This window comes from Sphingomonas degradans (assembly GCF_053502645.1).
Genome location: NZ_CP177172.1, coordinates 4,293,837 through 4,351,507, shown reverse-complemented (window position 1 = coordinate 4,351,507; position 57,671 = coordinate 4,293,837). Strand labels below are relative to the sequence as shown.

Here is a 57,671-nt window from a genome sequence, read left to right as displayed (position 1 = left end):
ACCGTCCGCCCCGGCGCTGGCCGCGATCAGCGACAGCGGCAGTTCGGCGAGCGACGGCATCACCAACGCGACCAGCCTGCAGCTGGGCGGCACCGCAGAGGCAGGCACCAGCGTGCGCCTGTTCATCGACGGGGTCGACAGCGGCCAGACCGTGACCGCCGACGGCAATGGCGCCTACAGCTTCACGGTCGATGCCAGCGCGCTGACCGGCGCGCACAGCTTCACTGCCACTGCGACCGGCCCCACCGGCCGGACCAGCACGGCCAGCAGCGCCGCGAGCGTCAACCTCGACCGCACGGCACCCGGCATCGCCGGGGTCGCGCTGCAGGGCACCCCGGCCACCGACACGACCACGCTGAGCTGGACCGTGACCTTCTCCGAGGCCGTCGACGCGCTCGATGCGGGCAGCCTCTCGCTCGCTGCCACCGGCTCGGCCAGCGGCACGATCGCCACGATCACGCGCATCGACGACCGCAGCTTCACGGTCACCGCCACCGGCATCGCGGGCAACGGCACGCTGGCGCTCGGCGTCGGCGGCACGCTGGTGCGCGACCTGGCGGGCAATGCGCTGTCGGGCACGCTCGCCAGCGGCGGCGTGGCGGTCGCGCCGACCGCGATCGCACTGGCCAATGCCACCGCGACCCGCAGCTATCTGGAAGACAGCGGCGCGGTCGGCCTGGGCGCGCCCTCGATCGACGCTGCGCCTGCGGGCTCGACGATCACTGCCACGCTGGCGCTCGCCAGCCCGGCGCTGGGCGCGCTGACCACCAGCGGGGTTGCCACCTACGACGCCGCCACCGGCATATGGACGGCCACCGGCACCCAGGCACAGGTCAACGCCGCGCTCGCCGCGGTGTCGTTCACGCCGGTCGCCGATAACGAGACCGACACCAGCGTCACGATCACGGTCAGCTCCAGCGCCGTGGGCAGCACCCCCGCCACCGGCACCATCACGCTCGACGTGACCCCGGCGAACGACGCGCCGCGCTTCGGCACCACGCTCGCCGACCAGCAGATCGCCGAAGGCGGCACCCTGGCGTTCGCGGTCCCCGCCGGCGCGTTCACCGACATCGATGCCGGTGACAGCCTGACCTATGCCGCGACGCTGGCAGACGGCAGCGCGCTGCCGTCCTGGCTGACGTTCGATCCGGCAACCGGCGCGTTCACAGCCCAGCCCGGCTATGCCGATGCCGGCACCGTGTCCGTAAAGGTCATCGCCGCCGACCGCACCGGCGCCACCGCCAGCCAGACGTTCACCCTGGCAGTCCACGATACCCCGCCCAGCCTGACGATCGACGCCGATACCGCCGCCAACACCGTGCTCGAGGGCGCGGCGGGCGGTACGGCGGTCGGCATCACTGCGGCCGCGGCCGATCCGAACGGCCCGGCGGTCAGCTATGCGCTGGCGAGCGCGGATACCGATGTGTTCGCGATCGACGCGACCAGCGGGGTCGTGACCGTGAAGCAGGGCATTGCCTGGACGCCGTCGATGGCGGGCACCCGCACGATCACGGTCACTGCGAGCGACGGCTTTGGCGGATCGCGCCAGTCGAGCTTCGACGTGGTCATCACCCCGCTGGCCACCCCGGCGGCACCGTCCGCCCCGGCGCTGGCCGCGATCAGCGACAGCGGCAGTTCGGCGAGCGACGGCATCACCAACGCGACCAGCCTGCAGCTGGGCGGCACCGCAGAGGCAGGCACCAGCGTGCGCCTGTTCATCGACGGGGTCGACAGCGGCCAGACCGTGACCGCCGACGGCAATGGCGCCTACAGCTTCACGGTCGATGCCAGCGCGCTGACCGGCGCGCACAGCTTCACTGCCACCGCGACCGGCCCCACCGGCCGGACCAGCACGGCCAGCAGCGCCGCGAGCGTCAACCTCGACCGGACCGCACCCGGCATCGCCGGGATCGCGCTGCAGGGCACCCCGGCCACCGACACGACCACGCTGAGCTGGACCGTGACCTTCTCCGAGGCGGTCGACGCGCTCGATGCGGGCAGCCTCTCGCTCGCTGCCACCGGATCGGCCAGCGGCACGATCGCCACGATCACGCGCATCGACGACCGCAGCTTCACGGTCACTGCCACCGGCATCGCGGGCAACGGCACGCTGGCGCTCGGCGTCGGCGGCACGCTGGTGCGCGACCTGGCGGGCAATGCGCTGTCGGGCACGCTCGCCAGCGGTGGCGTGGCGGTCGCACCGACCGCGATCGCACTGGCCAACGCCACCGCGACCCGCAGCTATCTGGAAGACAGCGGCGCGGTCGGCCTGGGCGCGCCGTCGATCGACGCTGCGCCTGCGGGCTCGACGATCACTGCCACGCTGGCGCTCGCCAGCCCGACGCTGGGCGCGCTGACCACCAGCGGGGTTGCCACCTACGACGCCGCCACCGGCATATGGACGGCCACCGGCACCCAGGCACAGGTCAACGCCGCGCTCGCCGCGGTGTCGTTCACGCCGGTCGCCGATAACGAGACCGACACCAGCGTCACGATCACGGTCAGCTCCAGCGCCGTGGGCAGCACCCCCGCCACCGGCACCATCACGCTCGACGTGACCCCGGCGAACGACGCGCCGCGCATCGGCACCACGCTCGCCGACCAGCAGATCGCCGAAGGCGGCACCCTGGCGTTCGCGGTCCCCGCCGGCGCGTTCACCGACATCGATGCCGGCGACAGCCTGACCTATGCCGCGACGCTGGCAGACGGCAGCGCGCTGCCGTCCTGGCTGACGTTCGATCCGGCAACCGGCGCGTTCACGGCCCAGCCCGGCTATGCCGATGCCGGCACCGTGTCCGTAAAGGTGGTCGCCGCCGACCGCACCGGCGCCACCGCCAGCCAGACGTTCGCTTTCACCGTCACCAACGTCAATCGTGCCCCGATCGCGACGAACGACACGGCGCGCGTCGATGGCAGCGGCATGCTGTCCGTTGGTGCGGGTGGCCTGCTCATCAACGATCGTGATCCCGATGCGGGCGATACCGTTCGCGTCATCGGGGTAAACAACACGAACGTCATCGGCGCCTTCGTCACGCTTGCGTCCGGCGCCAGGGTGCAGGTGAATGCCGACGGCAGCTACATCTATGACGCGAACGGCGCATTCAGCGGCCTGCCGGGCGGCGCCCAGTCGCAGGACAGCTTCAGCTACACCATCGCCGACGGATCCGGTGCGACATCGACCGCGACCGTGACGCTGACAGTGGAGTCGCCCTCCCGTATCCTGCAACTGCCCGACGGCGGCAATGGCAGTGACGTGGCCGGCGGATACGACACGATCATCGGTGGCGCCGGTATCGATTCGATCCGCTTTACCGGTGCTGGCGGGACCACGATGGCCGTGCTGCAACTCGAGACGCTCGTCGGCAGCAGTGGCAACGATTTCGTCACGATCGGCGCGGGCGGTGCAGCGATGAACGTATCGCTGATCGAAAGCCTGGCGGGGGGCAGCGGTTACGACCAGATTCTTCTGGGCGGCGTGGGCAACACCATTGCCATCTCCGGCGTGGAACTCCTGGCCGGCAGCGGGACCAAGGATTGGGTGCAATTGGGCAACGGCGGGAATGCGATTACCGTCACTGCGCTCGAAACGCTGACCGGCGGCACCGGCCAAGACCATGTCGTGCTGGGCGGAGGCGGCGCTACAACCACGGTGTCGGGTATCGAGACACTGGTCGGCGGGTCTGGCACCGACTTCATCTTCCTCGGGGGCGGCGTCACGATGATGGCGCAGGGCATTGACGTCCTGATCGGTAGCAATGCCACCGACGCAGTCACGCTGGGCGATGGCGGCAACATACTGCTCGTCCGCGCCATCGAAACGCTGGCGGGCGGCGCCGGTACGGATATCGTGACGATCGGCAATACCGGCATCACCATGCTGGCAAGCGGCATTGAAACGCTTGCCGGCGGCACACTGGCGGATGTGGTCACCATCGTCGGCGACACGGGAGTCCGCTTCACGGGCGGCGGCGGTGCCGACCGGATCGCGCTGGGCGGCGGAGCCGATCAAATATTGTTCAACAAGCCGACCGAAGGCGCGGCAACCGGTGCGAACCAGGGCTATGACGAGATACTGAACTTCCAGTCCGGCGCCGACCAGATCGTGCTTGGCGGGCAGCTTCGCACCATGCTGGACCATAATGGCAACGGCGCGATCGACTGGGCCAGCCGTGGCACCGGCGCGATCAATATCCAGACCGACGAGGTGGTGCGTTTGACGACGCGCGTGACCAATCTGACCGATGCGAACCTTACCGAGGTTCGCGCCGCGATCGGATCAATCAACAATGCGCAAGCGGGCGGCAGCGTTATGGTAATGGTGTCGAACGGCACCGATACGGGCATGTATCTGGTCAGCAAGACCGACGCGAGTGCCCAGGTCGGAACCAGCGACATCCGGCTGCTGGGCGTGATACGCAACAGCGCCACTCCGCTTGACCATAATGTGATCTTCGGTACCTAACCCGGCATATCGTCGGCAGGTCGATCAACGTGCCCACAATGCCGGGGTGGTTCAGGTGACGCGTACGCTCGCATTAACGTGGCAACTGACCGAGATTCACGGTTGGGGGCTGGTAGGGGTGCATATTGCGCTACGCTGCGCCGAGCAGAACCTGCCGCTCCTGCTGCTGGAGGAGCCCAAGCTCTCCACGCTGCGACCGGAGAACCAGGCAAAGCTGGCACCATTGATGGATGGATACCGCCAGATCGCCGCGATTGCGGCCAAGCGGGAGCCGCAGCTTCTCCATCTGGGCGATTGCACCATTCTGCACGCGCTGGGCAGCCGGTTCGAAGTCGATGCCCCATCCCTGCGGTTTCGCGCCGATCGCAATATCGGCGTGATCGCGTTCGAAGATACCTTGTTTGACGCGCCGCTGATCGCGCGCGCGCAGCGGTATGAGCGTATCGTCGTGCATTCCTCCTACAATCGCGATCTCCTGATCGACGCGGGGTTCACCAACATTGATTGCGTCCTGCAGGGCGTCGATCCGGACGAACTGCCGATCCTGCCGGCGCGCGGAGCATTCGAAGATCGCTTCGTGATATTCTCCGGTGGCAAGCTGGAGTTCCGGAAAGGGCAGGACCTGGTTCTTGCCGCGTTCAGCATCTTCCACGCCCGCCACCCGGATTCCGTATTGGTCACCGCGTGGCACAATCCCTGGCCGCAATTGGCAGGCAGCATCGCCGAGTCCCGCCTGACGCCTGCCCCCGCCGAGATCGACCGCACCACCGGAAGGCTCAAGATCGTCGATTGGGCTATCGCGCACCGGGCGCCGGCGGACGCTTTCATCGATCTGGGCTTTCTTTCGCGCGACCAGATTGCGCCGGTGCTGGCGGAATGCCATGCCGCGATCTTTCCCAATCGCTGCGAGGGGGCCACCAATCTGGTTGCCATGGAGGCAATGGCGTGCGGCGTGCCGACGATCCTGTCCGACAATACCGGACACCGCGATCTGCTTGGATCGGGCGGGGCGCTGCCGATCACACGCCAGTATCCAGTCGATGATCCCCATGGGCGCAGGCGCGGTTGGGGCGAGTCTTCGGTCGAGGAAATAGTGGCGCACCTGGAGACGTTATACGCCGATCGGGAGAGCGCGCGCCTGCTGGGGCAGCGCGGGCAGGCCTTCATACGGGGCGAGCGGACCTGGCGTAGATTCGCAGAGCAATTCGTTGAAGCCGTCGGATCACCATGAACAGCTTCGCACTCGCGCGCAGCCACGCCCAGGCCGGCCGCTGGCAGGAAGCGGTGCAGGTTTGTCGGGCAGCGCTGGCGGATGCCCCGCGCGATCTCGATCTGCTGAATCTGCTTGGCGTTGCGCTGACCTCCTCTGGCAGCGCCGAGGATGGGGTGGCCGCGCTGAACGCGGCAGTCGAGATTGACCCGACGCATAGTGGCCTGCTGACGAATCTGGCCATCGCGCTGCAAATGATCGGCGACCTCGACGGCGCCATCCTCCGGCTGCGCCAGCTCTGCGTATTCGACCCCGCCGATGCGGTCGCGTGGAATCGCCTGGGCCTGATCTGTCGCGAACAGGGCGATCTGGATGCTGCGGCAATACTGATAAAGCGCGCGGCCCGTATTGCGGTGCGGGACATATCCTATTGGGTGGGTGCGGCCTCGGCCCTGTTCCATCTGGGCGATGCCGAAGACGCAGCGGCAACGGTGGGCAGCGCGCTCCGTCTTTTTCCTGACGATGGCTATGCGAACATGTTCGCTGCCACTTTTGCCCTGCGGCGTGGAGACTTGGACCGTGCCACCACGTTCATTGAAAAGACGCAAGGCGCCGCCCCCACCGATGAAGCAGCCGGCATAGCCAGCCGCATCCGCAGCTACCGCGCAGCGGCCAACGCCGTTCCGCCACCCGGCGAAGCGGCGCCTGGCCTGGTGCTGCGCGGCCCGTTCGACACGATCAGCGGCTATGCGCATATGGGTCGCCGCTATATCCAGACGCTGCGCGAGCAAGGCGTTCCGCTCACCGTGATCGGGCTGACGGGCAACGAACGCTGGGCCGACGAGCCGCTGCACGTCCCGGTTCCCGCTCGGGCGCTGGTCAACATCGCAATCCCGATCGCTGTGGAGAAGGTGCCGGGCCTGGCGACGGTGACCTATTCGATGTTCGAAGGGACCCGCATTCCGCTCCCGTGGGCACGGCTCAGCGAATCGAGCGATCTGGTTATCGTGCCGACCGAATCCTCGCGGCGCGCCTGGGCGGCGCAGGGTTTCGCCGAGGCGCGGCTTCGCGTGTGCCCATTGGGCGTGGATGCCGAGCAGATGGCACGCGACATAAGCCCGATGGTGCTGGCGTCGGACGGCGACCGCGCCGTCTCTTCGTTTCGCCATCGCTTTCTCAATGTCTCGGACCTGATTCCCCGCAAGAATCTGGCCGGCCTGTTTCGCGTCTGGCTGCGCGCGACACGGCGGACGGACGATGCCGTGCTCCTCTTGAAGACGGGTCGTGGGAAAGAGAAGGAAGGCCAGATCCTTCGCGACCTGCTGAAGACCAGTGAGGCAGTGGTAGGTCGACGCTTCGCCGATGCCGCGCGCATCCTGCTGATCGATCAGATGTTCAACGAACGGCAGATGGCGGGGCTTTATGCCGCCGCCACATATTATTGGAGCATGTCGCACGGCGAAGGCTGGGATTTGCCGATGTCAAAGGCCGGGGCGATGGGGCTTGGCCTGATCGCGCCGGCCCACAGCGCCTATCTGGATTATCTCAATCCATCGGTTGCACGCATGATCCCGGCGACCGTAGCGCCAGCGCGCCAGCCCTATGTCGATGCCCCTTATCCGCCCTTTTTCGGGCTGGACTGGTGGCAACCGGACGAGGATGCCGCGGTCGCCATCGTGGAGGCTATCGTCAGGGATCGTGACGTTGCGCTGCCGGATGCAAGCGGGCACTTGATGGCCAACTTCACCTGGGGCCAGGCCGCACGCAAGCTGCGTGACATCCTGTCAGCCGAGGGGATGCTGGGATGACCGCGCTGCTCGACGAGGCAATAGCCCATCATGGCGCCGGCAGACTCGACCAGGCCGAAGCCGGCTATCGCGCGCTGCTGAACAGCGATCCCCGCCATGCGTATGCCAGCAATAATCTGGCGGTGCTGCTGCGTGGGCAATCGCGTTTCGAAGAAGCCATCGACCTCTATCGCAATGCGATTGCCGCCTCGCCGGACGAAGCGGCATTCCGCAGCAATCTGGTCGGCGTTCTGAGCAGCCTGGGTCGCCACGCCGAAGCGTTGGCGAGCGCACGTGCCGCTGTCGCGCTCCGCCCCGACTATGCGGAGGGGTGGTTCAATCTTGGCATGACGGTCCAGGCGCTGGGAGATCGTGACGGGGCCAAGCTGGCCTATCGTCGCGCACTGCTTGCCGACCCGGCTTTGGGTGAAGCGTATAGCAACCTTGCGGACGTGCATCAGGCAAGCGGCGACTGGCATCTGGCCGAGCAGTGCTATCGCGCCGCTATCGCGGCAAAACCGGAACTGCCGCAGCCCTTTGCCAATCTGGGCGAATTGCTGAAATCCACCGGGCGCGTGATCGATGCGATCCGCCTGCTCCGCGAGGCCACCGACCGGCACCCTGCGGTTCCGTTGCTCCACTCGAATCTTCTGTTCGCGCTTCACTATACCCCGCTGGTGCCGCCAGAGGTCATCTGGCGCGCGCACCGGCGTTGGAATGCGCTTCACGCCCAACCGCTTCTGCCGGAACGGCCCCTGGAGATTGCGGACCCCGATCCCGCGCGTCGGTTGCGCATCGGCTATGTGTCACCCGATTTCTGTGCGCATCCCGTGTCTCGCTTCTTTGAGCCGCTCCTGTACGGACACGATTCGGCACAGGTTGAAATCTTCTGCTACGCGATCTCGTCGAGACAGGATGACGTGACAGCGCGTATCCGCACGCGCAGCGATCACTGGGCTTCGATCGACAGCCTGTCGGACGAAGCCGCCGCTGCCCATATCCTGCGGGATCGCATCGACATTCTGGTGGATCTGACCGGGCATACCGCGGGTTCCCGCCCCCTGCTGTTCGCACGCAGGCCGGCGCCCGTGCAGGTGACGTGGCTGGGCTATCCCGACACCACGGGAATGCTCGCGATCGACTATCGCTTCACCGACGCCATTGCCGATCCGCCCGGCCTCACCGAACATTGGCACAGCGAGGCACTGGTTCGCCTGCCGCACGGATTCCTTGCCTATCAACCGACGACGGAGATCCCCCCGGCAAGCGCGCCGCCATCCGTTGCCCGCGGCTTCATCACGTTCGGATCGTTTAACAACCTGGCAAAAGTGACCGCCGAGACCATCGCATTGTGGTGCGAGGTGCTAAGGCGTGTGCCGGATTCGCATATGCTGCTCAAGGGCGGGGCATTCGGCGATCCTGCCACATGCGCGCGCTTCCTCGATCGCTTTGCATCGGGGGGCATCGACCCTTCGCGGGTAGAACTGGATGCCGCGATCGTGCCGGTGGACGATCATTTCAGGGCCTATGGCCGCATGGATATCGCGTTGGATACCATGCCGTACAACGGCACGACGACCACCTGCGAGGCGCTGTGGATGGGCGTACCTGTCGTCGCCTTGCTTGGGGACCACCATGTCGCGCGCGTGTCTGCGAGCATTCTGACCCATTCAGGGCTGGAGGAACTGATTGCCGACACCGCCGAAGACTATGTCGAGCGCGCGGCGGCGCTGGCCGCGGATCCCGATCGCCTCGCCACCTATCGTCGCGATCTTCGCTTTTGCATGCGTGCGGCGCCCATCATGAACCATGCGCGCTTTGCGCGCGACGTCGAGGACGCTTATCGCGCCATGTGGCGCAAACGGGTCGCCATCGCCGCCTGAACGCGCGCCGTTTCCTCGCGGACCATCATCGCGGCGAGCGCGGGCAGGTCGACCGTCGGTGACCAACCCAACGTCTCGCGCGCATGACGGTTGTCGCCACAGAGCGCCGCGACATCGGCCGGACGAAAGAGCGCGGGATCGATCGTCACGCAGATGCTGCCGGTCGAAAGGTCGATCGCTCGCTCCTCCACGCCCTCGCCTTCCCAGCGGAGTGGAATGCCCAGCGCCCGCGCCGTCAGGTCCACAAAGTCACGCACGCTGTGCGTACGCCCGGTCGCAAGGATATAATCGTCCGGCGCCGCCGCCTGCATCATCAGGTACATGCCGCGCGCATAATCCCCGGCAAAACCCCAGTCGCGGCGCATGTCCAGCCGTCCAAGCGCCATCGCTTCACGCTCGCCTGCCTGCCAGCGGCACAAGCCCTGTACGATCTTCCGCGTCACAAACTCCGCGCCCCGCAAGGGGGATTCGTGATTGTAGAGAATGCCGTTCACGCAGAAGAGACCATAGGCGATGCGATACAGCATCGTCATCTGATGCGCCGCGACCTTGGCCACGGCATAGGGACTGCGCGGATGAAAGGGCGTGCGCTCGTCCTGCAATGCCTGCGGCGGCGCGCCGAACATCTCGGACGACGACGCGTGGTAGAAGCGTGTATGCCGACTGCAGGTCCGGATCGCCTCCAGCAAATGCGTGGTCGCGGTCGCATTGCTGGCGAACGTCTCGGCCGGCGCATCGAACGAGGCATGAACGGAACTGAGGGCGGCGAGATGGTAGATTTCGTCGGGTTCGACCAATCGCACCAGCCGCACCACGTCCGCCGGGTTCGCAAGGTCGACCGTCACATAGTGCAACCGGTCCGCGATCCCCAGCGCCTTCAATCGCCACGCGCCGTCCAGGCGGGTGCCAGAGGGGCGCAAGACGCCGGTTATGTGATAGCCCTGGTCCAGCAGCAAGGCCGCGAGGTAGGCGCCATCCTGGCTCGTTATGCCTGTGACAAGGGCGCGGCGGACCACTTCGCTTGAAGTCATATGGCGCTATAGCAAGGACTCTGGTCACGAGGAACCGTGCGCCACCGGTACCCACAGCAGATTGGGGATAGTTTGCGGGCATGACATCGACGGTACTGCCAGACGACCTTGCGGCGCTTTACACAGACGGGCTGCGGCATCATCAGCAGGGCGGGCTGGCGGAGGCAGAGGCCCGCTATCGCCGCGTGCTGACCGCGAACCCGCATCATTTCGACGCGATGCATATGATGGGCGTGATGGCGTTGCAGGTCGGCAAGATCGACACGGCTGTCCAGTTGCTGAGCGAAGCGGCGCGACTGATGCCCACCGATGCCGCAATAGCATCAAACCTCGCCAGCGCGCTGCGGCGCGCCGGTCGACTGGAGGATGCACTCGCTTCGGTGCGCCGCGCCGTGGAACGCGCGCCTGGTTTCGCCGACGCACGGCAGAATTTGGCGAACATCCTCGAAGGTCTGAACCGCCATGGTGAGGCCGCTGATGCAGTCGAGCAACTGATGGCGATCAGCGGCCCAAGTGTCGATCTCTACCTGCGGCTGGCTAGCCTGCGCATTGCCGGCAACCAGGCCGAAGAAGCGATCGACACTCTATACGATCTGCTCGGCATGGATCCCCTGTCCACAGCCGCGTACACCAACCTGGGCGTCGCCTTGCGTCGGCTCGATCGCGTGGACGACGCCGTGGCCGCCTATCGCACCGGCCTGGCGCTGGACCCGAACGATCCTGGATTGCTCAACAATTGCGGCATCGCTCTGGATCGGCCAGAGGAGGCCGTCGACTGCTTTCACCGCGCGCTTGTGTCGCAGCCCGACGCCGCCAATACATGGCTCAACCTCAGCCTCGCTGAAAATGAGCTGATGCATGTCGACCAGGCGATCCGGGCGGCCCGGCGAGCGGTCGCGGCCGACCCGGAGTTGCCGCCAGCGCATACCGCACTCTCGATGGCGCTGCTGATGCGCGGGGAGCTGATCGAAGGCTTCGCCGAGTATGAGTGGCGCTCGCGCCTGGCGGATTTTCCGTCCCCCAGGCGCCACTTTGCCGCGCCGGCATGGCAGGGCGAAAATCCGCGCGGACGCACGATCGTCTTGCATGACGAACAGGGCGTGGGCGACGCGATCCAGTTCGCTCGATACGCACCGCTGCTGAGCGCGATGGGCGCACGCGTATTTCTGGAATGCAACAGCCAGCTTGTTCGCCTGCTCGACGGGATGGCAGGCGTCGAGGGCGTGATTCCCCGCTTCGGCACGCTGCCGCCGCACGACTATCATGCGTCGCTGCTGAGCCTGCCGCATCTGCTGGGCACCACGCTGGGTACGATACCGGCGACCGCACCGTATCTGTCCGCCGAAGCCGACCTGACCGCGCATTGGGCAAGGCGCCTAAGCAATCATGATGGGTTGAAAGTCGGGCTGGTCTGGGCCGGCAATCCCGAATTCAAGGCCGATCGCCTTCGCTCGCCGGGGCTGGCGGCGTTCCGACCGCTCTTCGACGTTCCGGGCGTCACGCTGTTCGCCCTGCAAAAAGGTGCTGGTCGCAACGACCTGGAGGGGGCGGACTGGCTGCCACCGCACTTTGTCGACCTGAACGACCAGATCCGGGATTTCGCCGATACCGCCGCTGTCATGACGAATCTCGACCTGATCGTCACCTCCTGCACCGGCCCCGCCCATCTGGCCGGTGCGCTCGGGCGACCGACCTGGACGGTAATCCCCTTCGCCCCGGACTGGCGATGGATGGAACAGCGGGAGGACACGCCTTGGTATCCCACCATGCGGCTGTTCCGTCAGGATCGGCGGGGCGATTGGGCCGGGGTGATGCAGCGGCTGGCAGCGGCGCTCAGTCGACGCTCCATGGAATGAACGGCACGATGCGCTGCGTCGCCATGTCCGGTTGCACCATCATCCGGGCGCGCTGGTTGAGGCGCGCGGCAAGCTGGCTGAAGCCACTGGCGGCACTGACCCCCACGACATCCGCTTCGCTGAGCACATGGAAATCCTGCAGATAGTCCAGATCGGGCCAAGGAGGCGCGACATCGGCCAGCGTTACCGGCGCAAATTCGGCAAAGTCGCCGCGCACTGCTTCCAGATCGTCGCTCGCCAGATACAGGACCGGCCGCTCCAGCGTTGGCCACAGGTCGCGCAGCCACTCCACATAGCGATCCGTCCGCGTAACCGGATACCCATAGCGAATGAAATCACCGCGACGAATGTGCAGCGCCACAACCGTTCGACCACCGTCGCGCAGCGCCTTTACGGCTGGCTCGATCCTTGGCAGCCATTCCTTACGCGGCTTCAGCCAGTGCTGGACACGTTCTCGGAACCGCTCGGGATAGTCGAACAGGAACAGCGGCGAGAGAATATCGCGGTCGGCGCGCGGCGCACCTTTTCCGTCTACCAGGTCGTTCAGCGCGTGCCGCGCAAACAGCCAGGGCGGCAGCGCTCCGCTGGGCTTTGGATCGTTGACGTCGAAATAGAGGCCCCCGACCCAGTCCGGTGTTTCGAGGACCAGGCCGTAGTGCTCGGCATACAGCCGCAGCATCACATATTCGAGGACGTTGTGCGCGAACCGCCCCCGCGTGCCCAGCGTGGTCGACCCGATGCGCGGCAGGGCCGGATCGGGATTCGCACAGCGCTCCACCCGCTGCCCCTGCGCATCCAGCGTCGCACGCAGTGCGGCGAGCGACCGTGTCGTGAACAGCCAGCAATTGTCGCTCGGGATTCCGCTGAGACGCTGTGCCGCCGACGCATGTTCGCCGACGGCCAGATCAAGCGCCGCCAGGGCCGTGCGGCATTCGGCGGCATAGATCCGCCCGCCCAGCGGAGTCGTCGACAGGGTCGTGAACACGGTGCGCGCTTCTGCCAGCCGACCCTGGGCGACCATCGCCTCGTGCAGCAATTCGATGCAAAGGCTGACCTCCGTACCGGGCAGCGGCAGGGACCGCAGCAGCGCCGCCTCCGCCTCCGCGTGATGGCCCAGGTCCACCAACATCGCCGCGTGGCGGGTGCGCGCAATCGGCAGGCCCAGTTGCTCCGAACGCGCATAGGCTGTCAGCGCCGCCGCGCTGTTCCCGCTGGCGTAGAGCGCGTTGCCGAAATTATACCAGGCCTCCCGGCTGTCAGGCGCAATCGACAGCGCCGCCTGCAACGCGGCCACACCGGCCGCCTCTTCGCCCTTGCCAAGCAGGCTGTTACCCAGCGCCATATAAGCCCCCGGTCCCTCCATGCCTTTGGCGATGGCGAGGCGCTGGCTCAAAATCGCCTCGTCGACCCGCTCCATCTGACGAAGGACGATGCCCCGGTGGTAATGGGCTTCGCCATGACAGGGATCGAGGGCGATAGCGCGGTCGAGCAGTTCCAGCGCACGCGCATGGCCGGCGCTGCCCCCCTCCAGCGCGATGCCGCCAAGCACCTGCCACGCCAGCGCCAGCGCGGGATCGAAAGTCACCGCGACCCGCAAATGCGCTGCCGCCTTTTCATCCTCACCGCGCGTCTTCAAAAATGTCGCAAAATTCAATCGCGCATCGGACATTTCCGGGCGCAGCCGTAACGCCCGTTCGAACAGCGCCCGCGCTTCCGCATGCCGCCCCGCGCCCTTGTGCACCAGCGCCAGCAGATGCAGCGCGTCCGTCTGATCGGGATCCGCGTTCAGGATATGGCGACAGATCACCTCGGCCTCGCCGGGCCTGCCTCCGCGATATCGGGCAAGACCTTCGGCCAGCAGCGTGTCCACGGTCAGCATCGAAGCGGGCGCGGCGTCAGATATTGGCCTCGTCCGTCAAATCGATCGCGCTGTGCCGGAACGGAATCCAGTCCTTGTGATCGGCACGATACTGAAGGCCATAGGCGGAGCGCAGGAACACCCGTTCGAACTGCGGGCTTTCGCGCAGCGTGCGGTCAATATCTACCAGTGGCGAGGCCGAGAACACCCTTTCCCACATCTCGCCACGCGCCACGTCACGTCCTGCAGCCTTGACATAGTCGCGCGCCGCCTCGCTCAGGCCCCAGCATTCCTCGACCATATCATAATAGCCCATACGCGCTCCCCTCTCCGCTTGGTTTTGAGATCAGGCAGCAACGGGCGCTGGAAGCGCGCCGGTGGCAAGGGCCTTGGCCCGATCGATGTCCGTTTCGCTCATGCCGTCCGCCAACGCGATCAATATGGCATGCGCATCGTCGCGCTGTCCACCAACGTCGAGCGTTTCCAGGGTGTGGAACAGCCAGCCATAGGCCCGGATTCTCTCGGCGGGCGCGGCGCGGCCGTCGACCACCAGACGCGCAAATTCGATACAGGCGCCCACACTGCCCTGCTCGGCGGCGAGCGCGAAAAGGCGCGCCGCCTCTACATCGTCGCGACGCACACCATTTCCGGCAGCGTAGAGTGCGCCCAGATTGAACCGGGCCAGAACATTGCCCGTCTCGGCTGCGCGCTGGAACCACAAGGCCGCCTCCCCCGCGTCGCGCGCGGGGTTCGTCGAATCCAGATACAGCAGGCCGAGATTTACCTGCGCCGCATCGCTGCCGGCGGCAGCCGCCTTGCGATACCAAATGATCCCTTCCGCGATGTTGCGCGGGCAGCCAATGCCGTTGGCGTAGAGCAGCCCCAGGTTGAACTGCGCAGACACGTTGCCCCGCTCGGCCGCCTTAACGAAGCAGGTGATGGCAGCGGCATAGTCATGCTGCCCGGCCAGACCGTTGGCGTGGATCAGGCCGAGATTGAACTGCGCATTCACGTCGCCCGCGTCGGCGGCTCTGCGATACCAGCGGATCGCCTCGTGCATGTCGCGTTCGCAGCCATAGGCATTGGCGTGCATCAGGCCCATGTTGAACATGGCGACGACGTGCCCCTGTTCCGCTGCCTTGCGGAACCAGTCCAGCGCGGCGGGCAGATCTCGCTCGGCGGCTTGCCCACGGGCATGCAGTGCGCCCAGATTGAACTGGGCATCGACATTCCCCAGCGCCGCCGCGGCCTGATACCAGGTGAGCGCAGCGGCGAGATCCTGCACACCGTACGCAGCATCGGCATAGACACCGCCCAGCCGCAACTGCGCCGATACCACGTCGCGCGCAGCCGCCGCCTCGAGCAACGCCAGCCCCTTGGCGACGTCGCGCTCCAGGCCCATGCCATTGGGGTGCAGCAACATCAGGTTCGATTCGGCGACCTGGCCATGCGTCTGGGCAGCGATCCGCTGCCAGCGCATGAGGCTGCCGTCCGGGGGCGGCGCCGCGCTGCCCGTGATATAGGCCATGCCCAGCTCGCTCTGCGCCTCGCCATGCCCGTGATCGGCGGCACGCGTCAGCCAGAATACCGCGTCACCATGGTCCTGAACCAGCCCGATTCCGTGCAGGCAAAGAATGCCCATCCGATACTCTGCCTCGGCCACGCCCTGGACCGCCAAGGGTCGCAGGTGGCGAAGCGCGGTCGGCGCATTGCCGGCTTCCAGCGCGGCCAGCCCGCTTGCCAGATCGGGTGTCAGGAAAATCGGGGCGTTCGCCAATTGCGACGGCAGCAGCCGCTTCGCCAGACGCCGCGCCACGGGCGGGAGCTGGGTGCGCCGCAGCCGGCGCGCGATTCCCAGCGTCGGCAGGCCATGAGGGAAGGACAGGTTGATCACGGTTCCCGCATGCCTTCGCCGACGCTCCGCGTAATCGGGCGTGTGAGGTAGGAGAGCACGCTGCGCTTGCCGATCTTGATCTCGGCCGTCAGCGGCATTCCGGGTGTCATCCTGAATTGCGTCGGCACATTGCGCAGCGCACCCGCTCCCACCGCAATGCGCACCCGGTAGAAGCTGCCTTGCGGGGCATCCGGCGATCCGCGTTCGTTGGTAAAGGAATCGCCGCTGATCGTGGTGATCTTGCCCGTCAGCATGCCATGCTCCTGATAAGGATAGGCATCGAGCTTGATTTGCACGGTATCGCCCACCGCCACGCGGGACAACTGGCTGGCCTCGACGGCGGCCTCCACTTCCAGCTTGGCGTCGACGGGGACCAGCCGGAACAGCGGCTCCGCGCTGTTGATGACCGATCCGACAGAGCGCGGCGCCACTTCCAGGACCACCGCGTCCACCGGGGTGCGGAGTTGCACCATGTCCTTGATGCGCTGCGCCTTGGTCAACTGCTCTTGAAGACTGTCGCGCTCGTTGCGCTTCTCAACCATTTCCTGGACGATTTCGGTTTCCCATCCGCGGCTGAACACGTCGCGCTCGGCACGCAACGCGGCCAATCCATGCTGAGTGTCGATCCGCGAGTTTTCAGAGGCGACCAGGTTCGATTCGATGTTGATGCGAGCATCACGCGCGGCCAGCGCATTCAATTTGGTGCCATAGCCGCGGTCCACCAGCTTGTTGCGCATTTCTTCGACTTCGCGGGACAAGGCCAGCCGCGCGCGGAAATTGCTCGATTCCCGGCTACGGGCGGAGATTCCAGCCTGGGCTGCGCTCATGCGCTCCTGAAAACTGGCAATCTGCGCGGCGAACTTCGTGCGCCGCTCCAGCCAGATCGCGTGCTCAAGCTGCTGATAGGGCGTCGCGCCCTGCGCGGGGATCACATACGGACGCCCGGCCTGCTCGGCTTCCAGCCGCGCGATAGTGGCGTTCAGGCTGTCCACCTTCGTCTGGATCTGGCCGATATTGGCCAGCGCGAACGTGGGATCGAGATGCGCCAGCACGGTATTGGCCTTCACCACATCGCCGACCTTCACGTCGATGCTCTTGATCGTGGCGGATTCGAAAGGCTGCACCACGATGGTCGGAGCCGCAGTAACGATCTTGCCGCGCGCAGAGACGATCCGGTCCAGCGTAGCAAAGCCCGCCCACAACAGCCCCACGACCACCAGGGCGCCCATCGCCCAAAGCGTCATGCGCGCGACACGGGGTTCGGGTTCGGCATCTATGGCGGTGGCGGCGGGCTGAAACTGATTGATCGTCAGCGCCAGCTTGTTGTCTTGTCGAGAAATGGGAACAAGCTGGTTCATGCTGCGTCCCGACTATCCTCCAGCTCCGCGACGGGGCGGTTCTGCTGGTTCCACAGGTTGCGATAGATGGCGCACCGGCGCATCAATTCGGCGTGGGTGCCGATGTCGTCGACCCGTCCCTGATCCAGCACCATGATCTTGTCGGCCGATGCCAGCGACGACAGGCGGTGCGATACGATTACGAGCGTGCGGCCCTGCGCGATGTTCGCCAGATTGCACTGGATGATCGCCTCGCTCTCGGCGTCCAGCGCGCTCGTCGCCTCGTCCAGGATGAGCATCGGCGGATCGCGCAGCAACGCACGGGCGATGGCAAGCCGCTGGCGCTGGCCACCGGACAGGTTGGACGACCCTTCCTCCAGCCGGGTGCTGAGGCCGGCCGGGAGGCGTTCGACGAATTCGTCCGCGCCCGCCATACGCAACGCCCGGAGTACGTCGCTGGTGGTCGCGCTGGGGCGGCCGATCGCGATATTCTCGCGGATGGTGCCCGTGAACAGGAAGCTCTCCTGCAACACCACGCCCATCGATGAACGAAGGTGGTTCAGGTCCACTTCGCGCAGGTCGTGCCCGTCGATCTTGATCAGGCCTTCGTCGACGGTGTGCAGCCCCTGCAACAGGCGAGTCACCGTCGTCTTGCCCGACCCGCTCTTGCCGACGATGCCGAACACCGAGCCCGCCGGGATTTCGAAGCTCACGCCGTCCAGCGCGGGCATCGCCGCGCCATCGTAACTGAAACGCACTTTGTCGAACGTGATGGCGCCTTCCAGCGGGCTCTGCAGCCCCTGGCTGGACCTGCGGTTCTCGCTGGGATGATTCATGATCGTGCCGAGCATGGTCACCGACAGCGAGACCTCCTGCAGTTGCTGGAGAAGCTGGGAGATTTGCACCAGGGGATGAGTCACGCGCCCGCTCAGCATGTTGAAGGCGATCAGCCCGCCGACCATCATCTGACCATTCAGCACCAGATAGGCGCCGCCGCCGATCACTGCCATCTGCATCAGCTTTTCCAGCGGCGTGGTCAGCGCGTTGAGCAGGATAGCGAGCTTGGCGACGTCGAAGCGGGTGCGGATCGTACGATCGACGCGGGCATCCCATTCCTGTCGCTGGCGGGCGTCGAGCGCCAGCGACTTGACCGTGCGCATGCCCTGGACCGTTTCGACCAGAAACGATTGCTGGTCCGCCTCGACGGCGTATACCTCGGCCAGCCGCGAACGAATGATCGGGATCGTCAGCAGCGAGCAAACGCAGATCGCCGCCGTGAACCCCAGCACAACGCATGCCAGCAGGGGGCTGTAGAAGAACAGCAGCGGCACGAAAAACAGCAGCATCACCGCATCCAGCAGCGATGCAAAAAGCTGCCCCGTCAGGAAGCTGCGAATACGGTCGCTCTGCGCGACGTTCTTCAAAATCGTGCCGGACGCGTTGCGCTCGAAATACTCGATCGGCAGGGTGGTCAGCTTGCGAAAAATTCTGACGTTGACGTGAGAGTCGATCTTGCTCGTCGTAAACAGTGTTACGTATTGCCGGATATAGTTGAACACGGTGTCGAAAATCACGACGAACAACATGCCGACGGTCAACACCACCAGCGTATCGACGCTGCGATACAACAGCACGCGATCGATCACGAGCTGCGTGAACACCGGGAGCGCGAGCGCCATCACGCCCATCAGAAGCGACGCGATCGCGATATCGCGGAAGAGCCGTTTGTGGCGGCGGATTTCGGGGAAGAACCAGGAAAGGTTGAATGGCCGCTCCGGGTCCGACGCCTCGAAGCGGCGCTTCACGAAAATGACGGTGCCGTCCCACGCCTGTGTGAAGCGCGCTTCGTCGAGCACCAGCGCCTCGGCGCCCTCGGCCATCGGGTCCTGCAACGTCAGAAGCTGCGTACCGCCGCGCTCGGCCACGCCCGTCGCGACCATCATGTTGCCGTTGCGCAACCGCACCAGCAAGGGATAGGCTTCGCCCAGCCGGAACATGTCCGTCCAGTCAAGCGTACCGACCTTGGCGCGCAAGCCGATCGCCGCCGCGATCGTCGCGATCTGGGCGTTCGACACTTCAGCATTGCCGATCACATGGTCGTGGAGCAACTCCTCCAGCGACACATGCACACCGTTGAACCGCCCGACCGCGACCAGCGCCCGCAACCCGGTATGGGCGCAGGCGAGGTCCGGATCGATCGACCGCGGATCGTCGTTGCCGACCGGCGCGGGATAGCTCACCACGCGATCCGAAGCTGGCCAGTAATGGCGTGGCCGGTGCGGTTCTCAGCCAACTCGGCATCGTACGCCGCCACGAGCCGCAACTTGCTGGAAAGCTGAGCACCGAGACCTGCGCCCAACAACGCTGCATCCCGGCCGGGCGAACCAGCGCCGACCACAAAAGACTGGCCGGCGAGCGACTGGGTGAGTGCGTAACGCGGGTCCTTCAGCTCGTGGCGCCAGGTCGCATGCGCCTCTGGCTGGATCACGGTGCCGCCCGACGTGGCCAGATCGGCACGGAATCGCGCACCAATGCCTGCCGCCACGCGGTCATACCGCTTGTTGCGCGCCGTCAGCGCAAGGATGTCGGCGCCCTGTTCGACGAAATCATCGACCTTCACCGTATCGTAGCGGACAAAGCCGATCGGCTCGATCGAGACCTTACCCGCCTGGATGCGATAGCCGATGTCCAGCGCGGCACTGGTGGTGTTGCCGTCGACACCCGCAGTGGCATTGTGGGTCAGCGCGCCCGCGGTCGCCGTGCGTTTGCTGTCGAAATTGTTGAAGCTGACGCCGATCTGACCGTTCACCGACAGTGCATCCTTCTGGAAGCCCAGATAGGCACCGGCATAATAGCTCTTCAGATCCGCGCGCCCGCTGCCATCCGCACCGCGCACATTTCCGTCGCCAAAACCGCCCGCCACACCGCCGCGCAACCCGCTGGCCGAGCCATAATCGATGCCCACGACACCGCCTGCGATGCGGCTGCGAAAGCCCGGATTATTCCCGTCATCCTTCGTCCGCGCGGTGTTGCCGAAGGCCCGGCCCCAAACCTGCAGCCCGTCAGCGGCCTCAGCCAATTCGGTGCGGCGCGCGCTAATCTGATTGGTGAACGCCTGGCCCGCTTCGACCGCCGCCAGCGGAAGATTGGCGTTGTTCTGGCCCGCAAGGGAAGACAGCGCAGGCGCAATCGCGGTTGCGCCCAACGGCACGACGGCGTTCACCAGCGGTCGCGACGTCGTCGCACCGGCCACGATCAGCGCGTCAATCACACCGCCTGCCGCCGCTTCATTGGCGGTCAAGCCGGTATAGGTCGCATAGGATACCGGAGCGACGTACAAATCGACGCTGGTGGCTGCATAGAGCGGGACGATCCGCGTTCCCGTCGGCAGACCTGCCGTCGGCTGCACCACGGTCGCGAAGGTGCCGAACACGCCGCCCTGGGCCTGGATGATACCTTGCAGCCGCTGGCCAAGCGTCAGGTTATAGCTGTTGGTTCCGGGCGTCTCACCTGCGGCATAGGTAATGCCGCGCAGCACGGGGGTCAGCGTCGCGCCACTGGCGATGGTGTAGCTGTTGCCCGCGCCGGTCACGATCACGCGCGAATAATTTCCGGCGCCATTACCGGTGCCGGGGCCGTCGATTTCAATCACCAGGTTGCTGCCTGCGGCCTGCGACACCGGGGCGGAGAAATAGAGCGTGCCCGGCGAGTTGCCGGGGCGGAGCGCGCCGGAGATCACGGTCGGGCCAGAGATTGTACCGGTGCCGCGCAATACGCCGCTGTTGGCGACGACCACGGGCGCACTGACAGTGCCACCGACGGAAAGTTGGCCGTTCTGCACGATCACGGTACCACCGGCCACGCTGCCGTTGACCCGGGCGACACCGCCGCCATTGACGACAAGCGCGCCACCGGCATTGTTGACCACCGGGCCCGTGAACGTCGTGGTGCCGGTGCTGGCCACCACCAACGTACCATTGTTGGTAATGGTGCTGCCGACGGTACCACTGCCCGCGCCGGTGATGACGAACGGCGTGGCGGAGGCGGCCGTGTTCACGATCCCGCCGGTAATTGCAAAACCTTGTCCAGTGTTGTCGAGCGTTCCGCCGACATTCGTGACCTGTACCGTGAGGGCGAGGGGATTGGTCGCCGTGCCGAGCGCGGTAGGATCGGCCGGCCGCAGCGTGCCGCCGTCGAAGGTAACGGTACGGACGGCACCAAGATTCGTGCCCTGGCCCGCCTCGTCCTGGGTAGTGAAAAAGGGTCGGGTCGCATCGATCACCGCACCCAGACTAGCCGGCTCGTTGACTAGGCAGGTCGTGCAGCGAACGACCGACACCAAGTCAACATTCTGCGCGGCGCCCAGTGAATCGGCCACAAAGCGCAACGTCGTGTTGTTCCCGAAGGCCTGGGTGTTGAAGCGATACTCGGTCCAACCGATCAGACCGGCCTCGTCGCCCGAATATTCGAAAATCTTCACATCGCCGAAATAGGCTGAGAAACCTTGCCCGCCCTCGCTGCGATACTGGAAAGTCACATCGTAACGATCGCCCGTCGCGGTCGCCAAGTTCTGACTGAAGGGCGCTGCCGAGAACAGGAACTCGGCGCTCGAATTGGTGCCGCTCGCACCCGGTCCAACACGGACCGACGTGGGGTCAGTGCTTACCCATCCATCGAACACGACTTCGTCGCTGCCCGCGACCTGCTGATAGACCTCGAAATCACCGTTGCACACGATGTTGCCGCCGGGTTCGCCACACGCCGCCTTCGCTTCGCCCGACATCAACGTGATGGCAGACATGGCAGCGGACAGCAAAAGGCTCGCCCGGCCCGCGCTCTTACCGGAAAAAATGGCAGTCCTCAGACCCGTTTGACGTGAAAGATGCACAAGAACCCCCCTAATTGGCCTCCGACCGGACGCGCACCTCCGCATAGCCCATCACGACCCGACCATCCACCAGGACCGAGCGAGATTTTTGGATGAGATCAGCTACTACCGCCCAGCTTGGAGCCCGCCATCCGCATTTTTTCGCCATTGTCAAATATGCGTTGGCGGGTGACTGGCTTGCCTGCACAAGCTCGTTGTCCAGATAAGTGGATCGCCGTTGGCTGATCGCGCCGCTGCGACAAGGGACGGTCGAACCATGCTTGCCCGGCATCTGTAATATAAGACCGCCGAGCGTTGCAAAATCGGAGGCAACGCATCTAGGTCCCGTCGCCACAGGACGGCCGATCCACCCTCTAGGATCGTGCGCGTACAGCGGTTACAGCGCGGAATGACCGATCCCGCGCCTGATGTTCAGCCCAGCAGGGCCGAGATACTCGAATTTGCCCGGAACGCCCTCGATCAGGATCCGGGCAATGCGTATGCGTGGAGCTTGCTGGGGGTTTCGCTGCGCAGTGCCGGGCGCCTGCCGGACGCCATTGCCGCCCATTGGCGCGGACTGGAACTGGACCCGCACAACGGCAATATCTGGTCGAACCTCGGCAATGCCCTGATGGACGCCGGTCGCCTGGACGAGGCACTGGTCGCCCATGCGCAGGCGACGACGTTGGACCCTGGCACTGCGCTGCTTCGCTTCAACCGTCTTGTCGCGCAACGGCGCGCGGGCGATTTCCACGGCGCGCTCGAATCTTTGGACGTGATGGAGGGGCTCGATCCCGATAATATCGCCGTCGTCTGGGAGCGCGCGCTCGTCCGGCTTCAGCTGGGCGATTATGCGGCGGGATTCCAGGACTATGGCGCCCGCCGCCATCTATCGAGCTTCCGCATCAGTTCGCTTCCCGGAGAGGAATGGGATGGTCGGCCACTGAACGGTCGCCGCATCTTTCTGGCCACGGAACAAGGCTTTGGCGATGCGCTGCTGGTTGCTCGCTATGTCGCGCAGGTGAAGGCGTTGGGCGGCCACGTAATCTACCAGTATCACCCGGAACTGCGGCAGGTGCTCGACAGCCTGCCGGCGGACGAGTTTCATGTGCGCGGCGCTCCGTTCCCTGACTATGACGTATGGTTGTTCCAGATGGATCTGCCGGTCGTACTGGGCACGCGGATCGACAATGTGCCGCCGCCGGTTTCACTCCATGTGCCGGAGGCATCCCGTGCGAAGATGGCTGCATTGATCGGTGCCCGCCGCCCCGGCATCCTGCGTGTCGGGATCGTCTGGTCCGGCCGCGTGACATTTGGCGAGAACCACCTGCGCGCCACCAGCCTGGATGCGTTCATGCGACTGGCGGAAATACCCTCGGTGCGCCTTTACAGCCTCCAGAAGGATGGCCCTTCGGCCGAGCTGGACGATCCAGACACCCAGCGCCTCGTCACGCCGCTTGGCCCCCACCTCGACGATTTTGCCGACACCGCCGCCGCGATCGAGCTGCTCGATCTGGTGGTGATGACGGATAGTTCAGTGGCGCATCTCACCGCATCGCTGGGCAAGCCGGTCTGGAATCTCGTCCAGCACGTGCCGTACTGGATTTACGGCGACCGGAACGACACCACCCCCTGGTATCCGACAATGCGGCTGTTCCGTCAGGGCGCGGACCGCGATTGGAACAAGATATTCACGCGCGTCGCCGAAGCGCTTCACCGCGAAGCATGGCTGAATCAGGCGGCATTACCCATCATCCATTCGACATAGCGCGTCACCCCGTCCCGAACGTCGGTGAACTTGTGGGTGCAGCCCGCAGCCCTTAACGCGGAAATATCCGCCTGCGTGAAGCTCTGGTAGCGGCCGACCAGATGCTCGGGAAAATCGATAAACTCGATCGTCCCCTTGCCCGCCGCAGCGACTACGGCCTGCGCCACGTCCAGAAACGGTTTCGCCGTTCCCGTACCGCAATTGAAAATGCCCCGCGCGCCGGATTGCCATGCCCACAGATTGACCGCCGCAACGTCCGCAGCGCTGATGAAATCGCGCGATTGCTGACCCGGGCCACAGCCGTCGTGGGCACCGAACAACTGCGCCGGCCGGCCTCCCGCAACCTGATTGAACAAGTGAAAAGCCATAGACGCCATGCCGGCCTTATGGGCCTCATACGGTCCATAGACGTTGAAATAGCGCAGCCCCGTCACCGGCGCGCGATCGGGGCGGGCGTTCGATCGCACATAGTCGTCGAACAGCTTCTTGGAATACGCATAGACGTTCAGCGGCGCCTCGTTGGCGGGCACCTCGGCGAAGTTTCGGCTGTTGCCATATACCGCCGCCGACGACGCATAGATGAACGGAATTCCGTTATGCTGGGCAAAATCGAACAGCAGCTTCGACAGGCGATAATTCCGCTCCATCATCCGCCGGCCGTCCCACTCGGTCGTGGTCGAACAGGCGCCCTGATGGAAGATCGCGTCGACCTGCCCCAGCGACTCGCCGGCCTCTATTCGACGATAGAAACGATCCATGTCCTCATAGTCCGCGATGCGCGCACCGCTCAGATTGGCGAATTTGCGCCCATCGGTCAGGTCGTCCACGACCAGCAGGTCGTCGCGCCCAGCCGCATTGAGGGCCCGCAGCAGGTTGGCGCCGATCATGCCCGCCCCGCCCGTAACAACGATCATGCGCCATTCTCCCGCTTGCCGCCATTGCGCTTCCTGTACCCGCATCGGCTTGGCCACGCGAAGATCGCCGTTTATACAGAGGATGCGGTGACGAAAAGGTACACGCGTTGACGGAACAGCGGGACCGATCCGCCAGCGCCTTTTCCCAGGGGCTTGCCTATGGCAGCGCCGGTCAGCACGATCGGGCGCGGGACTGTTTCGAGGAAGCAGTCAGGCACAACGCAAATGATGCTGCGGCGCGTTTCAATCTCGCCTTAGCGCTCCGCAATTTAGGCCGGAAACCGGAAGCCGCCGAGACGCTCCGGACTATCCTAGACCATCTTCCCGATCAACCCGACGTCCTGTTTTGCCTCGCGGAGCTGCTGCGCGAAATGGCCTGTTATGCAGAGGCGCTCACGCATCTTTCCCGTCTGAAGAAAGTCGCACCGCGTCATGGCGGTCTCGACGAAGCGCTCGGCCTCGCTCTGTTGCGTACCGAGGCCCCGGAGCAGGCGGAGTCCCCGCTGCGACGCGCCATAGTACAGAATCCGGCTTGCGCACCCGTGCTCAACAACCTCGGCGCCGCCTTCATGGCCCAGCGACGCCCCGCTGACGCCGAGCGCCTCTATCGCCGCGCAGCGGTCATTGACGAAGCGACGCCAGCCTATCGAAAGAACCTGGGGGTCAGCCAATTGCTGCAAGGCAAGCTGGTCGCGGGGTTCCGAAATTATGAGGTGCGGCGCGAACAAAAGATCTGGGGCTGGAACCGGGATTTTTCAGGGAAGCCCGAATGGTGCGGCGACTCCATCGACGGCCGTACGATCCTGGTCTATTTCGAGCAGGGACTGGGCGACAGCGTCCAATTCGCCCGCTACTTCCCGGTTCTTAAGGCCATGGGCGCACAGACGATTTTCCTGTGCCAGCCGGAACTCGCGACACTGCTCGCCCGCGTGCCGGGCATCGACCGGCTGATCGCTGTCGGCGATCCACTGCCGGACTTTGATTGCCACACCTCGCTCATGAGCCTGCCCAACCGGCTGGGTACGACGGTCGCGACCATTCCCGGTGGCATACCGTATCTTTCCGCTGCCCCCGATCTTGCGCGATGGTGGGCCCGTCGCATGCCGGGTGAGGGCCTTCGCGTGGGCATCCATTGGCAAGCACGCGGGCCGGAGCGGTCCATCCCCACCGCAGCGCTGGCACCGCTGGCTGCGATCCCGGACGTCCGCCTGTACAGCCTCCAACCGGAAGCCGGCGCCGAACGCGCGCTGCTGGGCGAGATGGGCATAGTCGTGCGGGAAGAAATTGCACCGGAGCGCACCAGCTTTGAAGACACCGCGGGGATGCTCGCCAATCTCGATCTCGCCGTGTGCTGCGATTCATCCGTGGCGCATATTGCCGGTGCGATGGGTGTCCCCGTGTTGATGATCCTGCCTTGGCTGGGGGACTGGCGCTGGATGATGGATCGCGATGCAACGCCCTGGTATCCGCGCACGCGTTTGTTCCGCAGTCCATCCCGTGGTGACTGGGACGCGCCGATCCGCGCCGCTGCATCGGCGATCGCGGCTGCAGGACGCTGAGTCCTGTGGGCATTCGGACATTTACATCCGCCCGCTCGCACCGATAAGAGCTTGCCCCTCGAACGGGCGGCGATCGTCAAAGGGGTTGGCTAGGACATGATGGGAGGGGGTATCCCGATCACGCTTGTCGCAGGGGGGGCGGGCTTTCTGGGATCGCACTTATGCGAAGCCATCCTGAGCCAGGGCCGCGCCCTTGTGTGCCTCGACAATCTTCAGACGTCCAGCAAGGCGAATATCGCGCATCTGCTGCGGAATCCCAACTTCCGCTTCATCCATGCCGACGTCATTGATCCGCTACCCGACGAAGTGCTGTCACTGGGAAGCCAGGTGACACAGGTCTATAACCTGGCATGTGCAGCGTCTCCGCCGCAATATCTGGCCGATCCGGAGCATACGATGCTTACCAATGTGGTGGGCACCAACCATCTGTTGCGCTTCTCCGAACGCAACAACGCGCGTTTTGTGCTGGCTTCTACGAGCGAGATATATGGCGATCCCGACGTCCATCCCCAGCGAGAGGAGTATCGTGGCGCGGTGAACTGTACCGGCCCCCGCGCCTGTTATGACGAGGGCAAGCGCGCCGCGGAAGCGATGACCTTTGATTTTGGTCGGCTAGGCCGAGCAGACGTGCGGGTTGCACGCATATTCAACGCTTACGGCCCACAGATGCATCCCGCAGACGGGCGTGTGATCTCCAATTTCGTAACGCAGATCCTGCAACGACGTGACGTGACGATTTATGGGGATGGCACCCAAACCCGCAGCTTCTGTTATGTCTCCGACATCATCCGAGGGCTGGTTGCCCTTATGGATTCGGATGGTCTGCCGGTGGGACCCATCAACCTTGGAAATCCCTACGAATGTTCGATCAACGAGCTGCTCGACATGATCGTCGCTCTGTCCAGCCCACCCGCCCGAATCGTTTACCAGCCGCTTCCGATGGACGATCCACACCAGCGACGACCGGATATCACGCGCGCGCACCGGCTTATCGCCTGGTCCCCTACCGTTCCGCTTCGTCGCGGTTTGATCGAGACAATAGCGTGGTTCACGCAGCGCCTAGGGATCATGACCCATTGATGGGGGAGGAGTCGCCCACACTGCCGCACGATGCGTCGTGCGCTATCTCGGCTCCACATACTTCGAACGGGAAACTGGTGTGCCGCACCTGTCCCGGCATCTACAAGACCGGCAGCACGCCAGGAGCGCAATCCATATGACTACGGAAAAGGTCGCGTTAATAACTGGCGTTACCGGCCAAGACGGGGCCTATCTCTCAGAGCTTTTATTGAGCAAGGGGTATACCGTACACGGCATCAAGCGCCGATCGTCTTCGTTCAACACAGGACGAATTGAGCACCTCTACCAGGATCCGCACGAAGCGAATCCGCGCTTTATCTTGCACTATGGCGATTTGACGGATTCGACGGGTCTCATCCGGATCGTGCAGCAAGTGCAACCCGACGAGATATATAACCTCGCGGCGCAAAGCCATGTCCAAGTGAGTTTTGAAACGCCTGAATATACTGCTAATGTGGACGCAATCGGGACACTTAGGCTACTTGAGGCAATCCGCATCCTTGGCCTGGCAGGAAAGACACGGTTCTACCAGGCATCAACATCAGAACTTTACGGCTTGGTGCGAGAGAGCCCTCAGAGCGAGACAACGCCATTCTATCCGCGGAGCCCCTATGGGGTCGCCAAGCTTTACGCGTATTGGATCGTCGTAAACTATCGCGAAGCCTATGGTATTCATGCGTCCAACGGAATTTTGTTCAATCATGAGAGCCCGCTGCGCGGCGAAACCTTTGTAACACGTAAAATTACGCGCGCCGTGGCCGCCATCAAGCATAACTTGCAAGACAAGCTCTATCTCGGCAACCTCGACGCAGAGCGCGACTGGGGGCATGCACGCGAGTATGTACGCGGCATGTGGCTTATGCTTCAACAGGACGATCCGGACGATTATGTCCTGGCGACAGGCACTACGACAATCGTGCGGGATTTCGTAACCTGCGCTTTTGCGGAAGCCGGTATCGAGATCACGTGGTCGGGAACCGGCGTCGATGAGAAAGGGCGCTGTGCAGAGTCCGGCCGCGTGCTCGTGGAGATTGACGCCCGCTACTATCGCCCCACCGAAACGGACACGCTGATCGGCGACGCATCAAAGGCCAAGGCGAAACTTGGCTGGTCGCACGAGACCAGCTGGAAGGAACTGTGCGCAGAGATGGTACGGGAAGATTTGATCCGTGTGCCGCTGGAGCGGCAGCGCAATGACTAAGGATGCCTTTTCGCTTTCTGGTAAGCGTGTCTGGGTGGCTGGACATCGAGGCCTGGTGGGTTCCGCCATCGTCCGGCGGCTCGCGCGCGAGGATTGCGAAATCGTAACGGTCGATCGGACACGGTTGAACCTGCTCGATCAGCAGGCGACCTTCGATTGGATTGCGGCGCAAAAGCCAGACGCCATTTTCCTGGCAGCGGCCAAAACGGGCGGCATCCTTGCCAACGACAGCCTTCCCGCCGATTTCCTTTACCAGAACCTGACGATCCAGGCGAATATCATTGAAGGCGCGCTTCGCGCAGGGACCAGTAAGCTGCTCTCCCTGGGATCAAGCTGCATCTATCCCAAATTGGCCGAACAGCCGATCGTCGAAGAGGCGTTGCTGACGGCGCCGTTGGAGCCGACCAACGAGTGGTATGCGATCGCCAAGATCGCGGGAATCAAGCTCACGCAGGCCTATCGGCGGCAATATGGCGCGGACTTCATTTCCGCGATGCCTACCAACCTATACGGCCCCAATGACAATTTTGACCTGGCATCCAGCCACGTGCTGCCCGCCCTGATGCGCAAGGCGCATGAGGCGCGGTTGCGCGGAGACCGGCACCTTGTGATCTGGGGAACGGGAACGCCGCGACGAGAATTTCTGCACGCCGATGATTGCGCGAATGCCTGTATCTTCCTGATGAAGCACTATTCAGATGACATGCACATCAACATCGGCTCCGGTGAGGAGGTCACGATTTATGAACTCGCCGAGATGATCTGCAAGGCCGTCGGCTTGGAAGGCGGCATTGTAACCGATCCGGGAAAGCCCGACGGCACGCCGCGGAAATTGTTGAATTCTGCGCGACTCCGTGCGCTGGGCTGGGCACCGAGCATCGATCTGCTCGAAGGCATTGGAGCGACGTACCGTTGGTTCCTCGAAAACCAATCGGCACCTGTCTGACGGTTGCGGCCCCAAAGTAGGCCCTGAGGAGCCTAAGCGCGTTCTACTGCGCTTCGGCGATCAGTGCCGCTGCCTGCGCGCCGGTCCAGTCCATATCGCCCGCAACTCGCCACACTTCCTTGCCGGCCGAATCATACAGAATGGTCGTCGGCAGGTTGAGCGCCATCGTGGTGCTGAACGCGGCATCCGCGTCGAGATAGGGCTTGAGCGCCTTGAACCCCGCCTTGGCGAAATAGGGCGCGACTTTCTCCGCGCCGCCGAAATCCTGGCTGAGCGGCACGACCTGCACCTTGCCCGCTTGCTGCACCGCCAGTGCGTCCAGCGTCGGCATTTCCTTCACGCAGGGCGCGCACCAGGTCGCCCACAGGTTGAGCAGCACCGGCTTGCCCGCGAACGTCGCGAGCGTCACCTTGGCGCCCGATGGATCGACGAACGCGATCGTCGGGGCTGCTTCGCCCTTGTGACTGCGGTCCACCTTGCCGCCGGGCTGGGGCGTCGCGACGGGCGCCGCGACACTGGATGTCGTTTCGTTCGCTTGCTGCGCGGGCTGGGATTGCCTATCGCAGCCACCGATTACGGTAGCGGACAGCAGGAGAAGCGCGATTACTGAGCGCAAGGACGGCTCCAATGCAATGTGGGGAGGGCGCTTCGCCGAGGGCCCCTCTTCGGTCATGCGGGAGATAAACGCCTCGATCCCCTTCGACAAGCGGATGTGGCAACAGGATATTCGCGGCAGCCGCGCGCATGTCGCGATGCTGGGGCAACAGGGCATCGTCTCGCCCGCGGATGCAGCGACGATCGCGGCGGGCCTGGAGCAAGTGGCCGAGGACTTCGCGGCGCAGGGGGTGCCCGACGACCTGACACTCGAAGACATCCATATGCTCACCGAGGCGCGGCTGTCCGACCGGATCGGCCCGGTAGCGGGACGCCTCCACACCGCGCGCTCACGCAACGATCAGGTGGCGACCGATTTCCGCCTGTGGGTCCGCGATGCGATCGACCAGGCCGAAGCGGCGCTGGGCGCGCTCCAGGACGCGCTGCTCACCCGGGCCGAGGAACATGCCGACAGCGTGATGCCGGGCTTCACGCATCTTCAGGTCGCGCAGCCGGTGACGCTGGGCCACCATCTGATGGCCTATGTCGAAATGGTCGGGCGCGATCGTTCGCGCCTGCGCGATGCTCGCGCGCGGATGAACCTGAGCCCGCTCGGATCCGCGGCGCTCGCCGGCACGGGGTTCGACCTCGACCGCGAAATGACCGCCGCCGCGCTCGGTTTCGACGGGCCGACGCGCAACTCGCTCGATTCGGTGTCCGACCGCGACTTCGCGATCGAATATCTGACCGCCGCCGCACAGACCGCGCTGCACCTCAGCCGGCTGGCGGAGGAATTCGTGATCTGGGCCAGCCAGCCCTTCGCCTTCGTAGCGCTGTCCGATCAATGGTCGACCGGCAGCTCGATCATGCCGCAGAAGCGCAATCCCGACGCGGCCGAGCTGGTGCGCGGCCATTCGGGCCGCATCGTCGGCAGCCTGGTCAGCCTGATGATCACGATGAAGGGCCTGCCGCTCGCCTATTCGAAGGACATGCAGGACGACAAGCCGCCGGTGTTCGAGGCGCACGACCTGCTGGGCCTCAGCATCGCGGCGATGACCGGCATGGTCGAAAGCGCGACGTTCCGCACCGATCGGATGCGCAGCGCCGCAGAGGCGGGGTTCTCCACCGCGACCGACCTGGCCGACTGGCTGGTCCGCGAAGGCGGCATCCCCTTCCGCGAGGCGCATCACATCACCGGGCGCGCGGTTGCGGCGGCGGAGGCGGCGGGCATCCGGCTCGATCAGTTATCGATCACCCAACTCAAGGAAATCGACGACAGGATCGACGATCGCGTATACGGCGTTCTCAGCGTCGAGGCGTCGGTATCCAGCCGCACCAGCTTCGGCGGCACGGCGCCGGTGCGCGTCCGCGAGGCGATTGCCGCCGCGCGCCGCATGCGTGAGGAGGAAGGGCGATGAAGCGACTATTGCTGCCGATCGCGCTGGCCGCGCTGCTGAGTGGATGCGGCGCGCGCGAGGAACTGACGCCGCCGGTGGGCCAGGCGCTGCCCCCCGCCCCCTATGGCGCCGAGGAGCCGCCGACGGCGGGCAACCTGCTCGCGCCGCCCGACCAGACCCGCCCTGCACGCAGCGACGACCTGATCGAGAGTTCGCAAAAACGCCGGAGCGACAAGTTCGACCTCCCGCCGCCCAACTGACGGAATACCATGGACCATTTTTCCCTGATCGACGGCGAGATGTACGTCGAGAATGTCCCGCTCGCGCGCATTGCCGAGGCGGTCGGCACCCCCGTCTATGTCTATTCGACGGCGACGTTCCAGCGCCATGCCCGCGTGTTCCGCGACGGGCTGAAGGATGTTCAGCGCAAGCATCTGGCCTTCGCGGTAAAGGCGAATCCCAATCTGGCGGTGCTGCGGCTGCTCGCCAATGAAGGCTTTGGCGCCGATGTGGTCTCGGGCGGCGAGCTGAACCGCGCGCTGGCGGGCGGCATGGCGGCGAAGGACGTGGTGTTCTCCGGCGTCGGCAAGACCCGCGCGGAGCTGGAACAGGGGCTCGACCTCGGCATCGGCCAGTTCAACCTGGAGCTGGAGGAAGAGGGCGTCGTGCTGGCGTCGCTCGCCGCCGCGCGCGGGCTGCGCGCGCCCGCCACGCTGCGCGTCAACCCGGATGTCGATGCCGGCACGCACGAGAAGATCTCGACCGGCAAGGCGGAGAACAAGTTCGGGCTGCCGATCGACGAGGCGCCCGCGATCTTCGATCGGCTGGCACCACTGCCCGGCATGAACCTGCGCGGCGTCGCCGTGCATATCGGCAGCCAGCTGACCAGCGTCGAGCCGCTGGAAAAGGCCTTTCTGCGCGTGGGCCGGCTCGTCGCGGATCTGCGCGCCGCCGGGCACACCATCACCCATGTCGACCTGGGCGGCGGCCTGGGCGTGCCGTACCGCGCGACCGACAACCCGCCCTCGCCCGCCGAGTTCGGCGCGATGGTGGCCCGCGTGACGCGCGACTGGGACGTCGAGCTGATGTTCGAGCCGGGCCGCGTGATCTCGGCCAATGCCGGGGTACTGCTGACCAAGGTGCTGTGGGTAAAGCCCGGCGTGGTCCATCCCTATGTCATCGTCGACGCCGCGATGAACGACCTCGCCCGCGTCGCGCTGTACGATGCCTATCATGATTTCGAGGCGGTGCGCCCCAGCGGCGCGCGGATGATCGCGAATGTGGCGGGGCCGGTTTGCGAAAGCAGCGACGTGTTCGCCAAGGGGCGCGAGATCGACGTCGTAGCCGGCGGCGACCTGGCGATCTTCCGCTCGGCGGGCGCCTATGGCGCGACGATGGCCAGCACCTATAACAGCCGCCCGCTGGTGCCCGAAGTGCTGGTGTCGGGCGATCGGTTCGAGGTGGTCGCAAACCGCATCTCGGCGGAGACGATCATGGGCGCCGAGACGGTGCCGGACTGGCTGAAGTGACTCTGGCCGCCCTGCCGCTGTTCGTGCGACTGGCGGGGCGCCCGGTGATCCTGATCGGCGAAGGCGAGCCCGCCGATGCCAAGCGCCGGTTGCTCGAACGCGCCGGCGCGAAGATCGTCGGCGAGGACGAGTCCGCAGCGCTGGCAATCGTCGCACTCGACGCGCCCGAGGAGGCGGTGGCACGGCTTCGCGCGCGCGGCGTGCTGGTGAACGCAGTCGATCGTCCCGAACTGTGCGACTTCACGACGCCGGCGATCGTCGATCGCGATCCGGTGATCGTCGCGATCGGCACCGGCGGGGTGTCCGCCGGGCTTGCCGCCGCGCTGCGCCAGCGGCTCGAGGCGCTGTTGCCGGCCAATCTTGGGGCCCGCGCAAGGGCGCTGCATGCCGCGCGCACGGCGCTGCGGGCACGCTGGCCCGATGGCGGTGCACGCCGGCGCGCGCTGGCGCAGGCCTTTGCCGGCCCGCTGGATCCGCTCGCCGAGGCTTCCGACGACGCCGTTGCGCGCTGGCTGGAGGCGGCGGACGGCGAAGATGCGGCCAGCTTCCTCGCCTTTTCGCCGACCTCGCCCGACCCGGACGACCTGACGCTGCGCCAGGCGCGCGCGCTGGCCCGCGCCAACCGTGTGTTTCACCATCCCGAGGTGCCCGCCGCCCTGCTCGACCGCGCCCGGGCCGATGCCGCGCGCATTGCATGCGACGCGCCGCCCGCAACGCCGGGGCCCGGCCATTCCATCTTTATCGAGAGAATCGCATGAGCGGTTTCGCCTATGTCGTGCGCGCCGGAAAGGCAGAGGCGATGCCGCTGCGCCAGGCCCTACAACAGAACGCCGACCTCGTCTGGTGCCACCTGACCACCAACGATGCGCGCGCCCAGGCATGGCTGGGCGGCGAGGCGAAGCTGTCGCCCTTCATCGTCGAGGCACTCACCGCAGCCGAAACCCGGCCGCGCTGCGACGCCGTCGGCGAAGGGGCCGTCATCAACCTGCGCGGGCTGTCGTCAGACCAGCTGGCCGCCTCCGATCCGCTGGCGTCGATCCGCATCTATGCCCATGGCGGCTGCGTATTCTCAGCCACGCGCAAGCAACTGACCGCGCTCGCGCCGGTGCGCGAGCAGGTGGAGGCGGGGCAGGTGCTGGACCCGGGCGACCTGATCGCCGCAATCGCGCTTGAGATCACCGAGGAACTCGATCCGATGGTGGCCGAACTCGGCGATTCGCTCGACGATTGCGAGGCGCAGATCGCCACGCACCGCGCCTTCACACTGCGCCGCATGGTCAACCAGACCCGCAACGAGGCGATCGGCTATCGCCGCTTCCTCAATCCGCAGCGCGCGGCGCTGGAGAAGCTGGCGGCGCTCCCGGCGGACTGGCTGCGCGACGACGATCGGCTGCATCTCTCCGCCGCCGCCGATCGCGCCGCGCGCATGGCCGAGGAGCTGGAAAGCATCCGCGAGCGCGCCGCGCTGACGCACGAGACGCTGACCGACCTGCGCGCCGAACAGATCGACCAGCGCTCGCTGCTGATCGCGGTGGTGGCGATGGTGTTCCTGCCGCTGACCTTCCTCACCGGCCTGCTCGGCATGAATGTCGATGGCATCCCCTATGCGCATCAGCCCTGGGCCTTTTGGGGCGTGGTCGGGGTCAGCGTGGTGCTGGCGGCAGTGATCGGCGCCTATTTCATCCGGCGCCACTGGTTCGAGAGCTGAAGGATCAGGCCTTCAGCGTGCCCAGTTCCTCGTGCAGCGCCTGGATCGTCGCGAGCAGCCGCGCGCGATCGGCACGGACATTTGCCATTTCGCTGCGGACCTCGCCCAGTTCGATTGCCCGGCTCGCAATCCGGGCGTCGAGCGCCAGGTTGCTGCGTTTCAACTCGTCGATCCGCGCCGCCCGCGCCAGCACCCGCTCGATTCGGGCCGCCAGCAGGGCGAAGTCGAACGGCTTGGCGATGCAGTCATCGGCGCCGGCGTGCAGCGCGTCGACAATCGCCACCGCGCGGCTGTCGCACGTCAGGAACAGCATCGGCAGGTCCGACGTGTCGCGCGAACCGCGGATTTCCCTGACCATGTGCAGGCCGGGGGCATCGGGACCGTTCATGTCCAGCAGCACCAGGTCGAAGCCACGCGCGGAAATCAGCTCGAGCGCCTGGCTCATCGAATCGCTCAGCACGACCAGATAGCCCAGCGCGCCAAGCTGCTGCGCGAATCCGTTCAGGCTCGTGCGATCATTGCCAACCGCCAGGATGGCGCGCGTGGCACGACGGCGCAGGCTCCCCAGTTCGCGGCTCGTTGGCTGCTCCATTCCCCGCCCTCAATTTTCGACACGACAAGAGGCTAGGGGAAAGCCCTGAGGAAAGCGTTAAGCGGGCCCGCGCTCAGCGTTTCAGGAACGCGAAAATCTGGTCGACCATCAGCCCCATCTGGGCGCTGCAACGCTCCTGCGCGTCGCCCGGCTCTGCGGTGTTGACCGCAAGCCCGATCGGCGTCGGCCAGCCGCGCAGTGCGTGGGTCACCGTCCGCAGCGCCTGCAGGGTCGCGACCGCACCCTGCCATCCCGCGCCGGTCGCGATCAGCCCCACCGGCATCCCATCGAAATAGACGCGATCGTCGGTCCGCAGGTCCTCGGCATAATCGAGTGCGTTCTTGACCAGGCCGGAGAGTGTGCCGTGATAGCCGGGCGAGCCGACGATGATCGCATCCGCGCTCCGCAGCGCCGTCAAATACCGCTCGATCGCCGGATTGCCTGCGCCCGCGCCCGGCTCGAAATGCGGAAAGGCTATGTCCGGCCCGGTGAACAGGCTGGTCCGCGCGCCGCGCGCCTCCGCCATCGCCAGCGCGGCGGCGAGAAGGCGTCCGGTGGAGGATTCAGGCCGCAGGGTTCCGCCGATGGCGACGATATGGGGAGCGCTCATGCCCCTTGCGCTAGCCGAAACCATTGCACCGCGCCAGCACTCCCGCGCCGCACGGACGACAGATTTCGGGTCATCCGCGCACGCTGGCCCAGGCCCCGGCAATGTCGTCCAGGCTGTCGGCCGCATCCCGGAATGGGCCGGGATCGCTCCCCAGGCTCGCGCGCACGATCTGTTGCCGCAGCCCGTGGTAGAAAGTCGCAAGCGTGCGCGATACCTCCCCCCCCTTTTCGAAATCGAGTCCGGCCTCCAGCGCGAACAGCACCGCCGTGGCGCGCGCCACGCGCTCGCTCTTCACCGCAAACTGCTGCTTCTCCGCCGCCCAGGCCGCCGCGCGCAGCGCCGCCGCGCCCTCTTCGTATAACAGCTCGACCAGCCGGTGCGGGTCGGCGCCGGTCGTGCGCCCGGCAATGTCGATGCGGCGATAGGTGTCGGCGGGGTTGCCCGCCAGTGCAGTGGCATAGCGCGGCATCAGTTGTTCGCGTTCCAGGCGTCGATCTGCTGGGTCAGGAATGTCTGGGTCGATTTATAGGCAGCGACCTTGGCGTCCATTGCCGAGAATTGCTGTGTCATGCGGGTGCGCATCGCCTCGGTCGCGGTGGCCACCTTGTCCTTTTCGTCCGCCAGCGCCGTCTGCGCCTTGGTATAGCTCGCCTCGCTCGCCCCCAGCCCGACCTTCGTGCTCGTCGCGGTCGTCGCGATGGCGGAGAGCGCCTGGGTGATCCCCGCGCCCGCCGCGAAAATCGCCTCCACCTGCTGCGGGTTGCTTACCAGCACGCTCGACAGCCGCGTGGCGTTGACCTTGAGCGTGCCGTCGCGCTGCGTCGCCACGCCGATGTCGGCAAGCGTCGCGGGCTCGCCCGACGCCGCGCTCGGCACCAGATTGGTCAGCGTCAGGCTCTTGAGCTGGCGCAAAAGCTCCTTGGCCGCAGAATCGCTGCGCAACGGCCCATCCACTGCGCTCACCGCCGCGCTGACCGATTTGTAGAGTTCGTTATAGGTGTCGACGAAATTGGTCACGGTCTGGCTGATTTCGCTCGTCGGGGTAGTCGACCCGATCGTCACCTTGGTGCCGACGGCTGCCGATACCAGGTCGATCTTCACGCCCTCGAATAGCCCGTAAATTGTGTTGGTCGGATAGCTGAGCGTCACGCCGTCACTCACCACGGTCGCGTTCTGGGCAGTCGCGCTGATCGTCGATCCGGTCGCGGTGCGCCCGATGTCGAGCGCGCTCAACCCGTCGCTGCCGGTCAGCTCGAACGCCTGACTCTGCCCCGTCGCGCCCTTCACCACCAGCCGGGCGCCCGCGCTGTCGGTGACGATCGACGCCGTCACCCCGGCCTTGGCCGTGTTGATCGCGCTCGCCACGCCGGCCAGCGTCGCGTGGGCCGAATCGATGTCGATCTGCACGGGCGTGCCGCCGCCGGCGGTAAAATCGGTCATGGTGCCATCGGTCACGCTCGCCGTGCCGAACGTCAGCGTCAGCGTGCCCGTGCCCACCGTAGCGCTCGACCCGCCGGTAAAGGCCGCCGAACTCGCCACCTGCGCCTGCGCGCGCTGGCGCACTTCCAGCGTGCCGCTGAGGCCCGACAATTCCGCGCCGGCCAGCCGCGACACGGCCACCACGCTGCTGTTGGAGCTGGTCGGCTGCGTCGCCAGGCTCCCCCCAGCAGTCAGCGACGACAGCGCGCTGGCAAAATCGGTGATGCTGCTCTTCAGCTCGGAGACCTTGGAGATCTGCGCGGTCAGCGCATCGCCCTTCTTGGTCAGCGCGACATTCTTGTTCTCGAACGCATTCTCGACGAGCGAGGTCACCAGCGCGCCGACATCAATGCCCGACCCGGTCCCCAGTGTCTTCGCGATCGATTCGATGGCCATGCTATCCCCCTGTCCCGTTAAGCGGCAGCGCGCGCCCGCGCTTTAGGCCGGGCGTTCCATTTTGCGGCCATTCTCGTCGAACAGTGCAGTCGGCGGCACCTGCACCGGCGGCGGCGCCGCGCCCGCCCGGCCGTTCACTCCGAACACGAAGGCGAGCACCGTCGCGATCGCCATGTACAGGTCGTCGCGCACTTCCTGGTTCTCGCGGCTGGTGTAATAGACGGCGCGCGCCAGGCTGGGATATTCGAGCACGGGCACCTGGAACTCCGCCGCCAGCTCGCGGATCGCCAATGCGGTCTGGCCGCGCCCCTTGGCGACCACCACCGGCACCTGGTCCTGCCCCTGGTCATAGCGGAGCGCGACGGCGAAGTGCGTCGGGTTGGTCAGCACGACATGCGCGGTCGCCACGGTCTTGCGGAACCCGCCCTTCAGGATTTCGCGCTGGCGCTGGCGCAACATGCCCTTCAGCTCCGGCGAGCCTTCGGTTTCCTTGTGCTCGTCGCGGATTTCCTGCTTGGTCATGCGCAATTGCTGCATATGGCGCAGGATCTGGATCGGCAGGTCGATTCCCGCGATCACCAGCAGCCCCGCCGCCATCACGAACAACAGCGTGACGAACTGCCCGCCCAGCGCGCCGACCGCGCTGTTGATGTCGGCGGCCGAAACCAGCCCCATCGACCCGCGCGTCATCGACCACAGCATCCACCCGCCGATCGACCCGAGCAGCACGACCTTAAGCAGCGACTTGCCCAGTTCGATCCAGCCGGTCGGGCCGAAGATCCGCTTTAGGCCCGAGGCCGGGTTGATCCGCGACGCCTTGGGCGCGAACAGCCCGTTGTTCCAGCCGAACGCGCCGAGCCCCGCCTGGCTGAGGATCGCCGCGACCACGGTGAAGGCGAACAGCGCCCCCATCGACGGCAACAGCTTCCACCCGGCGGACGCCAGCGGGCGCCACGGCTCGAAATGCTCGACATCGCGCAGGTCGAACGAAAAGCTGGCCGTCATCACTGCCTTGCACGCCGACAGCAGCGAAGGGCCGAAAAACGCCATCCACGCACATCCCGCGAGCACGACGATCGCGGTGCCGAAATCCTTGGATTTTAGAAGCTGCCCGTCTTCCCTTGCCTTGCGCTTGCGTTTCGGGGTTGGGGCTTCTGTCCGCTCGCCGGCGCTCTCCGCCATCAGCCGAGCACCAGCCGGGGCACCGCGTCGAGCCCTTCATGAATGATGACGAGCAGGTAATCGCCCATCGCGGGCAGCGCGAGCAGGATCGCGACCACGCCTACCGCCAGGCTGGCGGGCAGGCCGACCGCGAACAGGTTGAGCGCCGGCGCCGCGCGGCTCAGCATCCCCACCACGACGTTCAGGCACAGCAGCAGGAACCCCACCGGCAGCGCGAGCAACAGCCCGGCGGCAAAGGCATAGCCGCCGAACATCGCAATGCCGAACAGCCGTTGCGGCGCGATCCAGTCGCCCGGCGGCATCGCGGCATAGCTGCGCACGATCAGGTCGACGAGCAGCAGGTGCCCGTCGACGGCAAGGAACAACAGGGTCAGCAACAGCGACAGAAACTGGCCGAGCGCGGGCGAGGAATGGCCGCTATTGGGATCGACCGCATTGGCGAAGCCGAGCCCCATCGACATGCCGATCACTTCGCTGGCGATCAGCGGCGCCGAAAAGGCGATCTGGAGCACGAAGCCGAGCGCAAGCCCGATCAGCGCCTCGGCAGCGACACTGACGAAGGTGATCAGCGAGAAAACATGTTCGGGCGGCGTGATGTGGACGGTGTTGACCACCAGCACCCCGATCGCGCCGGTCAGCGCGATGCGCGCCGGCAGCGGCACCGACACCGCACTGAACACCGGCGCGGCCAGGAACGCCGCGCCGATGCGCACCATCGCATACAGCAACGCCCAGAGCTGCGGCTCGATCGAGAGGCCGAAGCCCATCATAAAACCCCTCTCCCCTTGTGGGAGAGGGGCGGAGCCGACGCAGTCGGCGGGGGGGTGAGGGGGAAGGAATTAGGTGCATCCCCCTCACCCTTCCCACCGCCTGCGGCGGCGGGCCCCTTCCCTCTCCCACAAGGGGAGAGGGAAAAAGGAGCCCTTGCCCTCACTTCACCAGATCCGGGATGCGTTCGAAGATGCTCGTCGTGAAATCGCCGAGCAGCCCCAGGATCATGCCGCCGAAGATCACCAGGCTGATGCCCACAACGATCAGCTTGGGCACGAAGGTCAGCGTCTGTTCCTGGATCGAGGTCGCGGCCTGCACCATGCCCAGGATCAGGCCGGACAGCAGCGCCGGAATCAGGATCGGCGCCGATGCGAGCGCAAGCACCCAGATTGCCTCGTGCGCGGCGGTCAGGAAATAATCGGCGTCCATCGCTAACTCGCAAAGCTGGAGGCAAGGCTGCCCATCGTCAGCGCCCAGCCGTCTACGAGGACGAACAACAGCAGCTTGAACGGCAGCGAGATGATCGTCGGCGACATCATCATCATCCCCAGCGACATCAGCACGGTGGCGACGACCAGGTCGATGACGATGAACGGCAGGAAGATCAGGAACCCGATCTGGAACGCGGTCTTCAGCTCGCTGGTGACGAAGGCGGGGAGCAGGACCGAAAAGGGCACGTCGGCGGGGCTGGCATAGGGGCCGCTCTTCGCCATGTCGGCGAACATCTTCACGTCGCGGTTGCGCGTCTGCTTGATCATGAACCCGTGCAGCGCGGTGCCGGTGCCGGCGATCATCTGGGTCGCGGTGATCTTGCCTTCGGCATAGGGCTGGATCGCGGTCGTGCTCGCCTGGTTCACCACTGGCGCCATCACGAAGAAGCTGAGGAACAGCGACAGGCCGATCAGCACCTGATTGGGCGGCGTCTGTTGCAGGCCCAGCGCCTGGCGGAGCAGCGACAGCACGATGATGATGCGCGTGAAGCTGGTCATCATCAGGACGATGCCGGGCAATACCGACAACAGCCCCATGATGATGAGCACCTGGAGCGACAGGCTGAGCGGGGCGTTGCCGCCGCCCAGGTCGCCCAGCGCGCGGTCCACCGCGTCGCCCACCCCCGGCGTCGCTGCGGGCACCGGCAACGGCGCGCCCTGCGCAAGGGCGGGCCCGGCGAACAGGATCAGAAAGCCGAGCAGCGCCACGAACAGCGCGGCGCGCGTGCCGATCGTGCGCGGCACCGAAAGCGTCAGCAGCATCAGCGCGCCGCCTTGTCCACCAGCGTCACGCCGGTACGGCTGACCGAGACGAGCAGCTTCTGCCCCTCGAACTCCACCACCGCGAGTCGCAGCCCGGGGGAGAGCATCATCGTCTCCTTGACCTGCACCATCCGCGTGCCCTGGTTCTTGGGCAGCCGCGCCTCGAGCTTGCGCCACGCATAGAGACACCCGATCAACAGCCCGCAGACGAGCGGGAGCAGGACGACCAGCTTGAGGATGTAAGACCAGAGCATCAGCGCGCGGTCCGCTTGTCCGGGCTGACCAGTTCGGTCATCCGCACGCCGAACTTCTCGCCGACGGTGACGACTTCGCCGCGCCCGATCAGCGTGCCGTTGACGAACACGTCGAGCAGCTCGTTGGCGTCGCGGTCCAGCTCGATCACGCTGCTTTCGCCCAGCGCCAGCAGTTCGCGCAGGCTAAGTGCAGTCGATCCGATCTCCACCGTCAGCTTGACGTCCACGTCCTGCAACAGCCGGAAATTGGCGGCGATCGCGCCATCGACGGCGAAGGCCCCGGTCAGGTCGTTCATCGGAAATCCTCTTCGGTAATCGGTTCAAGGCTGGTGAGGCGCACGGCGGCGTGGCCATTGGCGGTACCGACCAGCCCGGTGCCCAGGCGGCGCTGCGCCACCATCACCGGCACTTCGGCACCGAATTCGATCGGAATGACGTCGCCGATCTTGAGTTCGAGCAGGCGGCCCAGCGAAATCACCGGCTCCGCCAGCACCGATCGGACCGGCAGCTTCACCTGCATCACCGCGCGGGTCAGCCCGCTGCGCCATTGCGGCTCCACTTCTTCGCCCGCGCCGTGGACCTTGACGGTCAGCGCGGCGCCGTGCGGCTTGAGCGCGGCGATCGGATAGAGAATGTCGACGAAGTGCGGCTTGCGCTCGCCCTGGGCGATGCCGAAGCGCGTGACGACCACGGCCTCGTCCCCGCCCAGTTCGGGCAGCGCGGCGATATTGGCCTCCACCGGCTGGAAGGCGACGCGCGTCAGCGGCTCCCATGCGGCCTCCAGCGGGCCGACGATCGCCTGTCCCAGCCGCGCGACCAGCGCCTCTGCGGCGGGGGTGAATTCCTCGGGCAACTGCGGCGCGACATCGCCGTCGCCGCCGAAAAAGGCGTCGAGCATCTCCAGCACCAGATGCGCGCCAAGCGCGAGCTGGACCCGGCTGCGCGCGCTGCCCATCGCCAGCGGCTGCCACGCGGTCGGCCCCGCGCCGCGCTCGGCCCGGTAATCGGCGAAACGTTCGACCGACAGCGGCTCGGCCCATACGCGCAGCTCGCGGCGCAACATCGCCTCAAACACGCCCTTCAGCCCCTTGGCAAGCCGCGCGCTCAGATGCTGGAGCGTGACCAGATCGCCGAACGGATTCGGATTCGCGGCAGCCCCCAGCGCCGGCGCGTGTTCCGCGCTGACCCGGGGTCGCTCGCGCCGATCGGCCAAAGTGTCTGGGGCGTTAACCATGCCCGTTCACTGAACAATGAAATTGGTAAAGTAGACGTTACTGACGCCGCCAAAGCCTTCCTTTTCCTGCAAAACGGCGTTGATCGCCTTCACCAGCCGCGCCTGGATGCGGCGCTTGCCCTCGGCGGTGAACACTTCGTCCTCGGTCGTCTCGCCCAGCGCCATCAGCACCTGCGAGCGAATCGCGATCTCGTGCGTCTTGATGTTCTCGAGCACGCGGGCGTCATAGGGCGTCGACACCGCGATCCCCACCTGGACGAAATGGACGCTGTCCTGCAGGTTCGACGTGAACTCCTTTTCCATCGGATAATAGCTGGACGCATATTTGTCCCCGCCCTCGCCCGCCGGCGTCGGCTTGCCGCCATGGCTTTCCGCCGCACCCTCGCCATGCCCGCCTTCGCCACCGCCCAGCGTCGCGCGCTTTTCCTCGCTCTTGGGCACCAGCCGGGGGCCGTCATGCCCCTCCGCCGACGCAGCGGCGTTGAGCCAGCCCGCCTTCATCGCATAGACGGCGCCCCCGCCGCCGACGCCGAGCAACAGGATCGGCACGCCGGCAATCAGCAGCAGCTTGCCCTTTTTCTTCTTGGGTGCAGGCGCAGTGTCGTCAGTTTTTTCGGCCATGATGGTCTCCCTCGATCTCAGGCGATTCGGTCATCGGTTTCGGGTGTCGGATCGGTCAGCGCCGATGCAGGGCGTGTGGGCTGGCGCGGGGCAGTGTCCGGGCGCGCGCCCGGCTGGCCGCCCTGTCCCGCCGAACCACCATCGACGCTGGTCTGCCCGAGCCGCAGCCCGCGCGCCTCGGCCAGTTCGGCCAGTCGCGGTTGCGCGTCGCTCAGCGCCTGGCGCGTCGCGGCGACATCGGCAGTGAAATGGACATGCACGCGCTCGCCCTCGTGCCGGATGGCGATATCCACTGTACCCAGCGCGTCGGGCGCCAGGCGGATGCGTGTCTCGCCGATCGGCGCGGCATCGCGCAGCGCCTCGATCCGCTCGATCATCTGGCCGGTCCATTGCTGGTGCCGCAGGTCGAGCGTGCCGTTCTGCGCCTGTGCGGTGGCCTGCACCGCCGGGGCGGGCCCGCTGGTCTCGAGCGGCGCGGCGCCGGCGGTGGCGAGCAGGTCGCGCCCCAGTTCGCGCCGCAACGGGCGAATCGGCTCGGCCTGGGCCTGAAACAGCGGCGCGATGGCAGCGGCGGCGGGCGCGAGCGGCGCCGGCTGCTGTTCGGGTGCGGGGCCCTGCGCCACGGGAGGCGCCACGGGCGCAGCCACGGGCTGGGCACCCTTGGGGGGCGTCGGCGCCTCGCCCGTCACCGGCACTGCCAGCGGCGCACGCGCGACGTCCGGCGTGGCGCCGTCCGGAGCGGGGGGCACGCCCGCCAGATCCGGGGCGCGCGCTGCTGCCTCGACCGGCTCGGTTTGGGACGGCGGAGACAGCGGTACCGCTGCGGCCTTTTGGGAATCGATCATAGGGGCCAGTGGCCCCGCCACCCCGGTTTGCGGAGCAGGCGCGCCGACGCTGCCGAGCGGCGTCGCGACAGCGATCGGCGCGACCGGCATCGCGAACCAGGCAAAGGCAGGATCGGCCACGCTATCCGTGTCGCTATCGAGGTCGATCGCCTCGCCGTCCGGCAGATCCTTGCCGTCGCCGGCCAGCATTTGCCGCACACCCGGCACTGCGATCGCAAGGTCCGGCGCCGCCGCCGCTGCCAGCACCGAACTGAAATCGCCCGCAGCACCCGTCGCGAGCTGCGGTGGGCGCAGTGCGCCCGTCAGGGCAGGAGCGGGGGCAGGCAGGGGCTGAATCACGATGCGAAAATCCCGGCGGCGAACATGTCGCCGGGCATTCAGCAACTATCGTGCCGATTTTCTCGACGAGGGCGGCAGCGCCTCCAGCGCCCGGATGGCGCGCAGCGCGGCGTCGCGGGCCTCGCGGTCGATCAGCTTCTCGATCGCGCTCTGGTCGCGCCGGGCCTCCATCGTGGCGGCGCGCGCGGCCTCCAGCCCCTGTTCCGCAACGGCGACACGCCGCGCGGCGGCGTCGGCGGACTGGTGGAGCCGGTCGCGATACTGCGCCGCCGCCATCAGCGACAATGCGCTGGTCGCAGCCATGCCCTGTACCGGCGCGACCGAGGCCGCGAGCGACGCGATCCGCTGCGACAGCGCCGCCTCCTGATCGAAGCGCGCCCGCGCCCGCGCTTCCTCGCTGCGCACCTGGTCGAGCTGGAGCGTGCGGACACGCAGCAGCCGGTCGAGCTTCTTGGGGCTTCTAGCCATCGCCGAACACGCCGGTCAGCTCGGCCACGGCATCGCCCAGGCTGACGACGTCGTCCGCGCCCTGGCGGATATATTCCAGAATCGCGCCGTGGCAGGCGATCGCCGTGTCGATCTCCGCATCGGCGCCGGGGCGATAGGCGCCCATCAGCACCAGGTCGCGATTTTCCTCATAGGTCGCCAGATGCCGGCGCAGCACGCGGGCGGCATGGATATGCGCGGGCGCGGCAATGTCGGTCATCACGCGGCTGACCGAGGGCCCCAAGTCGATCGCGGGATAGACGCCGCGTTCGGCAAGGCTGCGGCTCAGCACGATATGCCCGTCCAGGATCGATCGCGCCGAATCGACGACCGGATCGTTCCCGTCGTCGCCATCGGCCAGCACGGTGTAGATCGCGGTGATCGATCCGCCGCTCGCCACATCGGTGCCCGCGCGCTCGATCAGGCTGGGCAGCATGGCAATGGCCGAAGGGGGATAGCCCCGCGCGCTGGCCGGTTCACCCAGCGCCAGCCCGATCTCGCGACCGGCATGGGCGACGCGAGTCAGGCTGTCCATGATGAGCAGCACTTTCTTGCCCTCGGCACGAAACGCCTCGGCAATCGCCGTGGCGCGCAGTGCGCCGCGAATGCGCAGCACCGGCGAATGGTTGGCGGGCACCGCGACCACCACCGATCGCGCCCGCGCCGCACCGGCCACCTTGGTTTCCAGAAAGTCCGCGACTTCGCGGCTGCGCTCGCCGATCAGCCCGACGACGACCACATCGGCCTCGGCGGCGCGGACCATCATGCCCAGCAACACCGATTTGCCGACGCCCGATCCCGCCATGATGCCGACGCGCTGTCCCTGCCCGATCGTCAGCAGCCCGTTGATCGCGCGCACGCCGACATCCATCGGCTGAAGCACGCGCCCGCGATCCAGCGGCGACTGGAGCTTGCCCGCCAGCGGCCAGCGCCCGGCGCCCCGGATGGGGCCCAGCCCGTCGATCGGCTTGCCCGCCCCGTCCACCACGCGGCCCAGCAGCGCGGCGCCCACTTCGGCCTCGCCGGGCGCACCGATCGGCCGCACGGGGGCGTTGGGCAGCAGCGCCGCAGGCCCGCCCAGGTTCATCATCAGCGTCTTGCCGCCGCGAAAGCCGATCACCTCGGCCTCGACCGATGCCTCGCCCGTGCCGATCGCACACACGGTGCCCACCGGCAGCGACACCCCGACCGCCTCCATCAACAACCCGTCATAGGACGACAGCCGCCCCGACACGCTGGGTCGGGGCAGGAAGTCCTGCGCACCCAGTTCGCCCAGATACAGCTCGGGAAAACGATTCAGCATAGGGGCGGGATCGGCACGCGATCGATCGCCTGCGCCAGTTGCTCCAGCCACAGATCGGGGCCGTCCTCGACGATTGTCGATGCGCTTTCGATGACAAAGGCGCCGCGCGCGACATGCGGATCGCCGACGGGAAAGATGTTTACCGGCATCCGGCCCTTGAGCAGCGGCACATCGTCCGGGTGCACCCGCAGCAGCGCCGATTCGGCGCTGTCGGCCAGCAGGTCCACGGCGGCGGCGATGCGCGCGGCCAGAATGTCGGGCGCCACGCCCATTTCGCCGACCATGCGGGACACAAGATGCAGCACGGTCTGGCGCAGATGCCCCGCCATGCGTTCGCGATCAAAATGCGCGTTCTGCGCCAGCGCCGCCGATACCTGATCGAGCAGTGCGGTTTCGCGCGCCTTGGCCTCGGCGATTTCGAGCAGCGCGGCGGCATGCCCTTCGGCAAAGCCTGCGGCATGGGCGCTGGCGATCGGATCGCTGAATGCGCCGTGGCCCGGCTGGATCTCGGGCTCGAACGGGTCCCACCCTTCCGTCGGGTTGGTGGTCGGATCGGCGGGCGCGAAATGGCGCGGCGTCGGCGCCGGCTCCTCGAACGCCTGCCGTCCGATGGTCCCGACCTCGGTCGGCGCAAAGCCTTCCCCCGCGCCAAAGGCACGGTGCAGGACTGCCTCGGCCGCGTGGATGCGTCCTGCAAAACCCGGTTCGAAATCAGACATATTCTTCGTCGCCGCCCTTGCCCGGCATCTGGAGCGTCCCATCCTTCACCAGCCCGCGCGCCACGCCGATCATCGTCTTTTGCGCGTCGAGCACTTCGGCCAGCTTCATCGGGCCGCGCGCCTCCATCTCGTCGCGAATGCCGTCGGCGGCGCGGCTGGACATGCAGCCGAGGAAGCGATTGCGCACCGTCTCCTCGACGCCCTTCAGCGCCTTGACCAGCACGTCACTGTCGATGCTGCGGATCAGCGTGGACAGGTTCTTGTCGTCCAGCTCCAGCAGATTGTCGAACACGAACATCGCCTCTTCGATCGCGCGGGCGACTTCGCGGTCGATCTTCGCCAGCTTGGGCATCACGCGCTGCTCGGTGATCTTGCGCGCGCCCGACAGGATCTTGGCCGCCTCGCGCGTGCCGCCCAGCTGGACGCCGCGCGGCGCCTTTGCCGTGGCGGCGCGGTTCTTTAGCATCGTGCGCAGCGTCTCGATCGCCTCGGGCGGCACGGGGCCCAGCCGCGCGATGCGGCGCAAGATCTGGGGCTGCACCGCGTCGGGCAAGTGATCGAACACCTGCGCCGCGACATCGGGGTCCAGATGCGCGAGCAGCACCGCTGCGATCTGGGGGTGTTCGTCCGCCACCATCGCCGCGATCTCGTCCGGCTCGAACCATTGTAGCAGTTCCAGCCCGGCCGCCGCCTGTGCCGGCAGGATGCGCGACAGCACGCTTTCGGCGCGATCCGCACCAAGCGCGCGGTGCAATATGCCCTCGATCCGGGGAGCCGGGTCGAACTGCACGCTGGTCCGCTCGCGCGCCTTGAACACGAAATCGTCCAGCACCTGCTCGACTTCGGCCTCGGTCACGTCGGCGACGGTGAACATCGCCTTGCCCAGCAGCCGGACCTCATCCGGGTCCAGCTTCTGCAGGATCGCCGCGGCCTCTTCCTCGCCGACCAGCATCATCAGCACGGCGGCGCGTTCGGTGCCGTTGAAGGTGCGCATCATGTTCATTGCGCATCCGCCTTGATCATGTCGCGCACCGCCAGCGCGGCGCGCGCGGGATTGTCGCGGGTGAAGCCGCGTACCAGCCCGACGCGCTCGTCATAGCTGTTGCCGCGAGTCTCGAGCATGTCGATGCTGACGCGGGCAGGCTCGACCGGCGCAGTGCCCGTTGCCTCGGCTGCGCCGGCGAACTCGGGGCGCTCGGGCGCGCCCATCGCCAGCGCAGGCCGGCTCGACGGTGCCTCGCGCTTGCGTGACATGCCCTTTACCAATGGGCGCACGCCTATCAGCAGCACCAGCAGCGCGATCACGAGCGCAGTGCCGTTGCGCGCCGCCACCGCGACCCAGGGGGCCTCGTACCAGGGCCGCTGGTCGAGCAGTTCGGGCGCAGGATTGGGCGAAAATTTGCGGCTGACCACGGTCACCTGGTCCTGGCGATTGGGGTCGAAGCCCACCGCCGCGCGGACCAGCTGGTTGATCTGGCTGATTTCCACTGCACCGCGCGGCTTGCCCGCTTCCTCGCGCAGCAGCACCGCGACCGACAGGCGCTTGACGCTGCCCGGCATCGCGCGAGTCACCGATACCTGCTTGCCGGTTTCATAGGTGCGGGTGAAGCTGTCGGTCTGCTTCTGTTGCGGGGCCGGCGCGGCAGGCGCGGCGGCGGGCGCAGTGCCCGGGGCAGCCGGCTGCGGCTGCTGGTTGGGGGCCACCATCGTGCTGGCGGGTGGCGGCGTGTTCGACAGTGCGCCGGGGATGCCGCCAGGCAGCGCTGCACCGTCCTTCGACGTGCCGGTCCATGCCCCCTGTTCGGCGCGCACGACCGCGCCTTCCTTGTCATAGCTTTCGCGCGTGGCCTGATTCTCGTCCAGGTCGATATCCGCCTGCACTTCGGCAGTGAAATTGCCCGCGCCGACCAGCGGCGTCAGCAGCTGGCTCAGCTGGGTGCGGTATTTTTCCTCGACGCGGCGCTGGAAGTCGATGCGGCTGTCGCCGGCGGCACCGCCATTGCTGCCCGACTTGGAGAGCAGCGCGCCCATCTGGTCGACGATCGTGACCGATTCGGGCGTCATGCCCGGCACCGACGACGCGACCAGATTGACGATCGAGCGCACCTGCGCATCGCCCAGCGTGCGGCCGACCTGCAATTTCAGGATCACGCTGGCGGAAGGCTGCGCCTTGTCGCGCACGAATGCCGAAGCCTCGGGCGTGGCGAGGTGCACGCGCGCCTCGGCTACCGAATCGATTTCCTCGATCGATCGCGCCAGCTCGGTCTCGCGCGCCTGGCGCAGGCGCTCGCCCTCCACCGCGCGGCTGACGCCCATCGGCAGCTGGTCGAGGATCTGGTAGCCGCCGGGATGCGCCTTGGGCAGGTCCTGCGCCGCGAGCAGCATCCGCGCCTTGTGGTAATCGTCCTCGGCGACGGTGATCGATCCCGAATTGTCGATCGCGCTGGCGATGTTGGCACCGTCCAGCGCGCTGGTGATCGCGGCCTTGTCGGCGTCGCTGACATTGGCGAACAGGATGCGCTGCGGCGACGTCGCCACCATCGACCAGGCGAGCAGCCCCGCCAGGACCAGCCCGACGACGAACAGCAAGGGCAGCGCGCGCTTGATGGCGGGTTGGGCGAACATGTCCCCCACCTGCCGTAGCGGGGCGGCGAGGCGATCGACGGCTGCGGGCAGCGGCGACGATTCCGTGGGCGTGAGGCTGGTGCTCATATCAGACCGGCATGCTCATGATGTCCTTGTATGCGGACAGAAGTTTGTTGCGGACCTGCAGCGTGGCCTCGAAGCCGACCGACGCCTGCTGGCGGGCCAGCATCACCTTGGCGATGTCGATCGTCTCGCCGCGCTCATAGGCGTCGGACAGCGCACCCGCTTCACTCTGCGACTGGTTGACCTGCGCGAATGCGTCCTTGAACGCGGCGGTGAAGTCCGCCGGCTTGCTCTCGGTCGCGGGGGCCGCCGCCGGCGCCTGGTTCGCGCGGGCCAGTGCCTGGTTGCGCTCCAGGATCTGCGCGCGCAGAGCCATCACCCGATCCACGCTCATCGCGCCGCCGGGGCCGGTCACGCCGCTCATGCCGACACCGCCCGGCTAGGGACCGGATCGATCTCCTCGCCCTGTTCGCGGGCCTTGGCGAGCCGATAGCGCAGCGTGCGCTCCGAAATGCCCAGCCGCCGCGCCGTTTCGATCCGGCTGCCGTTGCATTCGGCCAGCGTCTCGCGGATCGCCTGGAATTCGTGCATCTGGACGATGTTGCTCAGCGTGTCGGGGCGCTCCTGCCGGGGCTGGGCCGGCCGGTCGAAGATCAGGTGCGCCGCCTCGATCGTGTCGCCGGCGCACAGCAACAGCGCGCGCTGGATCACATTCTCCAGCTCGCGGACATTGCCCGGCCAGTCATGGTCGCAAAGAACCGTAAGCGCCTCGGTCGAGACCCAGGGCAGCGTCGCGCGCTCGCCTGCGTGGCGCAGCACCATTGCCGCCGCCAGCGCCGGAATGTCACCGCGACGTTCCGCCAGCGCCTTGGTCGCCAGCGGGAACACCGACAGCCGGTAGAACAAGTCGGCGCGGAACCGCCCCGCCGCCACTTCGGCGTGCAGATCGCGATTGGCGCAGGCGATGACGCGGACGTCGATCTTCTCTGGCATCGTGCCGCCGATTGGCACGACTTCGCGCTCCTGCAACGCGCGGAGCAGCTTCGCCTGGAGCGCGAGCGGCATCTCGGCGACCTCGTCGAGCAACAGCGTGCCGCCGTTCGCGGCGCGGAAGAAACCCTGCCCGCCCGACGATGCGCCGGTGAACGAACCCTTCTGGTGTCCGAACAGCATCGCCTCCAGCATCGATTCGGGCAGCGCCGCGCAATTGATGGCAACGAACGGCCCGTCGCGCCGTGACGAACCGGCATGGATCGCCCGCGCCAGCACTTCCTTGCCGGTGCCGGTGGGGCCGTTGATCAGCACGGTGATGTCGGACGCCGCCACGCGCTCGGCCAGCGCGAGCAGCGCCAGGCTCTCGGGATCGGCAGCGATCGGCTCGAACGGGCCGCGCGCCATCGCGCTGGCAAAGCCGTGGGCGATCGCCGTGTCTTCGGCCGGGTAGGAAAGCCGGGCGGGATTGCCGTCGCGGAACGGCACCGCCAGCCGCCCCTCGCCGCCCAGGATCAGGGTGCGGGCGGACGCAGGCGGCACTTCGCCGTCGGCGACCAGGAACAGGTCGTGGCTGCCCGGTTTGCCCTGTTCGCACGAACCGATAGCAAACCCCTGTGCCCTCAGCGTCGAAACCAGTGCGTATTTCTGCCGAAGCACAGCCGCGGATGGGACGATCGAGCGCATGGAATTCCCCCTCTTCGATTCTGGTGTGCCGCGATTCTGGTTAATTCCGCGTAAACCTAAGTTTTCCGCACATAATCTGGTCCGGGCGCGTCTACGCGTGCGCGTGTAAGACCATTTTTTTCGCTTAAGGCCCGCGCCGCGCGGTCGTTCCTTGGCTTGGCCGCTCCGGGCTCCCGTTCAGGGGGGACGCGGGAAGCCGGCAAGCATGGAGAACAGACATGACTGTTATCGGAACCAATTCGGCTGCGCTGCGCGCCGCCAACGCCTCCAGCAGCGCCAACAAGCTGCTGTCCACCGCGATGGAGCGCCTGTCGACCGGCAAGCGCATCAACAGCGCCAAGGACGACGCCGCCGGCCTCGCGATCGCATCGACCATGACCGCGTCGATCCGCGGCATGAACCAGGGCATCCGCAACGCCAATGACGGCATCTCGATGGCGCAGACCGCCGAAGGCGCGCTGGGCGAAGTGACCAACATGCTGCAGCGCATCCGCGAGCTGTCGGTCCAGTCGGCTTCGGGCACCTATTCGGACGATGACCGCGGCAACCTCCAGACCGAAGTCAAGGCGCTCACCACCCAGATCACCAGCATCCTCGACAACACCACGTTCAACGGCGTCAACCTGTTCACCGGCGACGCAGGGGATGCCGGCAGCGTGACGATCCAGACCGGTTCGACCAGCGCCGACACGGTCACGCTGGACTTCAGCGAGGTCGACCTGGGCGACGTGGCCGAAATCGACATTTCTGACGCAGGCGACGCATCGTCCGCGCTGGAAACGCTCGATACCGCGCTCACCACCGTCAACACCGCACGCGCCAGCCTTGGCGCCGGGCAGAGCCAGCTCGAATCGGTCGTGAACAACCTCACCTCGAACGTCGCCAACCTCAGCGATGCGCGCAGCCGCATCGAAGACGCCGACTATTCGGCCGAGACGGCAGCGCTGGCCAAGGCGCAGATCCTGTCGCAGGCATCGACCGCGATGCTCGCCCAGGCGAACCAGAGCCAGCAGGGCGTTCTCACGCTGCTCCGCTAAGCGCACGCCGGTCGGGGTGTCACCCCCCTGACAGGCGCCGCGGCCGGGCGCTCCCTTCTGGTCCTGGCCAGAGGGCGCAGGAAGCCCCGGTGGTCCTTGCGATCACCGGGGCTTTTCCTTTGCCGCCGCCTGCCCCATGCAGGGGGCTATCCAGCGGAGCCCAGCCATGCGGACGATCCTCCCGATTTCGCTCTTCCTCGCCCTCGCCGCGCCCGCCGCCGCGCAGCAGGTGTCCCCCGCCGACCGGCTGGCGCACGATCAGATGCTGGTGCTCGACACGCATCTGGACACGCCCGAGCTGTTCGAACACCCCGGCTGGCGCTTCGATCGCTGGCACGACCGCGACTTCGACAAGAGCCAGGTCGACTTGCCCCGGATGCAGCAAGGCGGGCTCGATGGCGGCTTCTTCGTCATCTATACCAGCCAGGGGCCACTGACGGCGGATGGCTTCGCCAAGGCGCGCGACGCGGCCTTGCTGCGCGCCACCTGGATCCAGCGCGTGGTCGCGGCCAATCCCGACACCATGGCCTTCGCCACGCGCGCCGCCGACGCCGCCCGCATCGCCGCGACGGGCAAGCGCATCGTCTATCAGAGCATCGAGAACAGCTACCCACTGGGCGAGGACCTGGGCCTGCTGGCGACCTTCTACGCGCTGGGCGTGCGGATGGCGGGGCCGGTGCACTTCCGCAACAACCAGTTCGCCGACAGCGCCACCGATACGCCGCGCTGGAACGGGCTGAGCCCGCTGGGCCGCCAATGGGTGGCCGAGATGAACCGGCTGGGCATGGTGATCGACGCCAGCCACGCATCGGATGCGGTGTTCGACCAGCTGCTGACGCTGTCCAAAACGCCGATCATCCTGTCGCATTCGGGGCCGAAGGCGATTTTCGACCATCCCCGCAACCTCGACGACGAACGTATGCGCCGGCTCGCGCGGGCCGGCGGCGTGATGCAGATCAACACCGTCTATCTGGTCGCGCCGGACCGCGACGAGGCCCGTTCAAAGGTAAGCGCACGGCAGGACGACTGGTGGGCGCTGTCCGACGCGGCGCAACGCGCGCTGATCGCGGACAAGGCAGCGGCCGACGCCGCCAACCCCTATGCCGGGGCCGATTTCGAGCTTTTCATGAAGAGCCTGCTCCACGCCATCGCCGTGATGGGGGTCGACCATGTCGGCATCGGCGCCGACTGGGACGGCGGCGGCGGCGTGCGGGGGATGGAGGACGTCAGCCTGTTGCCCAAGGTCACGGCACGGCTGCGCAAGGAAGGGTTCAAGGACAGCGACATCGCGAAGATCTGGAGCGGCAATGCGCTGCGCCTGCTCCAGCAGGCCGAGGACGCCGCCGCCCGCTGAGAGCAAATCTGGAAATGCGCCATGGCGCATTTCCAAACAGACTCTCAGCCCAGCCGACGCTGGAGCGCGCGCTTCAGCCGGCCGTGCGCCGATGCCTTGATCTGGCAGACGCGCGCCGCGCCCACGCCCAGCACCTGACCGATTTCCTCGAGGTTGAGTTCCTCGACATAATAAAGCTGGATCACCTGCGCCTCGCGCTCGGGCAGTTCGCCGATCGCCGCGATCAGCGCGTCGCGCTGGTCGCTCTCGGCCAGCTGGTCGAACGCGCTGGGTTCGTCGGACATGAACCAGGGCGAATCGTCGGCGTATAGCTCGTCGATCGAATCGAACCGGACCGCCTCGGCGCTGGCATAATCGGTGCGCAGCTTGTCCACGGTAACCCCCAGCCGCTCGGCGACCTGGGCGTCGTCGGGCGCATGGCCGAGCGTGCCGGTCAGGGCGGCGACCGCCTCCTGATAGGCGCGGCGGCGCCGCATCGCGCCGCGCGTGAGTGTTGCCTGGCGGCGCAGCTCGTCGATCATCGCGCCGCGCAGCCGCGTGACCAGATATTGCTCGAACGTCACCTGCCCGCGATCCTCGAACGCGGCGACTGCCTCGATCAGCGCGACCATGCCGATCTGGATCAGGTCCTCGACCTCGACGATCGCGCTCATCGACCCGTGGATGTGCCACGCGATCCGCCGCACCAGCGGCAAATGCCGGCGCACCAGCGCCTCGGCATCGCGGCGCGGCGCGGGCGCGCGGTCATAGGTCAGCGGCATCGGGGCGAGAGAAGCCATGGCGTCGGTTTTCCTCAGCGGAGAAGCAGTCATGCCGGCAGCGCCTCCGGCGCGCCGACCACCGCGACGACTTCGACGGCCTTGTCCTCGGGCACTTCGAAGAAGCTCATCACGGGCGTGTCGGGAAGCACGGTGCGCACCAGCTTGCGCATCGCCACGCGGATCGCGGGCTGGACGACCAGCGCAAAGGGCTTGGCATCGGCGATCAGCGGGGCGGCGGCGCGTTGCAGCGCATCGGCGATGCGGCGGCCCAGTTCGGGCTCGATCGTGTGGCGGCGCGACGGATCGGAGCGGACGGCCTGGCCCAGCAGGCCCTCCAGCTGCCCCTCCAGCGTCATCACGCGCAACGGCTCGCGCACGCCGCACAGCCGCTGGATGATGAGCGGGCCAAGGTCCGGGCGGATCAGCTCCAGGATCTCGTCCGCATCCAGGCTGCGCTGCGCGGCGACGGCGATCGCGGCAGCGATCCGGCGGAATTCCTTCAGCGGCACATTCTCCGCCAGCAGCCCGCGCAGCACCGTGGTCAGCGTGGTCAGCGGCACCGGCTGGGGGCACAGCGCAGCGACCAGCGCAGCGGCGCGCTCCTTCAGCCCGTCGAGCAGTGCCTGGACTTCGTCGGGGCCGAGCAGGTCCGATGCGTTCTGGAGCAGCACCTGGTTCAGGTGCGTCGCCATCACCGTGCCCGGATCGACCACCAGATAGCCCGCGCCGGTCGCGGCATCCGCATCCCCGGCCGAGACCCACACGGCATCCAGCCCAAAGGTCGGGTCCTTCACGCGCTTGCCGCGCAGGCTGCCCACGGCCTGTCCCGTGTCGAGCGCCAGCATCTCGTCCGGCGACACGCTGTCCTCGCCCGCCACCACGCCGCCGATGACGATGCGATAGGTGAAGGGCGGCAGGTTGATGTCGTCGCGCACGCGCACCTGCGGCACGACGAAGCCCAGTTCCTTGGACAATTGGCGCCGCACGCCCGTGATCCGGCTCATCAGCGGGCCGCCGCGCCGCTCGTCGACCAGCGGCACCAGCCCATAGCCGATGTCGAGCATCACCTGCATCGTGTCGGTGACTTCCTCCCAGCCGATGCGCGACAGGTCGACCGGCTCGGGCGCTGCGGCGGGCGGCGGCGGGCGCTTGGCGATCTTGTTGAGCTTCCACGCGGCAAAGCCTGCGCCGGCGGCGGCGGTGAGGATCACGACATGCGGCATCCCCGGCAGCAGCCCGAGCAGGCCCAGGATGCCCGCCACCGGGCCCCAGGTGCGGGCGCTGTTGAACTGGCTGCCGATCTGGCCCGCCAGGTCGTGGCTGGAGGTAACGCGCGTGACGATGGCGGCGGCGGCGATCGACAGCATCAGCGACGGCAGCTGCGCGACCAGCGCGTCGCCGATCGCGAGCAGGACATAGGTCTGCGCCGCCTCGCCCACGGCCATCTGGTGGCTGACCACGCCCAGGATCAGCCCGCCGACGATGTTGATCGCCAGGATCAGCAGCCCGGCGATCGCGTCGCCCTTCACGAACTTGGACGAACCGTCCATCGCGCCGTGGAAATCGGCCTCGGTCGCCACTTCGGCGCGGCGGGCGCGGGCCTCGTCGGGCGTGATGAGCCCGGCGTTGAGATCGGCGTCGATCGCCATCTGCTTGCCCGGCAAGGCGTCCAGCGTGAAGCGCGCCGCCACTTCGGACACGCGCCCCGCGCCCTTGGTCACCACGATCATGTTGATGATGATGAGGATCGCGAACACGAACAGCCCGACGACATAGTCGCCGCCGATCAGGAACGTGCCGAACGCCTCAATCACATGGCCGGCCGCCGCTTCGCCCTCATGCCCGTGCACCAGCACGACGCGCGTCGAGGCGACGTTGAGGCCGAGCCGGAACAGCGTCGCGAACAGCAGCACCGTGGGAAAGGCCGAGAAGTCGAGCGGCTTCTGCGCATTGAGCGCGACCATCAGCACCGCCAGGCTGATCATGATGTTCATGATGAAGAACATGTCGAGCAGAAACGCCGGGATCGGCACGACCATCAGCGCGACCAGCAACAGGATCGCGCCGGGCAGGGAAAAGCTCTTCATGGCCGGCGCGAAGCCGGCGGGAAGCGTCAGGCCGTTCACGTTCGATCAGGCTCCCAGGTTCGCAAGCATCAGATAGGCAAGCCGCGCCGTCTCCGGCGTGGGGCGGAGCGGGTTGACCGGCGTCGCTCCCCCGGCACCGCGCGAGGTGTTGAGCTGGGCCAGTGTCGTCTCGATCCAGTGGCGGTCGCCCCCCACCGCGCCGTTGCCCAGCACGACTTCGGTATCGTCGCCGCCAAATCCCTCGAGCATATCGGAGGCAAGGCCCGTGCCGCCCGCGCTCGCAGCGCCATCGTCGAGCTTGCCCGACAGGCGCGAATAGATTTCGCCCAGCGAGCGCGGCTGACCGTTTGCGGCGTAGAATACGGAGCGATTGGCATGCGCGGCGGCGGGGAACATCGCGGCGCCCGACTGGCCGGGATCGCGGTCCATCGCGCTCAGGAATTTCTCGGCACCGCCCCGTCCCAGGAAATGCGCCATGTAGAGGTCGGTGCCGGTGGTCGGGCGGCCCAGCCGCGATTCGAGCGCGACCTTGTTGTCGGCGGCATGTTCGGCGGCCATGATCGCGGCGGTTTCGGGATCGCTCCGCAGCTCGAGGATGGCGCGACGGGCGGCGGGGTCGCTGACGACATATTTGCCGCTGGCCGTGCGCTGGATGCTGTCCGCCGCCCAGCCAAGGCCGTGCTCGGCACCGTGATCCCTGACCACCCCCAGCCAGCTCTGGTCGATGAACTGGTACAGCCCGGTGGCGCTGGAGGTGCCGGCGCGGGCATCGGCGCGCAGGCCGCTCTCGACCTGCGCCTGTCCGAGCAGATAATTGAAATCAATGCCGGTCTTGCGGCTGGCCGCGGCAATCGCCGTCTGCGCGCTTGCCCTGGCACTGACCGAAACTACGCTCATCGACCCCTTGCCCGATTGCCCTTGGTACAGGGCCATTCAGCAAGGAGCGTGCCAGAACCCTATCAGGCCAGCGCGTAGCCCCCGGGGCGATAGGAGGGGGCGGCATTGCCGGAAAGGACTTGCAGGCGGCGGCGAACATTTGCCGTCATCAGGTTGACGTAGATCCGGCAGGTCTCGTTCAGCCGGTGCGCTTCGCCTGCCAGTTCGCGGACCTCGGCGTCGGGCGCCTCCGCGTCGTACAGCG

General features: G+C 66.6%; 50 protein-coding genes (2 of these 50 cut by a window edge). 17 read left to right on the top strand and 33 right to left on the bottom strand.

Features of this window, described 5'->3' with window-relative positions; genetic code table 11:
* The 4 genes in view from ACG3SL_RS20120 to ACG3SL_RS20105 are tightly spaced (at most 55 nt apart) and all read left to right on the top strand, a layout consistent with a single transcriptional unit that may run on beyond the window.
* A protein-coding gene (locus ACG3SL_RS20120) for a beta strand repeat-containing protein (protein ID WP_448662920.1) crosses the window boundary here: on the top strand, window positions 1-4,462 show its 3' end. It extends 15,860 nt beyond the left edge of the window; the window shows 4,462 of its 20,322 coding nt (coding positions 15,861-20,322); its start codon lies off the left edge, out of view; it ends in the stop codon at window positions 4,460-4,462.
* 55 nt (window positions 4,463-4,517) lie between these two features.
* On the top strand, window positions 4,518-5,693 hold the full coding sequence (locus ACG3SL_RS20115) for a glycosyltransferase family 4 protein (RefSeq protein ID WP_448662919.1): 1,176 nt from the start codon (window positions 4,518-4,520) through the stop codon (window positions 5,691-5,693).
* A complete protein-coding gene (locus ACG3SL_RS20110; protein WP_448662918.1) occupies window positions 5,690-7,480 on the top strand; it encodes a tetratricopeptide repeat-containing glycosyltransferase family protein in 1,791 nt (596 codons plus the stop codon). The genes ACG3SL_RS20115 and ACG3SL_RS20110 overlap by 4 nt, the downstream gene beginning before the upstream one ends.
* On the top strand, window positions 7,477-9,342 hold the full coding sequence (locus ACG3SL_RS20105; protein WP_448662917.1) for an O-linked N-acetylglucosamine transferase, SPINDLY family protein: 1,866 nt from the start codon (window positions 7,477-7,479) through the stop codon (window positions 9,340-9,342). The genes ACG3SL_RS20110 and ACG3SL_RS20105 overlap by 4 nt, the downstream gene beginning before the upstream one ends.
* Here the strand turns inward: ACG3SL_RS20105 and ACG3SL_RS20100 are convergent.
* Window positions 9,300-10,358 (bottom strand): GDP-mannose 4,6-dehydratase, encoded by a 1,059-nt coding sequence (locus ACG3SL_RS20100; protein ID WP_448662916.1) that lies wholly within the window; start codon window positions 10,356-10,358, stop codon window positions 9,300-9,302. The genes ACG3SL_RS20105 and ACG3SL_RS20100 overlap by 43 nt on opposite strands.
* Before the next feature lie 95 nt (window positions 10,359-10,453).
* Between ACG3SL_RS20100 and ACG3SL_RS20095 the strand changes: the two genes are divergently transcribed.
* The gene (locus ACG3SL_RS20095; RefSeq protein ID WP_448662915.1) at window positions 10,454-12,229 is read left to right on the top strand and encodes a tetratricopeptide repeat protein; all 1,776 of its coding nucleotides are present in this window, start codon (window positions 10,454-10,456) and stop codon (window positions 12,227-12,229) included.
* On the opposite strand, the gene ACG3SL_RS20090 is transcribed toward ACG3SL_RS20095, so the two are convergent.
* From ACG3SL_RS20090 to ACG3SL_RS20065, 6 genes are read right to left on the bottom strand one after another with little or no spacing between them, the layout of a single operon-like run.
* Window positions 12,207-14,108 carry a tetratricopeptide repeat protein gene (locus ACG3SL_RS20090; RefSeq protein WP_448662914.1) on the bottom strand — a complete coding sequence of 634 codons (1,902 nt, stop codon included), beginning with the start codon at window positions 14,106-14,108 and terminating at the stop codon, window positions 12,207-12,209. The two genes, ACG3SL_RS20095 and ACG3SL_RS20090, sit on opposite strands and share 23 nt — an antisense overlap.
* Before the next feature lie 16 nt (window positions 14,109-14,124).
* Entirely contained in the window at window positions 14,125-14,403 is a 279-nt protein-coding gene (locus tag ACG3SL_RS20085) for a hypothetical protein (protein ID WP_448662913.1), read from the bottom strand.
* A 30-nt stretch (window positions 14,404-14,433) separates the two neighbouring features.
* On the bottom strand, window positions 14,434-15,981 hold the full coding sequence (locus ACG3SL_RS20080) for an SEL1-like repeat protein (RefSeq protein ID WP_448662912.1): 1,548 nt from the start codon (window positions 15,979-15,981) through the stop codon (window positions 14,434-14,436).
* A complete protein-coding gene (locus tag ACG3SL_RS20075; protein WP_448662911.1) occupies window positions 15,978-17,339 on the bottom strand; it encodes an HlyD family type I secretion periplasmic adaptor subunit in 1,362 nt (453 codons plus the stop codon). Before ACG3SL_RS20075 ends, ACG3SL_RS20080 begins: the two co-directional genes overlap by 4 nt.
* Window positions 17,336-19,558, bottom strand: a complete 2,223-nt coding sequence (locus ACG3SL_RS20070) for a peptidase domain-containing ABC transporter (protein ID WP_448662910.1) — start codon at window positions 19,556-19,558, stop codon at window positions 17,336-17,338. The genes ACG3SL_RS20075 and ACG3SL_RS20070 overlap by 4 nt, the downstream gene beginning before the upstream one ends.
* The gene (locus tag ACG3SL_RS20065) at window positions 19,555-22,206 is read right to left on the bottom strand and encodes an autotransporter outer membrane beta-barrel domain-containing protein (RefSeq protein WP_448662909.1); all 2,652 of its coding nucleotides are present in this window, start codon (window positions 22,204-22,206) and stop codon (window positions 19,555-19,557) included. The genes ACG3SL_RS20070 and ACG3SL_RS20065 overlap by 4 nt, the downstream gene beginning before the upstream one ends.
* Before the next feature lie 388 nt (window positions 22,207-22,594).
* Between ACG3SL_RS20065 and ACG3SL_RS20060 the strand changes: the two genes are divergently transcribed.
* Window positions 22,595-23,953 (top strand): tetratricopeptide repeat-containing glycosyltransferase family protein, encoded by a 1,359-nt coding sequence (locus ACG3SL_RS20060; protein ID WP_448662908.1) that lies wholly within the window; start codon window positions 22,595-22,597, stop codon window positions 23,951-23,953.
* Here the strand turns inward: ACG3SL_RS20060 and rfaD are convergent.
* On the bottom strand, window positions 23,920-24,867 hold the full coding sequence (rfaD, locus tag ACG3SL_RS20055) for an ADP-glyceromanno-heptose 6-epimerase (RefSeq protein WP_448662907.1): 948 nt from the start codon (window positions 24,865-24,867) through the stop codon (window positions 23,920-23,922). The two genes, ACG3SL_RS20060 and rfaD, sit on opposite strands and share 34 nt — an antisense overlap.
* Window positions 24,868-24,974: 107 nt before the next feature.
* Between rfaD and ACG3SL_RS20050 the strand changes: the two genes are divergently transcribed.
* From ACG3SL_RS20050 to fcl, 4 genes are all read left to right on the top strand, one after another.
* The gene (locus ACG3SL_RS20050) at window positions 24,975-26,426 is read left to right on the top strand and encodes a tetratricopeptide repeat-containing glycosyltransferase family protein (RefSeq protein WP_448662906.1); all 1,452 of its coding nucleotides are present in this window, start codon (window positions 24,975-24,977) and stop codon (window positions 26,424-26,426) included.
* Between the two features lie 96 nt (window positions 26,427-26,522).
* Window positions 26,523-27,506 (top strand): NAD-dependent epimerase/dehydratase family protein, encoded by a 984-nt coding sequence (locus ACG3SL_RS20045; protein WP_448662905.1) that lies wholly within the window; start codon window positions 26,523-26,525, stop codon window positions 27,504-27,506.
* Window positions 27,507-27,642: 136 nt separating this feature from the next.
* Window positions 27,643-28,707, top strand: coding sequence for a GDP-mannose 4,6-dehydratase (gene gmd / locus ACG3SL_RS20040; protein ID WP_448665183.1), 1,065 nt, complete (start codon window positions 27,643-27,645; stop codon window positions 28,705-28,707).
* Window positions 28,700-29,653, top strand: a complete 954-nt coding sequence (gene fcl, locus ACG3SL_RS20035) for a GDP-L-fucose synthase (RefSeq protein WP_448662904.1) — start codon at window positions 28,700-28,702, stop codon at window positions 29,651-29,653. The genes gmd and fcl overlap by 8 nt, the downstream gene beginning before the upstream one ends.
* A gap of 43 nt (window positions 29,654-29,696) precedes the next feature.
* Here fcl and ACG3SL_RS20030 read toward each other — a convergent pair whose 3' ends face one another.
* Complete coding sequence (locus ACG3SL_RS20030; RefSeq protein WP_448662903.1) at window positions 29,697-30,128, bottom strand: TlpA family protein disulfide reductase; 432 nt, start codon at window positions 30,126-30,128, stop codon at window positions 29,697-29,699.
* A gap of 157 nt (window positions 30,129-30,285) precedes the next feature.
* Between ACG3SL_RS20030 and argH the strand changes: the two genes are divergently transcribed.
* The 5 genes from argH to ACG3SL_RS20005 are packed head-to-tail and all read left to right on the top strand — an operon-like array spanning window position 30,286 to window position 34,881.
* The gene (gene argH / locus ACG3SL_RS20025; protein ID WP_448662902.1) at window positions 30,286-31,665 is read left to right on the top strand and encodes an argininosuccinate lyase; all 1,380 of its coding nucleotides are present in this window, start codon (window positions 30,286-30,288) and stop codon (window positions 31,663-31,665) included.
* On the top strand, window positions 31,662-31,904 hold the full coding sequence (locus ACG3SL_RS20020) for a hypothetical protein (protein WP_448662901.1): 243 nt from the start codon (window positions 31,662-31,664) through the stop codon (window positions 31,902-31,904). The genes argH and ACG3SL_RS20020 overlap by 4 nt, the downstream gene beginning before the upstream one ends.
* A gap of 9 nt (window positions 31,905-31,913) precedes the next feature.
* Window positions 31,914-33,173, top strand: a complete 1,260-nt coding sequence (lysA, locus tag ACG3SL_RS20015; RefSeq protein ID WP_448662900.1) for a diaminopimelate decarboxylase — start codon at window positions 31,914-31,916, stop codon at window positions 33,171-33,173.
* Complete coding sequence (locus tag ACG3SL_RS20010) at window positions 33,170-33,931, top strand: precorrin-2 dehydrogenase/sirohydrochlorin ferrochelatase family protein (protein ID WP_448662899.1); 762 nt, start codon at window positions 33,170-33,172, stop codon at window positions 33,929-33,931. The genes lysA and ACG3SL_RS20010 overlap by 4 nt, the downstream gene beginning before the upstream one ends.
* Entirely contained in the window at window positions 33,928-34,881 is a 954-nt protein-coding gene (locus tag ACG3SL_RS20005; protein ID WP_448662898.1) for a zinc transporter ZntB, read from the top strand. The genes ACG3SL_RS20010 and ACG3SL_RS20005 overlap by 4 nt, the downstream gene beginning before the upstream one ends.
* Window positions 34,882-34,885: 4 nt before the next feature.
* Here the strand turns inward: ACG3SL_RS20005 and ACG3SL_RS20000 are convergent, their stop codons facing one another.
* The 20 genes from ACG3SL_RS20000 to ACG3SL_RS19905 all read right to left on the bottom strand — a co-directional run bounded on the left by ACG3SL_RS20000 (window position 34,886) and on the right by ACG3SL_RS19905 (window position 51,291).
* The gene (locus ACG3SL_RS20000) at window positions 34,886-35,473 is read right to left on the bottom strand and encodes a response regulator transcription factor (RefSeq protein ID WP_448662897.1); all 588 of its coding nucleotides are present in this window, start codon (window positions 35,471-35,473) and stop codon (window positions 34,886-34,888) included.
* Between the two features lie 73 nt (window positions 35,474-35,546).
* Window positions 35,547-36,083, bottom strand: a complete 537-nt coding sequence (locus ACG3SL_RS19995) for an NADPH-dependent FMN reductase (RefSeq protein WP_448662896.1) — start codon at window positions 36,081-36,083, stop codon at window positions 35,547-35,549.
* A gap of 70 nt (window positions 36,084-36,153) precedes the next feature.
* The gene (locus ACG3SL_RS19990; protein ID WP_448662895.1) at window positions 36,154-36,552 is read right to left on the bottom strand and encodes a flagellar export chaperone FliS; all 399 of its coding nucleotides are present in this window, start codon (window positions 36,550-36,552) and stop codon (window positions 36,154-36,156) included.
* Window positions 36,552-37,958: a flagellar filament capping protein FliD gene (gene fliD / locus ACG3SL_RS19985; RefSeq protein ID WP_448662894.1), complete on the bottom strand. Its 1,407-nt coding sequence runs from the start codon at window positions 37,956-37,958 to the stop codon at window positions 36,552-36,554. Before fliD ends, ACG3SL_RS19990 begins: the two co-directional genes overlap by 1 nt.
* A gap of 42 nt (window positions 37,959-38,000) precedes the next feature.
* Window positions 38,001-39,140: an EscU/YscU/HrcU family type III secretion system export apparatus switch protein gene (locus ACG3SL_RS19980; protein WP_448662893.1), complete on the bottom strand. Its 1,140-nt coding sequence runs from the start codon at window positions 39,138-39,140 to the stop codon at window positions 38,001-38,003.
* Window positions 39,140-39,910 (bottom strand): flagellar biosynthetic protein FliR, encoded by a 771-nt coding sequence (gene fliR, locus ACG3SL_RS19975; RefSeq protein WP_448662892.1) that lies wholly within the window; start codon window positions 39,908-39,910, stop codon window positions 39,140-39,142. The genes ACG3SL_RS19980 and fliR overlap by 1 nt, the downstream gene beginning before the upstream one ends.
* A gap of 160 nt (window positions 39,911-40,070) precedes the next feature.
* Window positions 40,071-40,340: a flagellar biosynthesis protein FliQ gene (gene fliQ / locus ACG3SL_RS19970; RefSeq protein ID WP_448662891.1), complete on the bottom strand. Its 270-nt coding sequence runs from the start codon at window positions 40,338-40,340 to the stop codon at window positions 40,071-40,073.
* Between the two features lie 2 nt (window positions 40,341-40,342).
* Entirely contained in the window at window positions 40,343-41,164 is an 822-nt protein-coding gene (gene fliP / locus ACG3SL_RS19965; RefSeq protein ID WP_448662890.1) for a flagellar type III secretion system pore protein FliP, read from the bottom strand.
* A complete protein-coding gene (locus ACG3SL_RS19960) occupies window positions 41,164-41,418 on the bottom strand; it encodes a flagellar biosynthetic protein FliO (RefSeq protein WP_448662889.1) in 255 nt (84 codons plus the stop codon). The genes fliP and ACG3SL_RS19960 overlap by 1 nt, the downstream gene beginning before the upstream one ends.
* Window positions 41,418-41,714, bottom strand: a complete 297-nt coding sequence (gene fliN, locus ACG3SL_RS19955) for a flagellar motor switch protein FliN (protein ID WP_448662888.1) — start codon at window positions 41,712-41,714, stop codon at window positions 41,418-41,420. The genes ACG3SL_RS19960 and fliN overlap by 1 nt, the downstream gene beginning before the upstream one ends.
* On the bottom strand, window positions 41,711-42,652 hold the full coding sequence (locus ACG3SL_RS19950; RefSeq protein WP_448662887.1) for a flagellar motor switch protein FliM: 942 nt from the start codon (window positions 42,650-42,652) through the stop codon (window positions 41,711-41,713). The genes fliN and ACG3SL_RS19950 overlap by 4 nt, the downstream gene beginning before the upstream one ends.
* A 6-nt stretch (window positions 42,653-42,658) precedes the next feature.
* On the bottom strand, window positions 42,659-43,273 hold the full coding sequence (locus ACG3SL_RS19945; RefSeq protein ID WP_448662886.1) for a flagellar basal body-associated FliL family protein: 615 nt from the start codon (window positions 43,271-43,273) through the stop codon (window positions 42,659-42,661).
* A gap of 17 nt (window positions 43,274-43,290) precedes the next feature.
* Window positions 43,291-44,457, bottom strand: coding sequence for a flagellar hook-length control protein FliK (locus ACG3SL_RS19940; protein WP_448662885.1), 1,167 nt, complete (start codon window positions 44,455-44,457; stop codon window positions 43,291-43,293).
* Between the two features lie 45 nt (window positions 44,458-44,502).
* On the bottom strand, window positions 44,503-44,925 hold the full coding sequence (locus ACG3SL_RS19935) for a hypothetical protein (protein WP_448662884.1): 423 nt from the start codon (window positions 44,923-44,925) through the stop codon (window positions 44,503-44,505).
* A complete protein-coding gene (locus ACG3SL_RS19930) occupies window positions 44,918-46,246 on the bottom strand; it encodes a FliI/YscN family ATPase (RefSeq protein WP_448662883.1) in 1,329 nt (442 codons plus the stop codon). The genes ACG3SL_RS19935 and ACG3SL_RS19930 overlap by 8 nt, the downstream gene beginning before the upstream one ends.
* Window positions 46,240-46,965, bottom strand: a complete 726-nt coding sequence (locus tag ACG3SL_RS19925) for a FliH/SctL family protein (protein WP_448662882.1) — start codon at window positions 46,963-46,965, stop codon at window positions 46,240-46,242. The genes ACG3SL_RS19930 and ACG3SL_RS19925 overlap by 7 nt, the downstream gene beginning before the upstream one ends.
* A complete protein-coding gene (fliG, locus tag ACG3SL_RS19920; RefSeq protein ID WP_448662881.1) occupies window positions 46,958-47,968 on the bottom strand; it encodes a flagellar motor switch protein FliG in 1,011 nt (336 codons plus the stop codon). The genes ACG3SL_RS19925 and fliG overlap by 8 nt, the downstream gene beginning before the upstream one ends.
* Window positions 47,965-49,677 (bottom strand): flagellar basal-body MS-ring/collar protein FliF, encoded by a 1,713-nt coding sequence (fliF, locus tag ACG3SL_RS19915; protein ID WP_448662880.1) that lies wholly within the window; start codon window positions 49,675-49,677, stop codon window positions 47,965-47,967. Before fliF ends, fliG begins: the two co-directional genes overlap by 4 nt.
* A 1-nt stretch (window position 49,678) precedes the next feature.
* Entirely contained in the window at window positions 49,679-50,038 is a 360-nt protein-coding gene (gene fliE / locus ACG3SL_RS19910; protein WP_448662879.1) for a flagellar hook-basal body complex protein FliE, read from the bottom strand.
* On the bottom strand, window positions 50,035-51,291 hold the full coding sequence (locus tag ACG3SL_RS19905; RefSeq protein ID WP_448662878.1) for a sigma-54 interaction domain-containing protein: 1,257 nt from the start codon (window positions 51,289-51,291) through the stop codon (window positions 50,035-50,037). Before ACG3SL_RS19905 ends, fliE begins: the two co-directional genes overlap by 4 nt.
* Before the next feature lie 218 nt (window positions 51,292-51,509).
* On the opposite strand from ACG3SL_RS19905, the gene ACG3SL_RS19900 reads away from it, so the two are divergent.
* On the top strand, window positions 51,510-52,328 hold the full coding sequence (locus ACG3SL_RS19900) for a flagellin N-terminal helical domain-containing protein (RefSeq protein WP_448662877.1): 819 nt from the start codon (window positions 51,510-51,512) through the stop codon (window positions 52,326-52,328).
* Window positions 52,329-52,494: 166 nt separating this feature from the next.
* Window positions 52,495-53,682: a dipeptidase gene (locus tag ACG3SL_RS19895; RefSeq protein WP_448662876.1), complete on the top strand. Its 1,188-nt coding sequence runs from the start codon at window positions 52,495-52,497 to the stop codon at window positions 53,680-53,682.
* Window positions 53,683-53,726: 44 nt separating this feature from the next.
* Here the strand turns inward: ACG3SL_RS19895 and ACG3SL_RS19890 are convergent, their stop codons facing one another.
* From ACG3SL_RS19890 to ACG3SL_RS19875, 4 genes are all read right to left on the bottom strand, one after another.
* Window positions 53,727-54,494 (bottom strand): sigma-70 family RNA polymerase sigma factor, encoded by a 768-nt coding sequence (locus ACG3SL_RS19890; protein ID WP_448662875.1) that lies wholly within the window; start codon window positions 54,492-54,494, stop codon window positions 53,727-53,729.
* Entirely contained in the window at window positions 54,491-56,530 is a 2,040-nt protein-coding gene (flhA, locus tag ACG3SL_RS19885) for a flagellar biosynthesis protein FlhA (RefSeq protein ID WP_448662874.1), read from the bottom strand. The genes ACG3SL_RS19890 and flhA overlap by 4 nt, the downstream gene beginning before the upstream one ends.
* A gap of 45 nt (window positions 56,531-56,575) precedes the next feature.
* Entirely contained in the window at window positions 56,576-57,427 is an 852-nt protein-coding gene (locus ACG3SL_RS19880; RefSeq protein WP_448662873.1) for a lytic transglycosylase domain-containing protein, read from the bottom strand.
* 62 nt (window positions 57,428-57,489) lie between these two features.
* Window positions 57,490-57,671, bottom strand: the 3' portion of a protein-coding gene (locus ACG3SL_RS19875) for a flagellar protein FlgN (RefSeq protein WP_448662872.1). The gene runs 130 nt beyond the window's last position; only the last 182 of its 312 coding nucleotides appear in the window; its start codon lies beyond the right edge, outside the window; its stop codon occupies window positions 57,490-57,492.

Excerpts from the sequence above, each read along its gene's own strand:
- fliD (WP_448662894.1), bottom strand. The coding sequence starts at position 37,958 with ATGGCCATCGAATCGATCGCGAAGACACTGGGGACCGGGTCGGGCATT.
- ACG3SL_RS19935 (WP_448662884.1), bottom strand. The coding sequence starts at position 44,925 with ATGGCTAGAAGCCCCAAGAAGCTCGACCGGCTGCTGCGTGTCCGCACG.
- ACG3SL_RS19925 (WP_448662882.1), bottom strand. The coding sequence starts at position 46,965 with ATGTCTGATTTCGAACCGGGTTTTGCAGGACGCATCCACGCGGCCGAG.
- lysA (WP_448662900.1), top strand. The coding sequence starts at position 31,914 with ATGGACCATTTTTCCCTGATCGACGGCGAGATGTACGTCGAGAATGTC.
- ACG3SL_RS19980 (WP_448662893.1), bottom strand. The coding sequence starts at position 39,140 with ATGGCGGAGAGCGCCGGCGAGCGGACAGAAGCCCCAACCCCGAAACGC.
- ACG3SL_RS20090 (WP_448662914.1), bottom strand. The coding sequence starts at position 14,108 with ATGCTGACCGTGGACACGCTGCTGGCCGAAGGTCTTGCCCGATATCGC.
- ACG3SL_RS20020 (WP_448662901.1), top strand. The coding sequence starts at position 31,662 with ATGAAGCGACTATTGCTGCCGATCGCGCTGGCCGCGCTGCTGAGTGGA.
- fcl (WP_448662904.1), top strand. The coding sequence starts at position 28,700 with ATGACTAAGGATGCCTTTTCGCTTTCTGGTAAGCGTGTCTGGGTGGCT.
- ACG3SL_RS19945 (WP_448662886.1), bottom strand. The coding sequence starts at position 43,273 with ATGGCCGAAAAAACTGACGACACTGCGCCTGCACCCAAGAAGAAAAAG.
- fliQ (WP_448662891.1), bottom strand. The coding sequence starts at position 40,340 with ATGGACGCCGATTATTTCCTGACCGCCGCGCACGAGGCAATCTGGGTG.
- ACG3SL_RS19895 (WP_448662876.1), top strand. The coding sequence starts at position 52,495 with ATGCGGACGATCCTCCCGATTTCGCTCTTCCTCGCCCTCGCCGCGCCC.
- ACG3SL_RS19990 (WP_448662895.1), bottom strand. The coding sequence starts at position 36,552 with ATGCCGCGCTATGCCACTGCACTGGCGGGCAACCCCGCCGACACCTAT.
- fliF (WP_448662880.1), bottom strand. The coding sequence starts at position 49,677 with ATGAGCACCAGCCTCACGCCCACGGAATCGTCGCCGCTGCCCGCAGCC.
- ACG3SL_RS19880 (WP_448662873.1), bottom strand. The coding sequence starts at position 57,427 with ATGAGCGTAGTTTCGGTCAGTGCCAGGGCAAGCGCGCAGACGGCGATT.
- ACG3SL_RS20085 (WP_448662913.1), bottom strand. The coding sequence starts at position 14,403 with ATGGGCTATTATGATATGGTCGAGGAATGCTGGGGCCTGAGCGAGGCG.
- ACG3SL_RS19950 (WP_448662887.1), bottom strand. The coding sequence starts at position 42,652 with ATGGTTAACGCCCCAGACACTTTGGCCGATCGGCGCGAGCGACCCCGG.
- ACG3SL_RS19905 (WP_448662878.1), bottom strand. The coding sequence starts at position 51,291 with ATGCGCTCGATCGTCCCATCCGCGGCTGTGCTTCGGCAGAAATACGCA.
- ACG3SL_RS20075 (WP_448662911.1), bottom strand. The coding sequence starts at position 17,339 with ATGAACCAGCTTGTTCCCATTTCTCGACAAGACAACAAGCTGGCGCTG.
- fliR (WP_448662892.1), bottom strand. The coding sequence starts at position 39,910 with ATGATGGGCTTCGGCCTCTCGATCGAGCCGCAGCTCTGGGCGTTGCTG.
- argH (WP_448662902.1), top strand. The coding sequence starts at position 30,286 with ATGTGGGGAGGGCGCTTCGCCGAGGGCCCCTCTTCGGTCATGCGGGAG.
- ACG3SL_RS20105 (WP_448662917.1), top strand. The coding sequence starts at position 7,477 with ATGACCGCGCTGCTCGACGAGGCAATAGCCCATCATGGCGCCGGCAGA.
- rfaD (WP_448662907.1), bottom strand. The coding sequence starts at position 24,867 with ATGATCGTTGTTACGGGCGGGGCGGGCATGATCGGCGCCAACCTGCTG.
- ACG3SL_RS19930 (WP_448662883.1), bottom strand. The coding sequence starts at position 46,246 with ATGCTGAATCGTTTTCCCGAGCTGTATCTGGGCGAACTGGGTGCGCAG.
- ACG3SL_RS20000 (WP_448662897.1), bottom strand. The coding sequence starts at position 35,473 with ATGGAGCAGCCAACGAGCCGCGAACTGGGGAGCCTGCGCCGTCGTGCC.
- ACG3SL_RS20110 (WP_448662918.1), top strand. The coding sequence starts at position 5,690 with ATGAACAGCTTCGCACTCGCGCGCAGCCACGCCCAGGCCGGCCGCTGG.
- fliE (WP_448662879.1), bottom strand. The coding sequence starts at position 50,038 with ATGAGCGGCGTGACCGGCCCCGGCGGCGCGATGAGCGTGGATCGGGTG.
- ACG3SL_RS20045 (WP_448662905.1), top strand. The coding sequence starts at position 26,523 with ATGATGGGAGGGGGTATCCCGATCACGCTTGTCGCAGGGGGGGCGGGC.
- ACG3SL_RS20095 (WP_448662915.1), top strand. The coding sequence starts at position 10,454 with ATGACATCGACGGTACTGCCAGACGACCTTGCGGCGCTTTACACAGAC.
- flhA (WP_448662874.1), bottom strand. The coding sequence starts at position 56,530 with ATGAAGAGCTTTTCCCTGCCCGGCGCGATCCTGTTGCTGGTCGCGCTG.
- fliG (WP_448662881.1), bottom strand. The coding sequence starts at position 47,968 with ATGAACATGATGCGCACCTTCAACGGCACCGAACGCGCCGCCGTGCTG.
- ACG3SL_RS19995 (WP_448662896.1), bottom strand. The coding sequence starts at position 36,083 with ATGAGCGCTCCCCATATCGTCGCCATCGGCGGAACCCTGCGGCCTGAA.
- ACG3SL_RS20005 (WP_448662898.1), top strand. The coding sequence starts at position 33,928 with ATGAGCGGTTTCGCCTATGTCGTGCGCGCCGGAAAGGCAGAGGCGATG.
- ACG3SL_RS20060 (WP_448662908.1), top strand. The coding sequence starts at position 22,595 with ATGACCGATCCCGCGCCTGATGTTCAGCCCAGCAGGGCCGAGATACTC.
- fliP (WP_448662890.1), bottom strand. The coding sequence starts at position 41,164 with ATGCTGCTGACGCTTTCGGTGCCGCGCACGATCGGCACGCGCGCCGCG.
- ACG3SL_RS19890 (WP_448662875.1), bottom strand. The coding sequence starts at position 54,494 with ATGACTGCTTCTCCGCTGAGGAAAACCGACGCCATGGCTTCTCTCGCC.
- gmd (WP_448665183.1), top strand. The coding sequence starts at position 27,643 with ATGACTACGGAAAAGGTCGCGTTAATAACTGGCGTTACCGGCCAAGAC.
- ACG3SL_RS19960 (WP_448662889.1), bottom strand. The coding sequence starts at position 41,418 with ATGCTCTGGTCTTACATCCTCAAGCTGGTCGTCCTGCTCCCGCTCGTC.
- fliN (WP_448662888.1), bottom strand. The coding sequence starts at position 41,714 with ATGAACGACCTGACCGGGGCCTTCGCCGTCGATGGCGCGATCGCCGCC.
- ACG3SL_RS19900 (WP_448662877.1), top strand. The coding sequence starts at position 51,510 with ATGACTGTTATCGGAACCAATTCGGCTGCGCTGCGCGCCGCCAACGCC.